Below are 57671 nucleotides of genomic sequence, written 5' to 3'. Positions count from 1 at the left end.
CAGGGCCGGCTCTGCCCGCTCGGCGCGCTCATGGACCAGGTATCGAGCACGCCGGGAGCCGCCGACGTGGTGAGCGAGCTGCTGGGGCAGTGGCAGCAGCGGGTCCGGTCCGGTGTCCTCACCATGCAGGGCGACGGACTGGTCAGTGCCGACGTTGACGCCGACCGGGTGGCCGGGGCCTTCGTGGCCGGGATCCAGGGCGGTGTGCAGGTGCTGCGCGCGACTGGCAGCACCGATCAGCTCACGTCGATGCTCGACCTGCTGATCGACTACCTGCGCCGGGCATGACGGTGCACGCGGCCGTTCACCCGACGTCCGCCCGCGTGCCGAGCAGAGGCTCCAGTGCCATGTCCAGCGCCGTCTCGAGGTAGGCCACGCGTCGCGTCGCGCGGAGCATGACGACACCGCCCTGGATCGCGGTGAGGATGCTGCGCGCCGTGTCGCGCACCGGCCGGGCAGCGAGGGTGGCATCGCTGGTGACCAGCGCCTGAACACCCGCAATCAGAGCGCCTTCCCACCGGTCGTACAGATCCATGACGATGAGGCGCGCCTCGGGTGACGAGCTGCCGAGCTCGGAGGTCAGGGAGCTCATGGGGGCACGCTCAGCACGATGAGGTCGAAGTCGTGGTCCGGCGCCAACTCCTCGCGGTAGCGCACCGGCCACTTCTCGACCACGGATTCTCCCCGTACCCGCCGCCGCGTGTCGAGCAGATCAAGGTCGATCGTTTCGCCGTACTCCGCCGCGCGGCCCGGCCGCACGTAGAACTCGACGTCATGCCCGGCACGTTCCAGAGTCCAGCCGTTCACGGTGGCGTTCACGCCTCGTCCGAACATCAGGATCTTCATGCTGTACCTCGATGGGCTAGGCTAAAACTGGAGATCATCTCCACTTCAAAATATGGAGATGATCTCCATCTGTCAGTGGGAGGTATCGCATGAACGCCACCAAGCCGCTGCGTGCCGACGCCCAGCGCAACCGTGAGGCCCTGCTCGCCACGGCCCGGGAGGTCCTCGACGCCGGAGACTTCTTCGACCTGCGCTTCGACGACTTCGCCCGCCTGGCCGGTGTGGGTACCGGCACGCTGTACCGCCATTTCCCCACCCGGGAGGCGCTGGCCGAGGCGGTCTACCACGAGGAGGTCGCCACGCTGAGCGCCCGTGCGTACGAGCTGCGGGCCACGCTGCCCGCGGAGGAGGCTCTGGCGGTCTTCCTGCGAGGCGTGGTCGACCACATGGACGCCAACCAGGGCCTCGCCCGGACGCTGGCCACGCTCATGGCCACCCGCTCGGGTGCGCTCGCCGAGGGTGGCCGGGCACTGGAGCAGGCTGTCGGCGACCTGGTGGCCGGCGCCGTGCGAGACGGCGTTGTCCGCGACGACGTGGAAGGCGGCGCCATCATGATGGCGCTGCATGGCATTGGTGCGGCCCATGACCACCGCCCGGGTTGGCGGGCGGAGGCAGACGGTGTCATCACGCTCTTGCTGGACGGGCTGCGCTTGCCACCTATGAGCGGGCCACGAGGAGACTCTGACAATTCGCGCTTGCGATAGGCGGCCGGCGCACCTGCTGCGACCCCGGCTCGCGGTCGACGGAAAACCCGCACTGCTCAAGGCAGTGGATGCGTGCTCTCGGGATACGGGTAGCTGCTGCGGCGACGATTGCCAGGTCTTCGCTCGCGGACAGTCTCGCCACATCGTGGTGGCTACGACCGTGCGTCACATCTGCCTGGGGTGTCCGGTCGAAGATGCGTCAGAGGTGGTCGAGTCGCAGGTAAGGACGAGTCTCACCGGGTTTCACCGGGGCGGCGTGGGCCGCTATGCCGGAAGCAGAGAGCGACTGGACCCGCTCGTCACCGACCTCTGACACGCTGGCCTCTTCCGCTGGTCAGTCGGCGAGGTTCTGGCACGTGCGCGACGCCGTGTTGGAACCTCGCCGGTGCGGACCCTGCCGCCGTGTCCTCGGCTGTGTCTGTGGTCTGGTGCCCCGCTATCCCACGGGCACGGCTACGCACCAGCGCGGCCGAGCATCCAACGCGCTCCTCGCGAGCGACTACCGCGTCCTGTTGCGCAACTGAAGGTGTTGCTCCGCACGTGTGGCTGCTCGCTGGTGAAGGCTGCTGGCCTGGTGAGAGGCCAGGCCAGCAGCCTTTGTCGTACTCAGTCGTACTCAGTCGAGCGCGTCGAGCTCGATGATGACGGCGCGCGCAGGGTGGAGCAGCGGAAGCCGCAGCCCGACCGCATCGAGCGCCGAACCGGTCACCTCAGCGGGACTGTCCGCATCTGTGAACAGCGGGGGAACGGCGCGCGGGAGAGCCGCGGGAAATGGCGCAGTCACGCGGTAGTGGCGTTCCGCCGTCAGCCCGGGGATGCGGAGCAGCGTCGGCAGCGCGCGGACGCCGCTCGCCGACCGGGCCAGGCTCACCACCCCCACGCCCTCGTCGGGCGCGACGACGACCGTCGCGCTCGTACCCGCGTCGCCGGTGGGCGGATGGTGCACGGTGCCCGAGTGCAGCAGCGGCCGTAGCCGCTTGTACGCCGCGATGCCGCCGCGCAGCTGTTCGAGCTCGTCCGGCGTGCACGCGGTGATGTCCCACTCAATGCCGAAGTGGCCGAACATCGCCACGGCGATCCGGAAGTCGAGCCCTGTCGCCCGCTTGGTGGTGTGCGCAACGGGTGGGCCGACGTGAGCGCCGATGAGCTCCGGTGGCAGGAGCAGCTCGGTCCAGCGCTGGATGGCGAGCCGCTCGACCGGGTCGTTCGTGTCGGAGGCCCACACACGGTCCGTGTGCTCGAGGATGCCGAGGTCCACGCGGGCCCCGCCCGACGCGCACGACTCGATCTCCAGCCCTGGATGCCGCGCCTTGAGCGCTGCGAGCAGCCGGTAGACCGCCTCGGTGTGGCGATGCACGTTCGCCCGCCCGGCGCTGACGGCCTCGATGAGGTCACGGTTCTGGTCCCACTTGATGTAGTCGAGGCGGTACTCGGCCACGAGCGCCGAGATCGCCCCCAGCAGGTGGTCGAACACCTCCGGCCGCGACACGTCCAGCACGAACTGGTTGCGCCAGGTGCGGACCTGGTTCTCGACCGGCTGCAGCAGCCAGTCGGGATGCTCGCGCGCGAGCCGCGAGTCGAGGTTGACCATCTCGGGCTCGAGCCACAGCCCGAACTCCATGCCCAGTCCGCGCACGAGCTCGACGAGCGGATGCAACCCGTCCGGCCACGGCTCGGGGTCCACCTGCCAGTCCCCGAGGCTGGTCGTGTCGTCACGGCGGCCGAGGAACCAGCCGTCGTCGAGCACGAACCGCTCCACACCGATGTCCGCCGCGAGGCGGGCGAGCTGCTGGAGCTTGCCCAGGTCATGGTCGAAGTAGACGGCCTCCCAGGTGTTGAGCGTGACCGGCCGCGGGCGGCGCGGGTGCTGCGGCCGGCTGCGCACGAACTGGTGGAAGCGCCGCCCGATGCCGTCGAGACCCTGGTCGCTCCACACGAACATCGCGGCGGGCGTGCGGAACGAGCCTCCCGGCTCGACGGTGATCTCTCCCGGGCGCAGGAGCGGACCCGCGCCCAGCACCGTGCGGCTCTCGGGCAACGCGTCGACGCGATGGACGGAGTCGCCGCTCCACGCGAGGTGGACCGCCCACAGCTCGCCGTGGGTGTCGCCGAACCCTTCGGTCCCGAGCGCGAGCACCAGGGGAGAGTCGTGCCCTGTGCGGCCGCGGCGCGACTCGCGCGCGTGGCTGCCCTGGACGAGCGGACGGCGCTGGGGTGCGCGCTCACGCGTCCAGCGGCCGGAGAAGTCGAGCACCTCCGCGGCGAGGTCGCCGACCGGCATCGTCGCCTCGAGGATCGCGAGGTCGACCGGCTCGGCGGACGTGTTGTGCAGCTCGTGCTCGACCTTCAGCACCCCTGACGGGTCGAGGGTGAGCTCGATGACGACGCTCAGCCCGTCCGCCTCGCCAGTGATCCGCAGGTGCCGCTCGTCGCCGTTGGCGCTGTCGGTGGTGGCAGTGGTGGTGCGACGCCAGCGCGGCAGCAGCGCGCGCCGTCCGACATGGCCGGCGAGGCCCGGGCGACCCTCCCACCCGTCATGCTCGCCCGGCAGCAGCGTGAGCGGCCAGGGCGTGTCGAGCGCGCTGGGCGACGGCGGACGCGCCACCGCACGCAGCAGGTGCCGCGCGGTGGCGTCGTCCAGCGGGCCGATGTCGCGGCCCCAGTGCACCACCTCCGGCAGGCCGTCCTCCGGCACCGCGACCACGACGGCGACGCCGGCCGCACGCAGCACACGGACCGAGGCCTCGGCGGACGCCGGCGTTGTGGTGGTCGGATCGGTGGCTTCGAGGGTCACTCGGCCGCGCCTTCGCGGAGGACGACGACGCCGCCGGCGGGCACGACCGCCTTGCCGTCGAACGATGCGTCGTCGAGCAGTGACTGCCCCGAGACGGCTACCGTCTCGTCGGCATCAGAGTGGTTGACGAGGAACAGCACGTCGCCGTCCGGCGTCCGCCGTCGGACCGCCTCGATGCCGCTGCTCGCCTCGACCGCGCGAGGCAGACCGAGCTCGTCGATGAGACGGTCGGCGATGCGCTCGGCGGAGCCGAGCGGCAGCTGGGCCGCCACGTACCAGGCGGCCCCCTCACCGACCGCGTGACGGGCGACCGCGGCGCGGCCGGCGGAGTTCCCGTCGGCGTAGGCGACGACAGCCTCGGCGCCGTGCAGGTTCGTGTCCTCGGTCCAGTCGGTGACCTCGCCGCCGTCGGAGAGGCGCACCGTCTCGCCCTCCTGCAGCGGGCGGAACTCCTCGGTGGTGATCCCGAGCAGGTCGCGGAACGCGCCCGGGTAGCCGCCGCCGCGCACGCGGCCGGTCCCGTCCACGACACCGGAGAGGTAGGTGACCAGCGCCGTGCCGCCGTCGCGCACGAACGCCTCGATGCGTGCCGCCTGGGCGTCGGAGACGACGAACAGCGTGGGCAGGACGACGAGGTCGTAGCCGTCGAGGTCCGCGTCGACCGGAAGCACGTCGACGAGCACCTGCCGCTGCCAGAACACCCGGTGCCACAGCCGCGTCTCACGGGTGTACCGCAGCGCGCGGTGCGGCTTGAGGCCCTGCTGCAGCGCCCAGGCCGACTCCTCGTCGACGAGCAGCGCGACCTTCGCGGGCTCCACCGGGGAGCCGGCGACACCCCGCAGCCGCCGCAGCGCGTCACCGAGCTGCACGATCTCGCGCCATACCCGGCTCTCGGTGCCGGCATGGGGCAGCATCGCGGAGTGGAACTGCTCGGCTCCGGCGGTGGAGGCCCGCCACTGGAAGAACATCGCGCCGTCAGAGCCGCGGGCCACGTGCGCGAGCGCGTTGCGGAGGATCTCGCCAGGCGCCTTCGCGCGGTTGCGCTGCTGCCAGCTCGGCGCTCCGGTCGAGTGCTCCATGAGCAGCCACGGCGTGCGGTCGGCGGTCAGGCCGCGCATCCGGTCGGCGGCGAAGGCGAGGTCCTGCTCGCGGACCGGGTCGTTCACGATCGTGTAGTGGTCGTTCGCCACGACGTCGACGTGCCGCGCCCAGTCGGAGTAGTCGACGACGTGGCGGCCGGAGCCGACCATGAAGTTGGTGGTCACGGGCGCTTCGCTGTGCGCACGGAGCACCGCAGCCTCGGCGAGGTAGTGCCCCAGCAGCTCGTCGGAGGAGAAGCGCTCGAAGTCGAGGAACAGCCCCGGGTTCACCTTGTGCTGCTCGCGCCGGGGCGGCTCGATGTGGTCGAGGTCGGTGAACGTGTGACCCCAGAACGCGGTGCCCCACGCGGCGTTGACCGCCTCGACGGTGCCGTACTCCGCGCGCAGCCACTCGCGGAACCGAGCCGCCGTCACCTCGCAGTAGCAGCGCGCGTTGCCGCCCCCGAGCTCGTTGCTCACGTGCCAGAGCCGGACGGCCGGGTGGTCGCCGTAGCGCTCGGCCAGGGCGGTGGTGATCCGCAGCGCGTGCTCGCGGAACACCGGCGAGCTCGCACACCAGCCGAGCCGGCCCCCGGGCTGCTCGCGCACGCCGTCGGCGTCGACGGGCAGGATCTCCGGGTGCTCGTGCAGCAGCCAGCTCGGCGGAGCCGCGGTCGGGGTGGCGAGGTCGATCGCGATGCCGGAGTCGTGCAGCAGGCCGATGACCTCGTCGAACCAGCCCCAGTCATATTCGCCCTGGCGTGGTTCGAGCAGCCCCCACGAGAACACGCCGAGCGTGACGATGTTGACGCCGGCCTCGCGCATGAGCCGGACGTCCTCGCGCCACACCTCGGGCGCCCACTGCTCGGGGTTGTAGTCGCCCCCGTAGCTCAGGCCAGTGGTCGGCCACGCGCTCGGAGCGCGGCGGGTGGTCGGACGTTCGGATGAGCGACGGGCCACGGGGCATCCCCTTCGATGTCGGTGCGGGGACGGTCGTGCCCCGGCGCTCAGACTGCTCGGGGAGACGGTCGTTTGTCAATCGATGGAACAAAGGCGGTGTGCTGGGCTCAGAAACGGAGCATCGTGCGGATGCCCAGCACGGCGCCGCCGCGGGCCCACTCGTCGAACTCGAACGGCTGCACGTCGACGGCGGGTGCGGGGACGCCGGGGGCGAGCGCCCGCTCGATCATCGCGTGCACCTCGCGGCCGGCCAGCTCCATGACGACGAGCCCGTCACCGGCGAGCACTATCTTCTCCGGGTCGAGGGCGTTCGCCACGGTGCCGATGAGCACGCCGAGCGCCTGTCCCGCGTCGATGAAAGCGCGCCGGGCGCCGGCGTGGCCGTCGCGGGCGAGCTCCACGACGCCGGCGAAGTCGAGGCCGGGGATCCGGAGCGCGTCGACGATCGCCTGGTTCGGCAGCAGCGCGCTCACGCAGCCGCGATGTCCCGAGCCGCAGACGGGGCCTGCGGTGTCGACGGGCAGGTGGTCGAGCCGGCCCGCGCGCCCGTGGTGGCCGGTGACCAACCGGTTGTCGACGACGAAGCCGAAGCCCACGCCGGCGCCGACGGTGATGAGAGCGAGCGAGCTGCAGCCTGCTCCGGCGCCGAACCAGTGCTCGGTCGCGGTGAGCGCGCGCACGTCGTTCTCCGCACCGGTGGGGATGCCCAGCCGGTCCGTCAGGCGTTCGGCCAGGTACACGTCTTTCCAGCCCAGGAACGCCGAGCTGGCGACGATCTGGCGGCCGTCCATGACGGCGAGGTCGCCCGCGAGGGCGACACCGCAGGCGACGATCGTGCCGTAGGCCTCGGCGAACCGGACGTGGATCGCGGCGATCTGGTCGATCACCGCGTCCGGTTCCCGCGACCCGATGGGTTCCTCGTGGGTCGCCACGATGCGCGCGCCGAGGTCGGTGACTACGGCGTACACGGTGTCGCCGGTGAGCTTCACCCCGAGGAAGTGCCGCGCGTCGTGGCGCACCACGAGCAGCTCGCTGGGCCGTCCGGTCGCGCCGCGCAGCTCGACGTCGCCCTCGGCGACGAGCCCGTGGTCCATGAGGGCTCGGGTGACCCGGGTCAGGCTCGCGCGGGAGACGCCGAGCCGGCGTGCGATCTCGGCGCGGGGGAGCGGCCCGTGGATGAGCAGCTCGCGCAGCACTCCGCGCTCGGCGTCGGCCAGCGCCGGCCACTCCATCGCGCTCGATGGCACCTCGGACTGCGTTCGCGACATCCCGCACCTCGTCTCCTATAGCCCCGGATCCTAACCGGCTACCGGGATGGAACGGGTCGCGTCGCCTCCCGCAGCGAGTAAACCCTCTTTGTTTCGCTTGTTGACAAAGCATGCCCCCGCCGCCATGCTTTGGTCCAGTTGGCGCGTGATCGCCGACTCGCACCAGTCAAAGGAGACACCCCATGCGAATCCGACCCCTTGTGGCGTCCGCGGCCGCCGTCATCAGCGTCGCCGTCCTGAGCGGCTGTGGTGCCGCCGCCGGCGATACCGGAGGCCCCGTCACCCTGGAGCTCTGGGCGTGGACGGCCGAAGGCAAGAGCGTCGTCGACCAGTGGAACAGCGAGAACCCGGACATCCAGGTGAAGCTGACCGACGCGGGCGGTGGCGACGAGTCGTCCGCCAAGCTGCTCACGGCGTCGCGTGCCGGGAACGCCCCCGACCTCGCGCTCGTCGAGTACACGACCCTGCCCTCGCTGATCGTCGCCGACGTCCCGCAGGAGATCACGGACTACGTGGACGACGTGCAGGACGTCTTCACCGAGGGCACCTGGGCGCAGACCACCTTCGACGGCGCCGTGTTCGGCGTGCCGCAGGACGTCGGCCCGATGGCGTTCGTCTACCGGCAGGACCGTTTCGAGGAGCTCGGCGTCCCCGTGCCCACCACGTGGGAGGAGTTCCGCACAGCGGCCGCCACGGTGCAGGAGGCCGACCCGGACGCCGTCATCACGAGCCTGCCGCCCACGGAGTTCGGCTTCTTCGCCGGTGTCGCAACGCAGGCCGGCGGTCAGTGGTGGTCGGTGGACGGCGACGAGTGGACGGTCGGGATCGCCGACGAGGCGTCGCTCGAGGTGGCCGACTACTTCGAGGAGCTCGCCACCGACGGGCTCATCCAGACCGAGCCGCTGCTGACCCCGGAGTACAACGCGATGCTCAACGACGGCACCATGCTGTCCTGGCCCTCGGCCGTGTGGGCACCGAGCGTCATCGAGTCCGTCGCCCCCGAGACCGCCGGCCACTGGGCGATGGCGCCGCTGCCGCAGTGGACGCCCGGCGACAAGGCGGTCGCCTACCAGGGCGGTTCGGCCCTCGTCGTGACGAAGGACAGCGAGCACCCTGAGGAGGCGGCCGAGTTCGCCAAGTGGCTCAACGCCAGCGAGGAGGGCAGCACCCTGCTCCTGGACACGCAGAGCCTCTACCCGGCCTCGGACCTGGGCCAGGAGATGGCGGAGAGCAACGACCCACCGAGCCTCATGCCGCAGCAGGACGACTTCTACTCCGTCGCCGCGGACATCTCCTCCGACACCGTCCCGGTGACGTGGGGCCCGAACGTGAACCTCGCCAAGTCGGTCTTCGAGGACGAGCTGGGCAAGGCCATCAAGAACGGCACACCCTGGCGGGACGCGTTCGTCGCCACGCAGGACGCCGTGGTGGCCGACATGAAGGAGACCGGGTTCACTGTGAGCAACGGCTGAGGACGGCGAAGATGTCGACCACCGCACAGGCCCCGCGCCGCCGTCCCCGGCGGGCGCAGGTCGCGCCCTACCTGTTCACTGCCCCCGCGGTGATCCTCTATATCGCCTTCATGCTCATCCCGGTCGGTTACGCCGTCTGGCTGAGCCTGCGCGCCTACCGCATCGAGGGCGCGCTCCTGGGGCGCAAGACGGACGTGTTCGTCGGCCTCGACAACTACGTCACGGTCCTGACCAACCCGGAGTTCGCCGCCGGCTTCGGCCGGCTCGCGATCTACGGCGTCATCGCGGTGCCGCTCACGCTCGGCCTCGCGATGCTGTTCGCGCTCGTGCTCGACACCCCGGCCGCGCGGCTCAAGCGGTTCGGCCGCACGGCGATCTTCATCCCCTATGCGGTGCCCGGCGTCGTCGCGGCGCTGCTGTGGGGCTTCATGTACCTGCCGAGCACGAGCCCGTTCTCGTACATCACGCGGGCGCTCGGGCTGGGCACCATCCCGTTCCTCGAGGAGCAGGGCCTGTTCGGCTCGCTGGCGAACATCGCGGTCTGGGGCGGTGTCGGGTTCAACATGATCATCATCTACACGTCGCTGCGGAGCATCCCCAGCGAGATCTACGAGTCCGCCCGCCTCGACGGCGCCAGCGAGACCCAGATCGCACTGCGCATCAAGGTGCCCCTCGTGGTGCCGGCCCTCGTGCTCACCGGCGTGTTCTCCCTGATCGGCACCCTGCAGCTGTACAGCGAGCCCGCGACCCTGCAGCCGATGACGAGCGCCATCTCGAACACCTGGGTCCCGCTGATGACCATCTACCGCGACGCCTTCGGGACCGACGACCTGCCCCAGGCGGCCGCCGCGTCCACCGTGCTCGCCGTCGGGACCGTGCTCGTCTCGGTGATCATCCTGCGGATCGTCAACCGCAAGCGCATAGGAGTCGAACGATGACCACCACCACCGCCCGGCCGGCGCCGGCGCTGACCGCCCGGCGGCGTCCGTCCGACCGCGCCCGCAACCGCGCCCGCCAGGGCGGCTGGGGCGTGCTGCCCACGATCGTGCTGCTGGTCGGCGCCATCTACTGCCTCATCCCCGTGATCTGGGTGTACGTGGCCGCGAGCAAGACCCGCGGCGAGCTGTTCACCACCTTCACCTTCGCGCCCGGCACCGGGCTGTGGGAGAACCTGGTCGCGCTGTTCGCCTACGAGGGCGGGCAGTACCTCCTGTGGTGCCTCAACTCGCTGGTCTACTCCGGCGTCGGGTCGCTGCTCTCGGTGCTCGTCTCGACCATGGCCGGATACGCGCTCGCGAAGTACACGTTCCCCGGTCGCTCGTTCCTGTTCCTGTCGATCCTCGCGGGCGTGCTCATCCCGGGCATCGTGCTCGCGGTGCCGCAGTACCTGCTGCTGTCGCAGCTCGGGCTCGTCGGCACCCACTGGTCGGTGCTGCTGCCCAGCATCATCAGCCCCTTCGGCATCTACCTGTCGCGGGTGTACGCGATGTCGGCGGTGCCGCAGGAGACCCTGGAGGCCGCGCGCATCGACGGCGCGGGGGAGTGGCGCATCTTCCAGACCATCGTGCTGCCGCTCATGGTGCCGGGCATGGTCACGGTGTTCCTGCTGCAGTTCATCGGCACGTGGAACAACTTCCTGCTGCCGTACATCATGCTGTCGGACCAGGACCTGTACCCGCTCACCGTCGGCCTGTTCACCCTGCTCGCGAAGGGATCGGGCTCGCCGGCGCTCTACTCCGTGGCGATCGCCGGCGCGGCGGTGTCGATCATCCCGCTGCTCACGCTCGTGCTGTTCCTGCAGCGCTACTGGCGGCTCGACCTCGTGTCGGGCGGGCTCAAGGGATAGCGCCGGTCGCGACCGGCGTACCTCGCCTCCAACCCGCTCTGAATCGCCCTGCTCTGTTTCGACCCGCTCTACCCGACCCGAAAAATGAGGACCATGCAGATCCATGACCTGGGCGGCGACGCCTGGACCGTTCGCGCCCTGTCCGGACCGGTGCCCGAGCAGCTGCGCGAACCGCTCACGGCCGGCATCCCGGCAACCGTCCCGGGTGTGGTGCATCTCGACCTGCTCGCCGCTGGGCTCATCCCCGACCCGTACGACGGGGAGAACGAGGCGGCAGTGCAGTGGATCGGGCTGACCGACTGGGAGTACTCACGCACCTTCGACTGGGCGGGAACCGGCGAGGCGCGCACGCAGCTCGCGGCCGACGGTCTCGACACCGTCGCGACGGTCACCCTCAACGGCGTCGAGGTCGGCCGCACGGCGAACCAGCACCGCGGCTACCGCTTCGACATCGCCTCGCTGCTGCGAGACGGCGACAACGAGCTGCGGGTCACGTTCCGCTCGCCCGTCGAGTACGCCCGGGAGCAGGAAGCGGTGCTCGGCGAACGGCCGCACACGAACCACCACCCCTACAACGCCATCCGCAAGACAGCGGCGAACTTCGGCTGGGACTGGGGCCCCGACCTCGCGACCTCCGGTATCTGGAAGGCGCTACGGATCGAGAGCTGGTCGGGTGCGCGGATCGCGAGCGTACGCCCGCTCGTCGCCCTGGACGGATCAGCCGGGCGGCTGACCGCGCATGTCGCCCTCGAGTGGGCGGGCTCCGACCTCGTCGATGTGTCGCTCGATCTCGAAGGTCAGGTTCTGTCGGCGTCCGCGCAGCCCGGGGTGGCCGAGATCGTGCTCCAGCTCGAGGTGCCCGACGTCGAGTTGTGGTGGCCGCGCGGCCACGGCAAGCAGCGGCTCTACCCGCTCACCGTCACCGTCCCCGGGCAGCGGTGGGAGTCGCGCGTCGGCTTCCGCGACATCACGCTCGACACGGCGCCGGACGATGCGGGCACGCCGTTCACGATCGTCGTCAACGACCGCCCGGTGTACGCCAAGGGGGTCAACTGGATCCCCGACGACACGTTCCTTCCCCGCATCACGCGGAACTCCCTCGAACGCTCCCTCACCGACGCCGTCGAGGCCAACGTGAACCTCGTCCGCGTCTGGGGCGGCGGGATCTACGAGAGCGAGGAGTTCTACGACCTCTGCGACGAGCTCGGGCTACTGGTCTGGCAGGACTTCCTCCTGGCGTGCGCCGCGTACTCCGAGGACGAGCCACTGTGGAGCGAGTTCGAGGCCGAGGCGCGCGAGGCGGTCACACGGCTCACCGCGCACCCGAGCCTCGCGCTCTGGAACGGCGGCAACGAGAACCTCGTGGGCTGGGTCGACTGGGGGTGGCGCCCGCGGCTGGCCGGCGCGTCCTGGGGCGACCGCTACTACACGGAGCTCTTCCCGGGGATCGTCGCCGAGCTTGCCCCCGGCACCCCCTACTCCGACGGCAGCCCGTTCGGCTTCTCGAAGTACGTGCACCCCAACGACCCGGCCCACGGCACCGTGCACATCTGGGACGTCTGGAACCAGGTCGACTACACGCACTACCGCAGCTACCGGCCTCGCTTCGTCTCTGAGTTCGGATTCCAGGGCCCGCCCAACTGGTCGACGCTCACTGCGGTCGTGCACGACGAGCCCCTTGACCCCTTCGGCCCCCAGATGCTCGTGCATCAGAAGGCGAATGACGGTAACGGCAAGCTCGACCGCGGTCTCGGCGCGCACCTGCCACAACCCCGCGACATCGACACTTGGCACGCGACCACGCAGCTCAACCAGGCCCGGGCTGTCGGCTACGGGATCGACTGGTTCCGGTCCCTCTTCCCGCTGAACACCGGTGCGATCGTCTGGCAGCTCAACGACTGCTGGCCCGTTGTCTCGTGGGCTGCCGTCGACGGTCTCGGTGGCCGCAAGCCACTCTGGTACGCGCTGCGCAAGGCCTACGCCGACCGGCTGGCGACGATCCAGCCCTCATCCGCCGGCGTCGCCCTGGCGCTACACAACGACTCCACCGAACCGTGGAGCGCACACGTCGTGCTGCGCCGGATCACTCTCGACGGCACCGAGCTCGCCCGACACGAGACGGATGTGCTGATCGAAGCACGCTCGCTGGAGAGGCTCGAACTCGTCACCGAGCTGCTAGTGCCCGCCGACCCCACCGAAGAGCTCGTCGTCGCCGAGCTGTCGACAGGCGAGCGTGCACTGCACTACTTCGTCGAGGACACGAAGCTTGCCCTGCGCGACGACGCCCTGATCATCGAGACTGCGCGTGACGGAGGCGAGGTAGTGCTGCGGTTGAGCTGTGCATCCGTGGTCAAGGACATCGTCGTGCATGCCGACCGAGTCGACCCCGAAGCGGTCACCGACGACTCCCTCATCACGGTGCTGCCCGGTGAGACACGTGAGCTGCGCATCCGTACTTCCGCCGAGCCCGAGGCATTCACCTCAGCCCCGGTTCTGCGTTCGGTCAACGACCTCACCCGACAACACCCCGCCGGGTGCCGGGCTCGACGATCGCGCGAGACCACCACGAACACGACGCTACCCGTCACCGACCCCGCGTCCGGTGTCGCCGCGACAGCCAGTCGCGACGACACCTGACGCACAGGGTCACGCAGAACGTTGAGCACGGTGCACGTCAGTGATCGACACAATGCCACCACGCGCACTGCTGCCGATGGACCGGTTCGCCGAGCCGACTGATCGATGAAATCCCACTGATGCCCCCGTCACAGGCTCTCGGCCAGCCCGATGTCCTCGCGCGTCCAGTCGGGCAGCAGGTCGTCGTAGAAGGCGGTGACGTCCTTGGCGGGCGTGTCCTGCGGGGGTTGCCCGGTCGATCCCTCCGCGCAGTCCGGGGTGGGCATCTTCCAGACGCCGCCAGCCACCAGTTGCGCGCCGACCTGGGGGAACCGGTCGACCTCGCAGCGCTCCCCGTAGTCGCCGCACTGGACGCGGCCGCCGTCGGGCAGCTCGCCGTAGGAGGCGACCTGCTGCACCACGCCGCCCCGGCGGGCCTGGGCGAACCCCTCCTGGCAGTCGATCGTGGCCCAGCCGTCCGCGGAGTCGTCGGTGGACGAGCCGATCTGGAGCCCTGTCATCGTGACCCGCGTCAGGGCCAAGGTCGAGCCCTCGTCCGAGTCGCTCTCCACCTGGACCCCGTCGAGGCTCGTGTCCACGAACGACACCTCACCTGTGGGCGACCGGAACACGGACCCGAACAGGACCGCCCCGTCGAACGTGGAGCCGTCGAGGTTGCCGCCGATCGACGCGGCCGGTGCGAAGAGGTTGACGGCCGAGACCCGCTCCAGCGAGCCGTCGACCAGCAGTGCGCCCGTGAGGTTCGCGCCGTCCAGCCGCGCGCCGGTCAGGTCGGCACCTGTGAAGTCGGCGCAGGTCTCCGCGTGGTCCCTCGCCCAGCCGCCGTCCGGTACGTAGTGCACGGGGCAGCCGAGATCCAGTCCCGACAGGTCGGCGTCGCGCAGGTTCATCCCGCGGAACGGCTTGGGGCCCTCGGGGGCGTCGCGGATGGTCTCGCGGATGAACGTCACGTTGGCCAGCACCTGGTCGCGCTCGGCGCGGCCGGCCTCGACGGTCTGGGTCTGCTGCTCCCGCTTGTCGTCGATCGTCGCCTGGTAGCCGGCCAGCAGCAGGCCGACGGCGAGGCTCGACACGACGCCGATCGTGACGTCCACGATCCATCGACGGTCCGGTCGTGGCGGGGCGGATGGGCTGGTCGGCGGTGTGCCGTCCGGCCCGGACGAGGGCTCCGACCGTGGGGGAGCCTCCTTGAGAACTGTGTCCATTGCGTGCGAAGTCCTTCGGTCAACTGGGGCAAAGCCGACATAGCATGACCAAAGGTGCTACTGAACACAAGGCAAGACCCGCTGGTCGGACGCTGTGAGACGAGCCCGTCGGCGATGCGAGTTCGCGCAGTGGGCGTTCTGTCTGCGGTGCGGGGTTCGACGCGCTGATGCGCACCCAGTTCCCGGAGCTCAGCGCGCTTCACCCGGTCTACGTCGCATGACGTAGACGAAGTGTCGCCATCTGCGGGACGTGTTCCAGCGCTGGACGCACGAGTGTGGGGTCACACCATCGCTCAGGAGGTCCTGATGAAGAACCCCAGCTCCGCGTCCGGTCTCGCCTGCGGCGTGATCGCACTCGCCCTCACGTTGACAGCTGCGCCCGCGCAGGCTTTACCGGCGACTTCCGCCTCACCGGTCACACGGTGGGCGGAGAACCACGCCGTCCATGTCCCGGACGACCCGCGCCGACCCGGTCCCGACCTCACGACGATCACACGCGCCACCGCCGGTGCGCAGATCATCGGTCTCGGCGAACCGGGCCACACGATCAGCGAGGTCACCACGCTGCAGGCTCGCTACCTGCGGCACCTTGTCACCCACGCAGGAGTGCGTGCGATCGCCTTCGAGATGGACTGGACGCTCTCGCTCGGCGTGAACGACTACGTGCTCGGCGCCCGTGACGACCTCGACACCGTCCTGGCCACGCAGGAGAGCATCTGGCGGACGACCGAGATGCGGAGCGTTCTCCAGTGGGTCCGGCACTACAACGACACGCACGCTGACGACGTCGAGGTCGCCGGCGCCGAGTACTTCGCGACCGGGCCGGCCGCCTACGACGCGGTCGAGGCCTACGTCGCTGCGAACGCGCCCGACAAGCTCACCGAGCTACGAGCCCACTACGAGCTGCTGGAACCGACCAGCGACACCATCCGAGAGCACCTATGGGCCTACATGGCGATCGCGGACAAGGCTCCCTGCGTCGACGCCGCGGCCGCCCTGGAGCGCTTGGTCGCCACCGTCCCGCACGGTGAGGGCCGTGAGGTCGCCATGCACAACGCCCGCCAGATCCACTCCTGGTACGAGGGCTTCAGCCTGCCGTGGGGCGACATCCCCGACTATCGGGACGCGAGATCGGCACAGAACATTCGTTGGTGGCAGCGGCACACCGGTGCTCGCACCGTCTACTGGGGGGCATCTGCGCACGTCGCCGACGTGTCGCAGCTGACGATCACGGAGCCGGGCGAGCCGGACACCACGTTCGCCAGTGCGGGGTCCCACCTCGAGGACTGGTACGGGCACGGCTACGTGACCGTCGGCTTCACGTTCGATCACGGCACCTACCTCACCGGTGAGGGCCACACGGTCGATCTGCCGCCGGCGAGCACCGGCTGGTTCGAGGAGCCGCTCGGTGACGTCAGGTCGGCGCAGTTCGTCCTCGACCTGGGCCGCCCGGCTCCGCCGGCGGTGCGCGGGTGGCTCGATGCCCCGCTCACGACGCGCGGACTACCGGAGTACGGGAGCGCGTCGCTCGCATACGGCGGCAGCCTGCGGGACTGGTTCGACGTCCTCGTGCACACCCAGCAGGTCTCTCCCGCGCACCCGTTGTGAGGCGTCCTCGTATGCGAGCCCGCTGGAGCGCTCCTCGACCAGTTCGTCCAGGCCCGAGGACCAGCGGGGCCAGCTCCGCCCGTCGATCAGGGAGCGCCATACGACCTCGGGAGGGGCCGCGGTTGCTTGCGCCGGGCGAGGGGTGCGAGGGTGCGCTGGATGATGAGGTATTCGGCGACCATGACGTTGACGACGATGGCGGCCCATCCGCTGGCGTCGTAGACCGCCTCGAACTCCAGCGCGGGGAACGACGGCATCAGCGCCGTGCCGGTGAGGAGGAAGACGCGCAGGCTCACGGCCGTGAACGTCAGGGCGTAGTTGCGGATCATCCAGATCCGGTGCAGCTGCACCTCACCGCGGCGGATGGTCCGGTAGGCCTGCGCGGCGGTGAACAGCCAGGCGGTCGCGAGCAGGTAGAACGCGACCTGGATCGAGAAGCCGCTGAGCGAGACCGTGGCCGCGTACAGGGACGCGACCGCCGCGACGACGACGGCGACCAGGTAGATCCGGCCCATGGCGCGGTGCGCGACGGGGTAGCGGACCCGCAGCGCCGTCACGAACTGGAACGGGCCCAGGAGCAGGGCGAGGCCACCGGGCACACCGTGCACCACGAGGGACAGGAAGTGTGCCGCGACGTCCGGGTCGATCGGGATGAGGCTCGCGTCCTCGCCGCCGATGACCAGGGCTCCGGGGGAGGTGAGGCCGAACCCGGCCGCGGAGACGGCCAGGAACGCCCACAGTGCCCACCACCAGCGGCGGCGGTTGCGGACCGGGACAGGGGTGTTCGTCATCGTGTGTCTTCCCAGGGGTGCGGCGGGCGGTCGGGTGCGGGGCGCGGGTCCAGCACGACGAACGTAGGAGTCGGCGCACCCCGCCGTCCTCGGAGCCGGGTGCCGTACCGGGTGGTCCTGGGGGCCGAACGGGGTGCGTCGTCTCCTCCCGTGGGAGGAGGCGCACCGGCCCTGCGGCCGGAGCCGGGGGGCGAGCCTGGCTATATTCCAGGGATGCGCTCACTGTTCCGGGATCGCGGCGGCTTCGTCGTCGCGGCGGCCGTGCTCGGCACCGGCCTGGGAGCGCTCAACCTCGCCTACACGTCGGACTGGGGCTGGGTCCTGGCACTCGTCACGGTCCCGGCGCTGATCGTGCGCACGTTCTGGACGTCGATGCCGGGCTGGTTCCTGCTCCTGTGGGTCCTGGTCCCGACGTTCGTCGGCGACGTCGCGGTCGTCACCCAGAGCGGCTTCATGGTGGTGATCATCGCGCTGGCGGTGGCCGCCGCCGGTCCCGTGCGCCGGGCGGATCTCGTGGTGATGGTGCTCTGCCTGGCGTCGCCGTTCCTGGTCTGGGCGCTGGACACCGGCAGCTGGTCGCGGGGGATCGGTGCCTGGATCTGGTGCGGCGGGCTGCTGATCGGCTGGGGGTTCGGGCACGTCGTCGGGCAGCAGTGGGCGCTGATCGAGGAGCTGGACCGCACCCGCACCAAGCTCGCCGAGACCGCCGTCGCCGAGGACCGCCAGCGCATGGCGCGCGACCTGCACGACCTCGTGGGGCACAGCTTCAGCGTCGTCCTGCTGCACCTGTCGGGTGCGCGGCTGAACCTCGCGTCCTCACCCGCCGAGGCGGAGGAGGCCCTGCGGCAGGCCGAGGCGGTGGGCCGCAAGGGGATGGACGAGCTGCGCCAAGCCCTGATGCTCATGCACGCGGGCACCCGCGCGCCCGCGCCCGTCGAGCCGGGGGAGGTGGAGCGGCTCGTGGCCAGGTATCGCGACGCGGGCATGCGGATCGATCTCGACGTCGTCCGCGAGCTGGACGACGTCTCGACCGCACCTCGCCTGGTGCTGCACGACGTGCTGCGCGAGACCCTCACGAACGTCGCCAAGCACGCACCCGCGCCCGAGGCGACCATCCGGATCGACGGCGACCTCGAGGCGATCACCGTCCGCGTCGAGAACGCACTCGGCCCAGCCGGCCCCGACACGGACGCAGGCCTCGGCCTGGCAGGGCTGGAGCACCGGGTCGCCGCCATCGACGGCACCTTCCGCGCCGGCCCCGACCGCGACCGCTGGGTGGTCGAGGCACGCCTGCCCCGCCGGCTCGTCGGGACCGCCGCATGATCCGGGTGCTCCTGGTCGACGACCAGCCGATGGTGCGCGCGGGGCTCGGGCTGATCCTGCGCAGCCAGCCGGACATCCGCGTCGTGGCCGAGCGTGGGGACGGCGCCGACGTCGCCCTGGCCGTCGCCCGGCACACGCCCGACGTCGTGTGCATGGACGTGCGCATGCCAGGCGTCGACGGCATCGAGGCGACGCGCCGGCTCCGGGCAGCCGACGGCCCACCGGTCTGCATCCTCACGACGTTCGACGACGACGAGGTGCTGTGGTCCGCGGTCGATGCCGGCGCCGCGGGGTTCGAGCTGAAGTCCGCCACCGCCGAGAACCTGATCGAGGCGGTACGGACGGTCGCCTCCGGCGGGACCTGGATCGACGGCTCCCTCCTCGGGCCCATCCTCGACTCCTACCGCAGGTCGAACCGCCCGGCGGCCCACTACGACAGCCGGCTCGACGCGCTCACCGGCCGCGAGCTCGACGTCCTGCGGCTGATGGCACGCGGCGCCTCCAACCGCGAGATCGCCGACGAGCTCTACCTCGCCGAGACCACGATCAAGACCCACGTCGGCGCGCTCTTCACCAAGCTCGGCGCCCGCGACCGTGCCGCCGCCATCATCTTCGCCTACGACGCCGGCCTCGTCCGGCCCCGACGATGACGTGGCGGTCGCTCGCCGCACTCCCTGTCCCTGCTGCAATATCAGGCCCGGAGATCCTCGGAACCCCGGGCCTGAGTCCTCTCCGGTCCGTCAGGAGCCGTAGAGCTCGACCTCGTTCAGGAACGCGGCCAACGGGTCGGTGATCGTGTTGGGATCGCTGATCCGCAGGTACTGCGCCGAGACGGGCGCGCTGAACGGGCGCAGGTAGCCGTCCCGCTCGGCCCGGGGCGGGGTCGACCACGTCGTCCCGTCGTTCGAGACCTCGATCCGCAGATCGGCGCTGCCCTGCAGGAACGCGTACGCCCCCACGCCGGTCAGCCGATAGGTCCGGGGCAGTCGCAGCGTGAGACGGCGGTCGGGCGTGACGGTACTGGTGTCGGGTCGAACATCGCCGTCGAAGGCGAAGGCGGCGTACGACTGCCTGCACCCGGCCGGGCCCTGGGGGCAGGATCCGTAGCGACTGAAGGTCGGGTCGAGCACGGTCAGCTCGTCCCGCTGGAACATGCCGGGCAGGTCGAGCCGGCCCGTCCGGCCGTTGTCGACGGTGGCCGTAGTCCTCCACAACCCGTTCTGCGTCCCCTTGGGGTAGCCGCCGGCGCGCTGCGGGCACTCCCAGCCCCGCGGGTTCTGCGCCGTCGCCGGGCAGGGGCAGCCCCATCCGGACGCACAGTTGTCCCCGACCACCAGCACCTGGTTGCCGCTGATCGCCTCGACCCCCATCGTGGTGCTGGAACCGAGGTGTCGCATCGGCCGGCGGACCCGATCCCCGGCAGCGTTGTAGGGGTCGAAGCTGTACCAGCCGTCAGCGTCGCCGCCGGTGGTCGGGGTGTTGCGATAGAGCACGAACGGGCTCGACCAGCTGGTGCCGCGCCCGTCGTAGGAGACCCGGAGCAGGTTGTCCGGTCGGCCCGAACCGATCACCAGCGCGCCGTTGCCCAGCAGCTCGATCGACGGCGAGTTGCCGCCCTCCGCGGCCAGCCGGGCGCTCGCGTCGAGCGGGGTCCACGGGCCGGCGGCGCTCTGGGTGGCGGAGCGCCGCACGTAGAGCGCGACGTTCGCCGGGATGTTCGGGTTCGGGGATCCACGCAGGTTCTCGTCCTTGCGGATCACCGCGACCAGACCGCCGTCGCTGGACGGGGCCAGGCTGGCCTCGTTGAACTGTTCGGTGGTGGAGACTGCCAGCTCGCTGCGGACCGTCCAGGTGACGCCGTCGTCGGTGCTGTCGGCCACCGCCGAGAAGTACGCCCAGCTCTCGTCGCGGTCGTAGCGGCCGTACACGGTGGTGAGCAGGGTCTGGCCGTCGGCGGCCAGGATCGGCCCCTGGTAGAGCCGCGCCCACGCCACGTTGTTGCCCCGGGCCGGGAACTGGATCGTCGCCTCGCCGGCCCGTCGCCAGGTGTCGCCGGCCAGCAGCCAGCGGTCGAACTGACGCCGGCACGCGTCGCCGGTGCACCGCTGGTCGGGCTCCAGCGTCTTGGTGGTCAAGCTGCGGTCCTCGGCCGTGAACCCGTAGACGGCGCCACTGGCGACCGCGAGCCGCACGAAGTTGGACGGCGGGACGTAGCCGTCAGCGCTGTCCATGACCAGGAAGTTCCCGCCGTCACGCGACTGCCGCAGCACGGTCCCACCCAGCCCGGCGGTGTCGCGGTTGGTGGAGTGCCCGAGCAGGTAGCGGGAGCCCCGGACGCCCTCGCCGTTGGTCGAGGACCCGTTGTACAGGGACGGGAAACCCATGAAGTGGCTGTCGCCGACCGGGTATCCGCTGAACATCACGGGCGGCGGGTACGTGACTCCGCCGGCCAGTGCCTGCGTGGTCGGCGGCGTCGCGGTGGCGGTGACCAGGCCCGGCCCCACCAGGCTCGCCGCGACCAGGATGATCATGACTGTCAGGGACCACCGGCGGCTCCGGCCCGCTGCGAACCTTGATCGTCCATTGCGCACGAGAACCTCCGGTGATCGGCACTGACCGAGATCTCGATGCTGGTCCCAGGCGTCGTTCCGGTCAACGAAAGTCGCCTGACTGACGCTGACGCCGTCCTCCCGGTCTCGTCGGCCGTGGCGCCGCCCCCACGAGTACGGTCGACGCGACGACGAACGGCTGCTGGAGCTGGGACGGTCCTGTCGTAGGCGGTCCCGGGATGTAGGCCGCCGCGCACCGGACCGGATCCGTCATCGAGCTGCTCCAGAAGGCCCTGGCCGGAACCGCTGGCGACGATCGACGAGGTGCCCCTGGAACCCGATGGGTTCCAGGGGCACCGGGCCTCGGTCAGCTGTTCCAGCCGCCGAGCACCGTGATCTCGGCCGTCGTCCAGTCGCGGGTGCCCTCGCTGTCCGTGGCGATCAGCCGGGCGGTATACCTGCCCGGCTCTTCGTAGACGTGTGTGACGGCGGGCCCTTCTGCCGTCGTCCCGTCGCCGAGGTCCCACTGGTAGGAGACGATGTCGCGCCCTTCGGGTGCGACCGCGGAGCCCGACAGCTCGACCGGGCGCCCTGCTGGCCCGACCGGGTGGCTGACCTCGGCCGTCACGACCGGGGCGGTGTCGTCGGAGACACCGCGGCCGTGAAAGACGAGCCAGTCGAGGCCGAGGTCGGCACCGCCGGCCGGCTCGTGCTTGCTCGTCACGACGAGGTACAGGGTGGTGGCACCCTGGTCGTCCTCGACGTCGATGGTGGGCGAGACGACTTGTCCGGCACCGGTTGCCGCGCGGATCCGGACCTGGCCGAGGCTCGGTCCGGTCGGGCTGCCGGTGCGTACCGTGACGGTGGCGTCCGCCGCGCCGCGGACGGCGCCGATCGTCAGCCCGTCGATGCCCTGGAGGTCGAGCGGTCCGAACGCGATCCAGTCACCGTGGTCGACATCGCTGACGAGGCGGCCGCCCCGAGCCCCGGCGTCGTCGGTCACGGTGACACCTGAGCTCTCGGCGTAGAACTCGGCCTCCTTGTCGCGCACCTGCAGGTGGATGACCTCCTGGCCGGCCAGAGCGGGGACGCCGTCGGCGCCGAGATCCTCGTAGCCCGCACCGAGCACGGGGTAGACGTTCTGCCCCACTCCGTGGTCCGCCGGATCGAGGAACACGGACCCCGAGCAGCCGGTGTAGTTGTCCAGCGGGTGCGCATGGGTGTCGTGACCCAGCTGGGTGTTCACCGTGACCTGCTCGCAGTCGATCGTGCCCGCCTCGGTGGAACCGTCCTCGGCGTCGGCCACGTCGACGGAGTACGGGACGGTGTCTCCGAGCTCGGCGAAGCCGCCATGGAACGGCGCCCCGAAGGAGACGTCCGGCCGGGTGTTGCCGACGGTGATCTTCTGCACGGAGACGCCGGTGAACCCGTCGCTGTCGGTGACCGTCAGGCGCGCGCTGAACTGGCCGCGATCGGTGTAGGTGTGCACCGGGTTCGCCTCGGTGGAGTCGACGACGCCGTCGTTCTCGAAGTCCCACGCGTACGTGATGTCGAGCCCGTCGGGGCTCTCGCTGCTGCCGCCGTCGAAGGCCACGGTCAGCGGCTCGTGACCGGAGTCGACGTCGGCGGTGAACCGCGAGATCGGCCGCCGGCCGTCGGCCGCGTAGTCGATGCGGTAGATGCCGGCGTCGGTGTTGGTGCTGCCACGCCCGGCGCCCCGGCCGAGGCCGAAGTCGATGATGTAGAGCGATCCGTCGGGGCCGAACTCGGCCTCGAAGGGGGCGACGAACGTCTCGCCCTCGAGGAACGGGTCGATCGAGAGCAGGTCGCCGGTGGCCTCGTCCAGGGAGAGCACCTTGTAGAAGTTGCGGGCGTACTCGGAGACGAACCAGTGCCCGTCGAAGCTCTCGGGGAACTTCGTCTTGACGTCGAGCTCCGGGTCGTAGCGGTAGACCGGTCCGCCCATGGGCGCCGCTCCGCCGGAGCCGAGCTCGGGGAACTCCTCGGACGGTCCGTAGCCGTACCAGACGAGCGGCTCCTGCGACGGCGGAAGCTCGCGCAGGCCCGTGTTGTTCGGGGACTCGTTGACCGGGCTGGCGCAGTCGAACGCCCCACCGGAGACCCCCGTGGCGAAGTCGTAGTCGATGTACGCCTGGTTGTCCGCGTGGCAGTAGGGCCAGCCGTGGTTGCCCGGCTCAGTCATCCGGATGAACTCGACCTGGCCGTCAGGGCCGCGTAGCGGGTCGGCCACACGGGCATCGGGCCCGTAGTCCCCGATCAGCACGGCACCGGTTCCGGGGTCGACGGTGATCCGGAACGGGTTGCGGAAGCCCATCCCGTAGATCTCGGGACGGGTGCCCTCCGTGCCCGGCGCGAACAGGTTGCCGTCCGGGATCGAGTACGTGCCGTCGTCCTCGGGGGTGATCCGCAGCACCTTCCCGCGCAGGTCGTTCGTGTTGGCGGACGTGCCCTGCGCATCCCACCCACGGCGGCCGGGGCGCTCGTCGATCGGGGTGTAGCCCTGCTGGTCGAAGGGGTCGGAGTTGTCACCGGTGGCCACGTACAGGTCCCCGTCGGGACCCATCGCCAGCGAGCCAGCCATGTGAGAGTTGGCGCGGCCCTCGCCACGCCAGATCGTGAAGTCGAGCAGGCGCTTCTCCGACGCCGGGTCGATCGTGTCGTCCGGCCCCATCGTGAACCGCGAGAGGTTCATCTTCGCGACGTCGGGATCGCTCCAGAGCAGGTACAGCCACCCGTTCTCGGTGAAGTCGTCGTCCAGGGTCAGGCCCAGGAGGCCGTCGGACTGCGTGAGCAGGTCGAGGGAGTAGTCGAGGTCCAGGGCCGTGGTCTGGCGGAGCGTGTCCTGCTCCAGCACGACCACCTGGCCGGTGCGCTGGATGTAGACGACGCGGCCGTCCTCGGCCACATCGAGCTCGAACGGGTCGGCGAGCCCCTCGGTGACCAGCGGGACCTTGTCGAACTCGGTGGTCTCGGCATGGTCGGAATCGGCCGGGGCGTCGTGTGCGGTGGCGGCGGTCGTGGCGGGTACGAGGGCACCGAGCGCGACGACCAGACCGGTCGTCGCAGCCAGTGCCCGGCGGTGTGCCCGGCGGTGTGGTGCAGACATCAACACTCCCTCGTGCTGGGTCGGATGGTGCGAGCAGGCGTACGGCACTCCCGGGCAAGGGCCGGCGCCCTCGCCCGGCAGCAGGCCGGACGGATCAGTAGCGCAGTGCGGCGAGGTAGCCGAGGCTGACGCACGCGGAGGTCACGCCGTCGGGAGACGGCTGGTCGTGCTCGGTGAAGCCGTACCGGACCCCGGCGAGCGGCGCGGTGGCGAAGATCTTGGCGAAGTCGATGGTCCCCGCGCCGACGTCCGCGAAGGAGCCGTCCTCGGCGATGTCCTTGAGGTGCAGCAGCTCGAACCTGCCCGGGTAGCGCGCGAACAGGTCCGTGGCGGACGTGTCCGTGCTGGCCGCCCAGTACACGTCGAGCTCCATCGTGACGAACGCTGGGTTCGTCTCGCGGACGAGGACGTCGTAGCCCGTGACGCCGTCCTCCTCGGTCTCGAACTCGTACCCGTGGTTGTGGTACGCGACCCGGATACCCTCGGCGCCCAGCGCCTCACCCGCCTCGTTGAGGATCGCGGCCGTCCGGGAGTAGTCCGCCAGCGTCCACGAGCCGGAGCCCGAGACGCGCACATACCTGGCCCCGATCGCCTGCGCCTCGGCGACGACCAGGTCCACGTCGTTCTGCAGGTTCGACAGGCTCACACCGAGCGACGGCACCTCGAGCCCCGCCCCGTCCGTCAGCGGCGCCAGCTCCGCGGCCGTGTAGCCGTAGAAGTTGCCCGCGCTGCCCGAGGGCTCGATGTTCCGGAAGCCGCACTCGGCCAGCGCCCCGAGCGTCCCTTCGGCGTCGGTCGGCATGGTCGCGCGGACCGTGTAGCCCACCAGGCCGATCGCGGACAGGTCGACCGACCGCTCGCCGGTGACCGGGTGGGACCTGCCCACCTCCGAGGCGGCCGCGGCACGGAGGATGTCCCGGCGCTCGCGGGCGGTGAGGACCCGTTCGCGCACGAGGCCCTTGGTCACGGAGCTGACCGTCCGGACGAACCTGCCGTGGGTCGCGAACGGCGCGTCGGCCATGATCTCGTCCATGACGGTGCAGCCTGAGCGGGTCCCGTGGTTCGCCACGCCCGAGTCGGCGTCGGCGCCGAAATAGACCGTGGCCTCGCTGGTGTAGCCGTACGTGCACGCGCTGGTCCCGGCCGCCTCGCTGTCGCTGGTCCTGGCCGCTCCCGCGGGAGCGGCCAGGACCGGCAGGGACAGCGTGGCGACCAACGCGACGGCGAGCCACGGCCTGGCGGTGCGCATCCGGGCGCGGGTCGGGGTGCTGGCAGTTCGTTCCATCGGATGAACCTCTCCTTCGAGGGACCAGATCAGAGGGACCAGATCAGCGGACGGTCAGGTCGACCGTCGTCGTGCTGCGCCCGTACAGCAGGTCGCCGAGGTACTGCACCGTCACCGGGTGCACGCCCTTCGCGAGCCCCGATGTCGGGATGTCGACCCGTGCCTGGCCGCGGCCGAGCGTGGCCTGGACCGACTCGTCGCCGACGGAGACCCGGACCGTCCCCGTCGGGGTCGGCCGACCCTTGGCGCCGGGCACCCGGACCACGGCCTGCGCGTCCCTGCCCGCCGTGATCCTCGGCGGGGCGAGCCGCGCCGAGACCTTGGACGCGAGCGCTGAGGAGGTCTCCTGCCCGGTCAGGCGTTCGATCCAGATGTTGCGGAACCGTGGGTTCAGGCCCGCATCCCCGTGGTCCTGGAGCTTGATGTGGCCCGGCGTCGGCCCCTCGTTGTTGCCGTTGCCCGTCTTGCCGTCGATCGCGACGTCGTCGTGCACGAGCTGTCCGTTCCACCAGAGCGAGAGCCGCGCGTCCTCGGTCTTGGTCCCGTCCGGGGCGAAGCGTGCGGCGCGGAACTGGATGTCGTACGTCTGCCAGGTGCCCATCTCGGTCGCGGCGTTCACGTCCGGGGCCTTCTTCAGGTAGACCGAACCGGCGTCGTTGTTCTTCGGCGGTTCGATGCCGATGGACTCCAGCACCTGGACCTCGTAGCGTTCCTGGATGTAGACGCCACTGTTGCCGCGGGCCTGACCGGTCACGTCGTCGGCGTGCTCCGGCTGGTACCACTCGGCGTGCATCCGGAAGTCGCCGAACTTCTCCTTGGTGCGGATGTCACCGCCGAAGGACTCCATGGTGCCGTCCGCGACGGGCCATGTCGCGGGCCCGCCGCTCGCCTTCTCCCAGGCGTCGAGGTCGCCGCCGTCGAACAGGGCGGTGCGCTCGCTGGGCGTGACGGTGAGGTTGTCGAGGTTCACGTGCCCCAGGTCGTCATCGTCGTGCACGTAGGCGATCGTGTTGGCGCCCTCTCTCAGCTCTACCGTCTCGGTCTGCGTCGACCAGGTGGACCAGCGCACGGTGCTGTCGAGCCAGACCTGCTTCTGCTTCTCGCCGTTGACGTAGAGGCTCATCGATCGTGGCGTCGGGCTCGGGTCGGAGTTCTGTCCGTTGGCGTAGCGCAGCGCCAGGTCGTGCGGTCCGGCCTCGCCGGCTTCGACGGCGAACGTGGTGCGGGCGCCCGGCTCCCAGTTGCGGTCCACGAAGCCGGCGCCCGAGTACCCGGCGTGGTTGGTGTTCCAGCCGGCGCCGCCGGAGATGTCGGCAGCCTCGGCCTCGTAGACGGGCGGCGGCGTCGAGCCGTCGGGCAGGCGGTTCATCGTGTACCAGGCCTCGGTGCTCCACAGCTCCTCGCCGCCCTCGGCCGCGAACGGCCGCGGGGAGTGCACGTTGACGACCCGGCCGGGCTTGAGCCCCTCGATCATCAGGGTCACCGTCCTGCGGTCCTCGGACAGCGTGGCCGAGGTGACCGACAGGTCCTCCTCGTCGACCTTGGGCCCGCCGTACTGCGGCGTCGAGACGTAGCGCCACTGTGCCGCCTCGTACTTCTCGGCCAGGTTCTCGGCGGTCCCGACCGACAGGGGCTGCGTGTACTCGATCTCGAAACCGCCCTCGACCGCGCGCATCTCGAGCATGTCGAACGCCCGGCTCTCGTCGAAGGTGAGCTTCTGCAGGCCGTAGCCGAGCTTGCCGGCCTGGCCCCAGTTGCCCGACCAGCCGATACCGCCGACGTAGATCGAGCCGTCCGGCCCGACGCTCGTCCTGCTGACGCCGGACTCCAGCCCTTGCGTCATGCGGAACACGGCGCCCTGCTCCTGGCCGGCGACCTCCTCCAGGTAGACGCGCTGCAGACCGCCGTACGTCACGTCGCCGATCGCCATCTGCCCGGTGAACACGCCCTCGGTGAGGATGACCGGGTTGCTCGGCGAGTTCGAGATCTCGCCGTGCGGCATCCACACCACCGGCTCGGTCACCGGCTGGTCGTCGTACGGGCCGTCCGGGTTCGTGTAGTGGTTGTAGAACGCGCCCTCCTCGACGCGTACCAGCTTCGACGTCGGCACGTGCATGCCCTGGTTGTCGGTGACGTACATGCCGCCGTCGGTCCCGAAGCCGAGGCCGTTCGGGGTGCGCAGGCCGCCCGCCAGGTACTCGATCTCGCCGGTGTCCTCGTCGATCTTCAGCACCGATCCGCGGTTCTCGACGAGCTGCGGGTCGGCGGTGGCGCCGCCGGGCACCATGGCGATGCCCGTGGAGACGTAGAAGTACCCGTCCTCGTGCAGCAGGCCGAACGCGAACTCGTGGTAGTTGCCGCCGAACGGCCAGGTCGCGACCTCGCGGTACTCGTCGGTGACCTCGTCGCCGTCGGTGTCCACGAGCTCGGTCAGCCCGTGCTTCTCGGACACGTAGATGCTGCCGTCGACGACCTTGAGGCCCATCGGCTCCTCGAGCTCCTCGGCGATCTTCGTGTACGTCACCTCCTCGGCGCCGCTGTCGCCCGTCACGTTCTCGACCAGGTACACCTCGCCGAGCACCGTCTCGCGGTCACCGCCCCACGTGGCGATGGCCATGCGGCCGTCGGGCAGCCAGTCCATGCCCGTGACCTGCGGCTCGAAGCCGTCCGGACGCAGGTCGGTCAGGGTGTAGTCGGGGTGCACCCCGGTCAGCGGCAGCCCGTCGCCCGGGGCCTCGCTCACTCCCTCGCAGGACTTGCGTCCCGGCGAGGTGACACGCGTGACGTCGGCGTCGGTGCTCAGCACGGAGCTCGGCACCAGGGCGAAGCCGGAGGCGCCCGGCGGGCGCCACTCCAGCGTGAGCTGCTGGCCGAAGTCGCCGTCGAAGTGGTCGATGCGCAGTGCGTGGTACCCGGCCTCCAGCGCGACCGACCCCTCCTTCGGGGTGGCCCCGTGCTTGCCCGGGTGGTCGACCACGAGGGTGTCGTCGACCAGCAGCCGTGCCCCGTCGTCGCTGGTGATCCGGAAGTCGTAGGTGCCGGCGGAGGGCACGTTCAGGTAGCCCGTGACCTCGGTGACGAACCGGTCGGCGAGGCCGAAGTCCGCAGCCGTGCGCCAGTCGATCGTCGGCATCAGCTTGTCGATGTTCGGGGTCTGGCCCGGCTTGAGCGTGCAGTAGTCGTCCAGCGGGACCTGGACGTCGAATACCCGGAGCGTGACACCTGGTTCCTGCGGTCGCGTGGGGTCGGCGGCCGCCTGCGCCGGGACCCGGGTGCCGGCCTGCGCCGGCAGCACCGTGAACGGCAGCACGAGCACGCCGAGTATCGCGGCGAGCGTGCGGTGGGTCGATCGGCGTTCCATGGGCCTGCCTCTCCGTTGAGGACCTTGCCTGTGCGGGACCGCGCACGGACGCCGGAGGCGTGGGCGCGCTCCGTCACTATGCGGTCCGGGATGACGCCGGACAACGAGTTGCCGCTTGTTGCCCCTGCGCGACGACGGACGGCGTGCGTGCGCTCCGTCGTCCGCGGGCGTCAGGCCCGTCGAGCCGTCGAGCCTCTCTCGACGAGCTTCGCGGGGAGCAGGGCGGGCACCGACAGGGCGGGCGACGGGTTGCGCAGCTGGTTGAGGAGGCGCTGGACGGCGAACGTCCCGAAGTGGCGCAGGGGAGCGGCGACCGTCGTCAGCGGCGGGGTGCAGAAGTCGGAGCCGAAGATGTTGTCGAAGCCGACGACGCTCAGCTCGCGGGGTATCTCGACCCCGAGCCGTGTGAGCCCGCGCATCGCGCCGATCGCGAGGAGATCGTTGTAGGCGACCGTCGCGGTAGCGGTATGCGCGGTGAGCGCCTGGGCGGCAGAGAGCCCTCCGGCGAGCGTCGGTGCGAACGGGCCGAGGCGACGTGCCTTCAGGCCGAGCTCCTGGGACGCCTCGCGGAAGGCGCGCCAGCGCATGCCGTCGGCCCAGGATGCCTCGGGGCCGGCCAGGTACGTCATCCGGGTGTGCCCGAGGCCCGCGAGGTGCTCGACGGCGCGCCGCATCCCGCGGGCGTTGTCGGTGATGACGCTCGCCACGTCCGTGACGACGCGGTTCATCACGACCGTCGGGCGCTGTTTGGCGACGGCCCGGATCGCCGAGTCCGAGAGCCGGGAGGTGGCGAGGACGACCCCCTCCACCAGGGGCAGGGTCCGCTCAAGGGCCAGGCGTTCCGCCTCGCCCGACTCGTGCGCGTCCACCACGAGGAGCGTGTACCCGGAGTCGATGGCGGTCTTCTCGGCGCTCCGGATGATCTCGAAGAAGAACGGGTTGGTCAGGTCGGCCACGATGATCGCCAGCAGCGCGGTCCTGCCGTCCGGCAGGCCGCGGGCGATGGGGTTCATCCGGTAGCCGAGCTCGTGGGCGACACGACGGATGCGGTCTGCCGTCTCGGCATTGACCCGTCCGGGCCTGGAGAACGCCCGCGAGACCGTCGAGGGCGCCACGCCCGCGGCCTTGGCGACGTCGTAGATGGTCGGTCTGGTGCGAGAGTTCCCGGTATCGCCAGTTTCGCCCATGCGCGGGGAGCGTACGGCGAGCTGACGGTCGGCGGCAACCATTTGCCCCCGTCGGCCCGGGTGTGACACGTCCTTGCCCGCCCGGCAAGAGGTGGCAACACCTTGACTGTCCTGGTGCGGCACCCTCGAATGACAGCATGACCATGCGCGCCGCGGGCACAGGGACGAGCTCGCCACCCGGGGACGACCACGAGCTCGGCGGGCAGCCGGTCGCCCCCCTCGACGTGCTGGACGACACCGTGGCGGACGAGGCGGTCCAGGTCGAGGCAGCGGAGAGCGAGCTCAGGCGGCTGGGGCTCGAGGGCATCCGCGTGCGGCACCACGGTGATCTGGCCCGGCTCGAGGCGCCGCACGGCGACCTCGCGAGCCTGGCGGCGGAGCCACTGCGCGGGGAGGTCCTTCGTGCCGTGCGTTCGGCGGGCTTCCGTTCGGTCGCGGTCGACCTCGACGCAGTCGCGGCACCGCACGACAGCTGATCCGAGCCCGATGGCAACCGCATGCCGCGGGGTGCACGCGGCGGCGGGGCAACAAGTGGCAACTCGTTGTCCGGCCCTGACCCGCCTCATAGTGTCCCTGGTGACGCGCAGCTCCGACAGCCGGGGCTGCTGACCTGCTCTACCGACCGGCGCTACCCGGACGACGACGTCCGGTGTGCCCTGACCCGCTGTCGCGCGGACTGTCGACGTCGACCCGTGCGACGAAACGGAAAGAGCGAACTATGGAGGATCACGCCATGGTGACCACCCAGGAAGCCCGCGCCACCTCGCCGACGTCGCGCCGGACCCGGCCGGTACCGCCGGACCGGGTCGGCGAGACGTCGATCGGGAGTCGCGCACTGACGCTGCTGGCGGAGTCCTGGAGGCCGGTGACGGTGCTGCTCGGGCTCTTCGCCGTGTGGTGGTTCGTGGCCTGGCGCGAGCTGGTTCCCGCCTACCTGGTGCCCGCACCGGGCGCGGTCGCGGAGACGATGGTCGCCGACTGGTCGATGCTCCTGGAGCACACATGGGTGACCACGCTGGAGACGATCGTCGGGTTCGTGCTCGCGGCGGTGATCGGCGTGGCGACGGCGGTGCTGCTGGTCTACTCCAGGACGGCGGAGAAGTCCCTCTATCCGCTCATCCTCTTCGCCCAGGTCATCCCCAAGATCGCGATCGCGCCGATCCTCGTGGTCTGGTTCGGGTTCGGGATGACGCCGAAGATCGTCCTGGCCGTGCTCATCGCCTTCTTCCCGGTAGTGGTCTCCGCCGTCGCGGGGCTGCGCTCCGTCGACCCCGAGCTGCTGGAGATGTCCGCGACCATGGGCGCCTCCCGGTGGAAGACGTTCCGCAAGATCCGCTTCCCCGGGGCCCTCCCGCAGCTCATGTCCGGCCTGAAGGTAGCGGTCACGCTGGCTGTCGTGGGTGCCGTCGTCGGCGAGTTCGTGGGCGCCGACCGCGGTCTCGGGTACGTGCTGCTGCTCGCCAGCGGCAACCTCGACGCGCCGCTGCTGTTCGCCGACCTGATCCTCATGTCGCTCATCGGAGTGGTCCTCTTCGTCCTGGTCGAGGTGCTCGAACGCCTCCTCATCCCGTGGCACGCGTCCCGGCGCGGCAACCTCGCGCTCGCGACGGTATGACCCTCCGGACCGTCAGGCACGACTCCCAGGTCCGCCCCGTCCGAGACGGCGGAACGAGCAGAAAGGCTCTACCCATGCGTGGTGGCACGTTCGGAAAGTCGCTGGCAGTGGCAGGCGTCGCGGTGGCAGCGGTCTCGGCCTGCGGGCAGACCGCAGGGGACTCCCCGGGTCAGAACGCCGAGGGGCTGAGCGAGGTCACGGTGACCCTGAACTGGGTCCCGTACGGCGAGCACGCGCCGTTCTACTACGGCGTCGAGCAGGGGATCTTCGAGGACGCGGGCATCGACCTGACGATCCAGCCGGGCAACGGCTCCGGCAACACCGTCCAGCAGGTGGCGCAGCGCAACACCGACTTCGGGTGGGCGGACACCCCGCCCCTGGCGAACGGGATCAGCTCGGGCATGCCGGTGCGCAGCGTCGGCGTCTTCCTGCAGACCGGCCCCAGCTCGGTCGAGTTCTTCGACGACCAGGGCATCACCGAGCCCGCCGACCTCGTGGGCAAGACGGTCGGCGGCACCCCGGGCGACGCCATGTACGGCACGTTCCCCGCGTGGCTGGAGCTCAACGGCGTGGACCCCGCCGACGTGACGGTGGTCAACGTCGACGCCGCGGGCAAGATCGCCGCGCTGATCGAGGGCAAGGTCGACGCGATCCAGGGCTTCCACCACGACCAGGCACCGACGATCGAGAACCAGACGGACAAGGAGGTGTCCGCGCTCCCGTTCTCGGACTTCGGCATGAACCTGCTCGGTACGGGCCTCGTGGCGAACGAGGCGACGATCGAGAGCGATCCTGAGCTCGTCCAGGCGATGGTGCGGGCGACGTCGGAGGCGTTCCTCGCGGCGTCGGAGGATCCCGAGGCCGCCGTCACCGCGATGGCGGCGGGTGCGGAGCAGGCGCCGGACGAGAGCGTGCTGGCGGCACAGCTCGAGGCGACGATCGGCCTCCTCGACCTCGAGAGCGCCCCCGCTCCCGGCGTCAACTCCGAGGAGCAGTGGACCGACACGCTGACCTTCCTGTCCGAGAACACGGACTTCGAGGGCCCGACGACGCCGGACACCTACTGGGACGCGACCTTCGGGGAGGACCTGTGACCGCCACGACCGACGTCGGAGCATCCGCCCGGATCGTCGATACCGAGCCGATCATCGAGGTCTCGCACCTCACGAAGCGGTTCGTGTCGAAACGCTCGGAGACCGTCGCGCTCGACGACGTGTCCCTCGCCGTGCTGCCCGGCGAGTTCGTCACCATCGCGGGTCCGTCGGGCTGCGGCAAGTCGACGCTGCTGAAGATGATCGCGGGCCTGACCCGCGCCACCGAGGGTGAGGTGCGCCTGTACGGGCAGCGGGTCACCGCGCCGCAGCGCGACATCGGGTTCGCCTTCCAGCGCTCGGCCCTGCTCGAGTGGCGGGGCGTGCGCAGGAACATCCTGCTCCAGGCCGAGATGCGCGGGATGGACCGGCGCCGCGCGCAGGAGCGTGCGGACCATCTCATCGAGCTGACAGGCCTCACGGGGTTCGAGAAGGCCCTTCCGCACGAGCTGTCCGGCGGCATGCAGCAGCGGGTCGCGCTGTGCCGCGCGCTGCTGCACGAGCCCCGGGTGCTCCTCATGGACGAGCCGTTCGGCGCACTTGACGCGCTCACGCGCGAGCAGATGAACATCGAGATGAACCGGATCTGGCGGGAGACCGGGACCACGGTCGTGCTGGTGACCCACTCCGTGCCGGAGGCGGTGTACCTGGGCAGCCGGATCGTCGTCATGAGCCCGCGTCCCGGCCGGATCCTGGAGACGCTCGAACCGGGCCTGCCGGACCGCCGAGCCTACGGCGCGACGCTCGCCGACCCCCGGTTCACCGCGGCGGCCGAGCGTCTGCGCGAGCTCCTCGGCGCGAGCCATGCGCCCGAGTGACGTGCGCCCGAGTGACATGCGCCCGCGTGACGAGGCCCGCCCGTGACGGCACGCCCGCTCGGCGTGGGCATCGTCGGCATGGGCGGCATCGGGAGGATGCACGCCCGGGCGCTGCGTGAGCTGGCGGGCCGGGCACGTCTCGTCGCGTTCAGCGGCGGGGCGGCGGACGACGAGCGGGATCTCGTGGGCGGGCCCGCGGAGCGCGTCGAGCCCGGCGAGGTCATCGCCCGTCCCGACGTCGACGTCGTGGCGATCTGCACCCCGAGCGGGACGCACGCGGCGCTCGCACTGGCCGCGCTCGAGGCCGGCCACCACGTGGTCGTCGAGAAGCCGCTCGCGCTGGACGTCGACGACGCGCTGCGTGTCGCGCGTGCCGCGCACGAGCGGGGGCTGACGGTCTCGATGATCTCCCAGCGGCGCCTGGAGACCCAGCACGTGGTGCTCAAGCAGGCCCTTGCCGAGGGGTCGCTGGGCGAGCTCCGGCTGGCGACGACCCACGTGCACTGGCACCGCGACGACGACTACTACCGCGCCGCGGGGTGGCGCTCCACGGCGGAGCAGGGCGGCGGATCCCTGATGAACCAGGGCGTGCACAACGTGGACCTGCTGCGCTGGCTGTGCGGTCCGGTCGAGTCGGTGACGGCGCAGTCCGGCACGCTCGCGCACACGATCAGGGCCGAGGACACGACGGTCGCCACCCTTAGGTTCGTCTCTGGTGCGCTCGGTGTGGTGACCACGACGACGGCGACGCCGCCCGGGTTCCCGGCGACGATCTCCGTGTTCGGCTCCCGGGGGTCGGTCGAGCTCGGCCAGGGTGAGGTACGCCGCTGGGACGTGCCGGGGGTGGCTGAGCCGGGGGCGGGCGGCATCCCGAGCGGTGCGGCCGAACCGCTCACGATCGGGCACGCGGGACACCTGGCCCAGTGGACCCGGATCATCGACGCACTCGAGACGTCCTCGCCGGTACCAGTCGGCGTTGACGACGCCCTGGAGACGGTCCGGCTGCTGTGCGCGATCGAGATGGCCGCCGCGACCGGGGTGGTGGTGCGGCCGGCGGAGCTGGGCGCGGGGAGGCTGCCACCCGAGACCCCGCGTCGAGCAGGCGGAATTTCGTTGCACGGATGATGACCGGGATCCACCATGGTCACGGTCCGGCACGGGTCCACAGCGGGGCGCGCCCAGCGCCCGGCCTCGGGTGAAGGAGCACCATGGCAGCGGCGAGCGGAAGTACGGCGCACGGTATCCGGCGAGCGACGGCGCTGGTGTGCGCTGCGGTGGTCGCGTTGTCGACGACGGCGACCGGCGTCGCCGCCGCGGCGGGGCCGGAGCCCGAGCGCGATGGCTCCACGGGGGTCGCGGCTCAGCCCGGCTGGCGGACGTTCGGCACGTACGAGGAAGCCGTTGACGCCGGCCCGAGCCGCACCCTGGAGGAGGCTGCGTCCGTCCAGCGGAACTCGACCAACGTGGCCGAGCCGACGGCCCTGCCGTCCGAGCTGCTGGACACTGCGGTCCAGCCCCACGCCGCCGCCGACGACGAGCAGTGGTGGTGGGACGACGAGGACTCCTACGACATCGCGCCCGGCGAGATCCCCGCGCCCGGTGAGTACACGCTGGACTCGTGCGCCCGGGACTTTCCCGAGGGCCGGACGACCCCCCAGTACATGAACCGGTACGCGATGTGCCTGGACGGGATCATCGGCTACACGCACGACTTCGGCGGCATCGAGGTGGAGACCGACTTCAAGCTCACCCTGATCGGGTGGGGCAGCCGCGACGGCCTGCGGATGAGGTTCCAGTACCGGATCGCGCCCGACGATCTCCCGATCGACCCGACCGCCCCGATGACGATCGACATGGTGTGCGAGGGGATGGGCCGCGCATCGTGCCACGACACCGGCGCCAAGGGGCCCGTGACCAAGACGCTCGGCCAGTGGGCGAGCTCCGAGTGGGTCTTCACCGAGGACTACAGCATGGAGGACTCGCTCCCCAGCGGATCCGCCTGGCCGTTCCACGAGGACGACCTCGTCAGCTTCCTCTCGACCCGGTTGATCGCCGCAGGCCCGGACATGACGAGCGACCTCGAGCTCACGTACCGCTGTGACAGCGCGTCCTACCTCCCCGGGGACGAGTACAGCGGCGGCTGCATCTTCGACGACGTCCATCCGGTGCACCTCGTCGACATGACCGACGGGCGGTTCACGCAGGAGGCGTTCCACATCTTCGAGGCGTTCACCAAGCCGCACCTGATCAAGCCGGACCCGGCGGGCCGGGTCATCCCAGGGAACTCCGCGTCCATGCCGGGCGACAACCTCACCCGGATGCGGCCCGAGTACCAGCCCGAGAGATACCGGAAGAACCACGACGTCGCGGTGGCGACGTGCCTGCAGACCGACGCGGACTACGCCTCCAAACGGATGGACTGCGACGAGTACCCCTACCGCAGCACGTTCCAGGGCGCAGCCCTGAGCCAGTACACCGACGACGACCGGCTCACCTACTCGGCGCGACCGCTCGACAGCGGCCACAACCGGTCGGCGGGCGCTCTGCTCGGCATCTGGTACTCGTTCGACCGGATCCTGCACGGTGACCGGTTCTGGGTCCAGGTCGGCTGCGGGCCGCGGGCCCTGCCCTGCGGCGGCAACATCCCGGACATGCCGGGTAGCGGCAACACACCGCCCACCGTCGACGCCGGACCCGACGTCACCGGCGCCGAGGGCTCGCCCGTCGCGCTGACGGGAACCGTCACCGACCCCGACGACGTCCCGACCATCGCATGGTCCGTCCAGCCCGGTCCAGGCGTGGACCCGGGCGCCACCTGCACCTTCGCCGACACTGCGGCACCGAGCACCACGATCACCTGCACCGACGACGGCCCGTTCACCGTCACGCTCACGGCCGACGACGGGCACGGTGAACCGTCGCCCGTGAGCGACAGCGCCACGGTGACGGTGACCAATGTGGCGCCGACCGCGCAGCTCACCGCTCCGGCGTCGGGCGAGATGATCAACGCGCGCAAACCCGCTCCCGTGAGCGTGACGTTCACCGATCCGGGCATCAACGACACGCACACCTGCCAGGTCGACTACGGCGACGACGATGAACCGGTCGAAGGAGCCGTCACGCAGCAGGCCGGCAGCGGGACCTGCACGGCGGAGCACGTCTACGGCTTCGACGGGCTGGGACCGCGCACCATCACGGCAACGATCACCGATGACGACGACGGAGCCGACAGCAAGTCCGTCGACGTCGTGGTCTACGTGCCGGGCGCCGGCTTCGCGATCGAGGCGACCGGCCTGCTGGAGGTGGGCCGTACCCCTGACGTGCGCTGCCCACCGGACGACTCGCAGTCGACGGCGACCCTGAACACCCTCGTGGGCCGGGTCGGCGCGCTGAACGTGAGCTGCACGGTCAGCACGACCACCGGCCGCACCGAGGTCGAGACCAGCGTCGCCGACGTGACGCTCCTGAACGGTCTCGTGCGGATCACCGACATCGAGAGCACCTGCACCGCCGACGCCGAGGGCATCGAGCGCAGTTCGCTGGTCGGCAGGATCAACGGCATCCCGATCGGCGCCGGGTCCGGCTCCCTGTCGGTGCTGGGGCTGGCCGAGGTGGCGTACAACGAGAGCACCACCGACGCGGAAGGACGCCTGGTGCAGAACGCGATCCGGGTGCGCGCGGCGGGCCAGGAGGTGGTGGTCGGCAGCTGCCGGCTCGGGTAGCCACCGGGGGAGCACACGCCACGGGGTCAGCGCTGTCCTCACGCTCGTCTCAGATTCGCTCGGTATGAATCGGGACATGATCTCTGTGCTCGTCGCGGACGCCCAACCGCTGCAGCGCTTCGCCTTGCGCGCCCTGCTGGAGAGCAGCCCCGACACCAAGTTCGTCGGGGAGGCCGAGAACGGCGCCGAGGCCGTCCGGTGGACCGCCGAGCTGCATCCCGACGTGGTGCTGATGGACATCCGGATGCCGGGCGTCGACGGGATCGAGGCCACCCGGCGCATCGTCGCCGCAGGTGGGCGTTCGCGGATCCTGGTGCTGACGACGTTCGACGTGGACCGGTACGCGCTCGCCGCGCTGCGGGCCGGGGCGAACGGCTTCCTGCTGAGGGACACCCGCCCGGAGGAGCTGCTCGCCGGCATCCGGGCCGTCGCCGCCGGGGACGCGGTGATCGCGCCGGCACTGACCCGGCGGCTGCTCGACGAGTTCGCCGACCAGCTCGGCGACGACCTCTGCGCTCCCGCGCGGGAGGATCCTCGGCTGGACTCCCTGACCGGCCGCGAGCGCGAGATCCTCGTCGCCATCGGCCAGGGCCTGACCAACGGCGAGATCGCGCGACGGTTCACGCTGTCGGAGTCGACGGTGAAGACCCACGTCGGCCGGGTCCTGGCCAAGATCGGCGCACGGGACCGGATCCAGGCCGTCATCCAGGCCTACGACCTGAGACTCACCCGGCCGGTCTAGTGCTTCGTCTCGCACGTCCGTCCGGGGCGGCGGTGGTTCCCGGCCGCACCGCTCCGGGCGGATCGGCGCGGCCGGGCTCGAGTCAGGTCAGGCGGTGGTGACCTGTCCGTCGACGACCTGCACCGGCACCTTGACCAGGGGTTTCGTCGCCGGCCCTGCGGTGACCTGGCCGTTGCCGTCGAACGCGGAGCCGTGGCACGGGCAGCGGAAGCCGGAGTCCGCGGGCGTGACGGGGCAGCCCTGGTGCGTGCAGGCGGCAAGGTACGCCAGGAAGGTGTCGGCCGAGGGGCGCAGCAGGTACGCGGCGGAACCGTCCGGTGTGGTGAAGCGTGTCGACGAACCGACGGCGACGGCGGCGACCTCAGCGATCACCGTCCGGGAGCTCGTTCCCGAGGCTGCTGGCCGGCTGGGTCCCGGGTGGGTGGTGGTGCGCCGGGTGAGAGCGACGACGGCGGCACCGAGGGTAGCGGTCGCCGCGGTGATCAGGCCGCCCCAGAGCAAGGTGCGTCGTTCGGCATGGTTCCCTTCCTGTGCGGTGGGGGTCGGCCGGCGGCGACGTATCGCGTCGCGCAGGAGGGTCGTCGTGGAGAACAGGCCCGCGTCGCCGGCGATCAGCAGCGGCGTCCAGGCGGCCGCGAAGACGATGTCGGCGCCGACGTAGTACGGGTGGGTCGTCCAGCTGACGGTGAGGAAGAAGCTCAGCGCGAGGAGGTACCCGCCGAGTGCGGCGATACGGGTGAACAGCCCGAGCAGGGTTCCCAGCCCGACAGCGACCTCGCCGAGGGCGATGGCCAGGCCGGTGACGGTCGGGTACTCGGCCGCGAACGACACCAGCGGGCCGATCGGCGAGGTCGCGGCGGCGTGCAGCATCTGATCCTGTACGCCGAGGGGTGAGGTGTGGTCGAGGTAGTGGGTGTCGAGGAGCTTGGAGAGGCCCGCGTAGAGGAAGGTGCCGCCGAGGAAGACGCGGAGCGGCAGGAGCGCCCAGACCGGTATCCGTGGTGGCGCATGGGCCGGGATCCTGGTCATGACGTGCGGGGCGAGACCGCCATGATGCCGATGCACATCTCGTCGCTGGTGCCGTCGCCCCACACCACGTAGCGCGGCGGTAGCTTGCTCAGCTGCGGCAGCACCTTGCGTAGCCCCGCGTCGTGCGTACACGTCACCCGCAGCGTGTCACCCGGATCGATCTCCACCGGCGTCGGCAGCTTCATCAGCCGCTGGTTGTCGAAGTCGAACTGGGGCACGTCCAGCAGGACCTCGGCCTTCGGTGTGCCCGGGTTGAGCTCGACCTTGATGGCCCGCCCGAGCATGTGCATGTGACCGAAACCGGCGAACACCGTCGCGGGCTCCTCCACCTCGTGGTCGCAGGTCTGGGTGTTACCGGGCTTCGGGACGCCGCCCTCGTTGCACTCCTCGACCTGCTCGTCCGCGAACTCGCCGACCTCCGACCCGAACCGCTTCGTCACGTCCGCGATCGAGGCCGCCCGGTCACAGAGCGGACCCGACTCGTCGTCGGCGCAGGGCAGGTCGGTCGGCGCGTCGAGCGACCACGTCTCGAGCTCCCGGGTCTGCGGAGTGCCGTCCGTCAGCCGCAGCCGCACCGCCGGGCGGTCCGACCCGGCCGGCTTGCCGTCGGTCGCGAGCAGGTTGTAGTGCATCTGGAAGATGATCAGACCGCCAGGCTCCAGCTTGAAGCCGGCGTCATGGTCGAGCAGGGTCTCCGTGGCGCCCGGCGCCCAGGTGTCCACCCACGCCGCGTTCCCCTCTTCCACGTCGGCGCCGGGCACGCCGGTCCCGCCGAAACACTGCCAGCCGGGGCCGGGGTTCGTCGCGTCGTGCTCGCGGACCGCGGCTGCGCCGCCCGGCGGCACCGCGTACACGATGGCGTGGTGCGCGATGGCGACGTTCTCCGGCGCGAACTGGGTCCCGGTCAGGAACGCGGTCTTGGTCAGGCCCGGATCGATCGCCTGGCACCGGTACTCGTCCGTGCTGCCCTCCGGCGGTGCGGGCGTGTAGGCCTCGGGCATCTTGAGCTCGAGGAACCGCTCGCCGGCGCGCAGCGGCTGCGGCGGAGCCGACGACGCGCCCGCGTGCGCGCCGTGCGATTCGGCCGCGGGGGGCGCCGCACCGTCGTCGGCGGCGTTGTCGGTGGCCGGCCCGCAGGCGGCGACGGCGAGCACCGTCGCCAGCGCGATGGTGGCCGCTCCGAACCTCCGCAGTGGGCTCTCAGGTTTTGTCATGGCCCGAACGCTATGCAGGATCTTGTCCTGTTTCGTCGTACCGCGGTGGTCACTTTCGGGAGGGAGGTGGTACCACGGTACGTCCCGCCGGAGCGCCGTCCGGGGCGGGCGGGACCGCAGCCGGAAGGTCCACCCGGAGCAGCGCGCCACCGCGTGCGGACCGGGCGACGGTGACCCGGCCGCCGTGGGCGTGGACGACCCGCTGCACGATCGACAGCCCCAGACCGGACCCCGGCAACGCCCGTGCGCTGTCGGCACGGTAGAACCGGTCGAAGACCCGCGGCACGTCGGCGGCGTCGATGCCCGGCCCGGCGTCGTCGACCTCGAGCACCGCCGACGCGCCCTGGGCACGGAGCCGGACCTGGACCGGATGGCCCGCGGGAGACCACTTGCCGGCATTGTCGATGAGGTTGAGCACCGCCCGTCGGAGGCCGGCGGGACGCCCGCTCACCCACACGGAGGTCACGTCGAGCGCGACCTCGATGTCGGGCACACGGGAACGCGCCCGGGTGGCGGCGGCCACCACCACGTCGGCGAGGTCGAGCACCTCGGTGCTCTCGTCGCTGATGTCACCGCGCCCCAGGTCGGTCAGCTCGGCTGCAAGGGTGCTCAGCTCGGCCACCTGGGCGCCGAGATCGTCGAGCAGCCGGGTCCGGCTCTCGGCCGGCAGTGCGCTGTCCAGGGTGCCGCGCCGATCGAGCCGGATCAGCAGCTCGACGTTGAGGCGCAGGCTGGTGAGCGGCGTCTTGAGCTCGTGGTCGGCATCCTCGACGAGCAGCCGCTGGGCCCGACGGGAGTCCCGGAGCGCGGCGAGCATGTCGTTGATCGCCTGGATCAGCCGCCGGATCTCCCCACCGCCCTCGTCCGGGATGTCGGCGTCGAGGTCCCGGGTGTGCGCGACACGGACCGCCGCGGCGGTCAGCCGGTCGATGGGCGCGAGCGCGGTCCGCGCCACGGCCCACCCGACAAGGGCGCCGCCGACCACGCAGAACAGCCCGATCAGCAGCATGCCCCACCCGAACTGGTTGATCGGGCTGTCGTCGACGGCGCGGGCCACCTGGACCGCGCCGTCGCCCGCCCGCAGCGTGTGGACGAGGTAGCCGCCGTCGTCGATGTCGCCCGACTCCATCAGCTCGGCGGACGCGCCCTGCGCCACCCGCCCGGCGCGCTCGCTCACCGGGGGCAGCGCGGGTTGGCCGGCCGGCGTCCGGACCGAACCGTCAGGCAGGATGACCCGCACCAGCCGACCGGTTCCGGGGTACGGCGGTAGCTGGACCTGCGCCAGACCGGTGCGCTCCGCCTCCGTCGCCAGGACGCGGGAGTCGGCGCGCAGCTGATCCTCCGCGGCGTCCTGCAGCTCAGACTCCAGGAGCTGGCTGGCCACCTGGAAGGCGAGGAACACGCAGACCGCGATGGCCGTCGCCGCGATCACCGTCAGCCTGGTCCGCAGGGACCGCCGGCGCCACCAACGGGTCAGCCGGCGCGGGCCTCGGCCGGCGGCCCTGCTCACGGAGGAGTCTCCCGCAACGTGTACCCCAGGCCGCGCAGCGTGTAGATCAGTCGCGGCTCACCCTCGGCCTCCAGCTTGCGGCGCAGGTAGCTCACGTACACCTGGAGGTTGTTGGAGGTGGCGCTCATGTCGAAGCCCCAGATCGCCTCGAACAGCGCGTCGCGGGTCAACACCCTTGTCGCGTTGCGCACGAGGACCTGCAGCAGGGAGAACTCGGTCCGGGTCAGACGGAGCGGCCGCCCGCCCCGCCACGCCTCGAACCGGTCGGGATCGACCCGGACGTCGGCGAACGACAGGATCTGCGACTCGTCGTCGCCCGGCGCGCGGCGGCGCAGCAGGGCTCGCACCCGGGCCAGCAGCTCCTCGGTGGCGAACGGCTTGGGCAGATAGTCGTCGGCGCCCGCGTCCAGCCCCGCGACCCGGTCGTGGACCTGGTCCCGGGCGGTCAGCATCAGCACCGGCAGATCCCGACCCGCCGCCCGCAACCGCCGGCACGTCTCCAACCCGCCGAGGCGGGGCATCATCACGTCGAGGATCAGCAGGTCCGGCGCGTCGCCGTCGACCCGGTCGAGGACGGCGAGACCGTTGGCGACGGTGCTGGTGTCGTAACCCTCGACCTGGAGCACCCGCTCCAGCGAGTCGCGGATGGCCGCCTCGTCATCCGCGATCATGATCCGCACGCCGGCCCCGCCCCCTCCGATCGATGCTCTTGCCGTTCATTGTTCCCGAACAACCTGAGACCAGGATGAGGACGCCGCCGCACCGTGAAAGCCGTCGGGCCGCCCGAACCAGGATGCTCCGGGCGACCGCACGTGTCAGGCCTTCCGGCGGCGCATCCTGACACCGGTCGCGATGAGGCCGACTCCGGCGAGGATCGCCGCGATCGCCACGGTGAGCAGCGGGGTGTTGACTGACGGCCCGGTCGTGGCGAGCATGCCCTGGCTGCCTCCGCCGGGTCCACTGCCGTTGCCGGGCCCACTGCCGTTGCCGCTGCCCGGGCCGCCGGGAGCTCCGTTGCCACCAGGGCCGCCGTCGCCGGGCGGAGTCGCGCTCGGCGGCCCTGACGGGGCGTCGCTCGGAGGCGCCGTGGGGCCGTCGGTCGGTGGCCCTGTCGGGTTGTCGGTCGGTGACGGGCTGCCCGTGGGTGGCCCTGTCGGGTTGTCGGTCGGTGAGGGGCTGCCCGTCGGTGGCGGCGAGGACGGCGGAGCGGTCTCGCAGGCGCTCTGGGTGAAGACGTTGGAGTCCAGGGTGACTGACCCGTTGCGGGCCAGCGCACGCCCGTCGACTGTGGTGTCGGTGGTGACGCTGATCGAGGTCAGGGCCATGATCGTGCCCACGAACGTGGTATCCGTGCCCAGCGTGGCCGAGCTGCCGATCTGCCAGAACACGTTGCAGGCCTGCGCGTCGTTCAGAAGTGCGACGGTGCTCGAGCTCGCGGTGGTGAGTGCGGATCCGACCTGGAAGATGAAGACGGCGTCCGGGTCGCCCCGAGCGTCGAGCGTGAGCGTGCCGGTGAGCCCGATGGAGCTGGATGCGTTGTAGACACCTGGCTCAAGGGTGAGCCCGCCCAGGTCTCCGGAGATATTTGTGTCGGGCGCCTGCCCCGCGGCGTCGTTGTACGCGATGGTGAGGTCGCTCTGTGCCTGGAGCGCGTGGGCGTTCGCCGAGTGCGTGTCGCCCAGGGCGACGCCAGGCGGGAACCCCGTGATCGCCGTACCCGGGCTCACGCCGACGTTGTCGGAGAGAACGGAGGGTCCGGTGTTGGTGACGGTCTGCCCGCCGAGCACCGAGTAGGTGCCGGCCGTGCCGAGGTCGACGGGGGTGCCTGCCGCCCAGGCCTGCTGTGTCGCGAGCACGAGGGTGAGCGCGCCTCCCAGTGTGAGGGCCGAACCCATGGCGGCACGTCGGATCGAACGCGGCCGGGCGGTCGCCTCCGCGTGCCGGACTTTATGCTTTCTCATGAAAATCCCTTCCGACCCTCCGAATTTCGGAGTATCGATCGCGCTTTTTGGATGCATTGGACACTACGCATAGGACGGCGGTTGTGCGCCCGGAATCGGATTTCATGGGAGAGTAACTTGCACTCTCGGGCGGTTCTCGCCGATCCTGCGTTACGCAGCATTTCGGGCCGGGAAGAGTGGCACCACGCCCGGACGCACTGCCCGGTTTGTCGCGCTGGCAATCTCCACCAGCTCTCTGACCTGCGCGCATATGTTCATGCTGGAGTTCGCCATTCGAAATCCAGCCCCTGGGAAATTGCTTGACTTGCTGCGGAAGCATGCGACATTGCCGCCCAATTAGCCCACCATTTCGATTCGGGGTGAAATTGCGGGTGATATGTTGCGAACGCGGCCCTCGTTCTGGGGGCGGGGGCCGCAGCGCACGGTCGCGTCAAGACCTCATTCCAACGGGCTGCCGGATTCGAAGGAGCCCGTCATGGAAAAGACCTGAACCGTGGAAGGAAATGACGCCGGGGATTCAACGCCCTGACCGCCCGCGCGTCGGCGACGCAGCAGACGGCGCTGGCGATCGGCGTCCTGACGGTCATCCTCTCGACCGTCGCGATGGGTCTCTTGACCGCTGCCGGGAGCGTGCTGCGTCCCGCGTCGTCGGACGACGCGATCGCCACCGCGGAGCGCGAGGGGCGTCTGCACCTGGCCAGGGTCGTGGACATCTCGTCGACCGGGACCCGGATCAACGACAACCCGGTGGCCGAACTGCGGCTCGTCGTGGCGTCGTCGTCCCGTTCGCCGTACTCGACGCGGACGCGGGCGCTGATCGACCAGGTGCGCCTGCCGCAGTTCCAGCCGGGCAACGTGGCCGTGGTGCTGCAGGAGAAGGCCGACCAGCCCGCGGTCACGCTCGTCCAGTCGCCCCCGCAGAGCTGGCGCGACAAGGTCGCGGACGACACCCACGTGAGCCGGATGGACCACGCACCCGAGTGGGCGCAGGAGCCGAGCACGACCCGCGACGCGCGCGGGATCCTGCGGATCCCGGCCGCGGTGCTCGTGCTGCTGCTCGTCGTCGGCTTCGCCGCCCGCCTCTACCCGGTGCGCTCGGAGCTCGCCGAGATCCTCGCGGGCGCCTCGCCGTCCGAGGTCGCCGACGCCCGCACGCTAGGCCTCGAGCGGGCGGAGAGCACCCTGGAACCGGCGCGCGCTCAGGAGGTGATCGACGCCCTCGTCGCCGAGGCGGGACACAGTCGATTCACGGAGATCCAGCTCGGCTCGACGACCGCGTCGGGCACCGTTCCGAGCTCGCCCGACGCCGACACCACGGACGACATCGACTGGCGGGACGGCGAGGTCACGGGCCGGGAACCGTCGCTCATCCAGCCGAGCGGCGACGAGCTGCCGCTGCAGACCTTCGACGTCGCCGACGTCGACTGGGTCGGACTCCAGGGCCTCGCCGACCGCCTGCCCGAGCGGGCGGCTTCGAGCTCGAGGACGCGCCGTCGGTCACCGTGAGCGTGCCGTCGCGCACGTTCAACGAGGACGACCTCCCGTACCAGATCAGCATCTGGGGGTCGGGGGCGTACCACGATGCGTCGGTCACCTACGACCCGGACGGGAGCGTCATCAGCATGAACGGGGGCGCGGCCGGGTCCGAGATCGCGGCCTGGGTGGCGGTGGAGCAGGGCTGACCGGCGGGGTCCTGCAAGGGCGGACCTGCACCGGACACATTCCGGAAGAGCGCCGCTGAGGATGCGGCTCTGACCGGAGGAGCCGACATGATGCGACGGAGCGGGCTGATGCAGGGCGGGGCGGTCGCCCTGGTGATGCTGGCCGGTGGTTGTGCCCAGGCGGACGCCGCCGGCGGGTCACCCGTCGGTGACGAGGCCGGGGAATCGGTGGAGTACCTCTGCCAGGGCACGCCGGTCCCGGCGTCGGTGCTGACGGACGGCGCCACCGCCGACCAGCTCGGCGAGGAAGCTGCCGCCGCGCTGGACGGGGCAAGCGTCCCCGACATCGACCCGCAGCAGTGGCGCGTGCTGACCGAGACCGACACGAAGGTCTACCTCGTCCGGGAGCTGCCCGAGCCGCGGGACAGCGACGGCGAGCAGCGCACGCACGAGGTCATGGGCATCGAGTGGCTCGATGAGACCGAGGACGGCGGCGAGGGCTGGCAGCTCTGGCGGCACGGCGACTGCGCACTGCGGTACGACCTGGGTGACCTCGGTAGCGCGGTAGTGGCGCTCGACCCCGACAACCCTCCGGACCCCGGTTCCTCGCAGGTGCACCTGCTCGTCAGCGAGTTCGCGTGCGCGAGCGGCGAGCCGGCCGACGGCCGGGTCACCCTGGAGCGCCTGGTCGAGCGCGAGGACCGGGTGGAGCTCGTGGTCGGCGTCGAGGCCCCGCCGGGCGTTCAGACCTGCCAGTCCCACCCGCCGACGCCGTTCGTCGTCGAGCTGGACGAGCCGCTCGGTGCCCGGACCCTGGTGGACGTCGCGGTGTATCCGGAGCGGGAGCTGGCAGCCCCCTAGCGGCATCCGCCGCCGTCGTCCGCCCGACCGAGACCGACAAGACTCCGTCCGGGCGATGTCGATCTGGACCCGGCTTCCTTCGTCGGTTGGGTAACCAACCGGGCCGAGGGAGGAAGACAGATGAACCCGCTACAGACCCATCCTGAGGAGCTGATCGCCCGCGAGGCGGCACTGGCCAGACCGGTCGAACGCGGACTGGTGCTGGTGCTCGCCTGCGCGGCGCAGGCCATCGTCAGCCTCGACATGGCGATCGTGAACGTGGCGCTGCCGTCGATCCAACGCGATCTCAGCTTCGACCGCGACAGCCTGCAGTGGGTGATCGTCGCTCAGAGATGCCCGCGTTACCGTGGCCCATCTGGTGCTACGCGTGCGCCTCATCTCATCGGGGCTGGAGGTCCCGCAACGTGGTGGCGACGCCCTGAAGCCACCTCGGTGACGCCAGCGCCCACATTTCGCTACGGCTCGCGCGCACCACACTGATCGTGACGACGGTGAGGCCCACCCCGGTGAGTGCGAGAGCGACCTCGGTCTCAACGGTCCCGGAGGCGAGGAGCCACCACGGGGCGCTGAGAACCGCAACGGCCACGATGATCGGGATCGGGAGGACTGCCCAGAAGAGCCGGCGGTATGCGCGAAGGACACGTTCGTGCGTGCGTGTCGTCGCGGCGTACTGGCTGCGGAGGACTTCGTCTGCGGTCTTGTACGCCAGCTCGGCCTCGTCAGGGAGTTCCTCCAGGGGCTCATGGTCTTCCTCGACCGTCCGCCCGCTCCACATGGGGGCGTTGCCCAGATACATGAGGCGTGCAGCAGATTCCAGGAAGAGGCTCTCCAAACTGCCCCATCTCAGTTGGGCGTCCTGGGGTTCGGTCTCGACGAAGCGCTCTTGATTGAGGGCCACCGTGTACCGGTAGATCGCCCGCTCGCCGGGTATCAAGTCTGATGGCGAGAGACCGACAGGACGGCTGCCGAGGGCGTCCTGGTCGAGCCACGCTGCGAGCTTGCCTGGCACGGAGTACGGGGGTGTCTCAGGCACCGGGAACTCTTCAAGGAGCTCGTCGCAACCGGTCACGTGCAGGCACCAGCGAGCGTCCCAGATCACATCGGACTCAGTCTCCCTCGCGACATGCGTGAGGATCCAACGTCGGAGCGTTTCTACCTTGGACAGGTCGTGCCCTGCGAGTCGGGCGGCGGCGTACAGATTGACGGTGGGGATCAGCAAGTTGTCGACGGCACCGCGCCCATTGACGCGATGCGCGATGGACTTCTCCACCAGGTCGCGGGCAGCCTCCAAGGTCAGGCTGCCAGGGATCTGAATCTGGCTCTCAATATTCCTGGAGATCTGCTTCGTCAACAGGACGAACGCCAAGATGACGAAGGTCGGATTATCCAGGAGATCGACCTCGGCGATCCTGCGACTGAGCTGTCGGATCAGACGAAGGTCTCGGGGCTCGCCCGCCATGTGTGTGTAGATCGAATAGTCCTCGCCGTGGAACGAGGGAAAAGCAATGCTCCCGCTGACCTCGAGGATTCGATAGAGGAACGCACGGGAGGTCAGGCCTGAGGCGTCGAGTGCGGCATCCTTGCTGTATTTGACGTGGTTCGCCCAGAGGCGGACGTCGGCGAGCAGGTGGTCGGCGGGATCATGGATGTGGACAAGGGCGTTCGACTCCCGCTCTGGTAGGAAGTCGTGCGGAATGTCGTTGCAGGGACCAACGACGACGTGGGTCCGTGCGGCTACGAGCCACTGCAGGACGTTAGTCAGGATCTGGTCGTCGTTGAGGTCGTCCAGACCCATGTTCGACACGGCGACGCGGTATCGACCGTTCGAGAGCCGCACCAACGGCGCCGTGCCGCCGCTGGGCAGCGTGGCACTGCCCTGCACGGAGGTCGTCCAGGCGTCGGGGTACTCGGCAGTGATTGCGACATCCGTGCGAAGCGTGTCCGTCGCTAGTCGCAGAGAGAAGTTCCCGAGCGGATCGCTGACAGTCAACGACGTCGGGCCCGCCGTTTGACCGGTGAGCCGGAAGAAGACCGCGCCGAGATCCTGGTGCGGTTGGAAGGTGAAGCCGCGGCCCGCGAGAAATCGTGCCATCACGAGCAGGCCACCGCTGCGGGACACGAATTTCTGGATGGAGTCAGCATGGTCGACGAGGGCCTTGCGCACCGCGCCGTGCTGAAGTGCGCCGGCCGTGAAGACGATCGCTGCGAGCCGGGACAACTGATCACTGGCGATCAGGGTCGCGACGTCAGCCTCGTCGACGTACACGCAGCTGGCCCACGCCGGGGCGCAGCGGTCGAAGAGCGCTCGGTGCCGATCCGGATAGTGCGCCGCCGCGGAGGAGGAAACGACAATGGCGATTCGGGACTTCTCCAGGACCTCGATCGCTGGATCACTCACCGGCCTCTCCCGTGAAGACGGCGTGGTCCCACTGCTGCCCGTCCGGCGTTGATGTCGCGGCCCGCAGCCGGAATCCTGTCGGGTGACGAAGTTCCTCCCGGACATACTCGGCCAGGTCCCCGTGGAACAGCCAGGACCGCATCAGCCGGTCGCGTCGTTGCTTGCCGAAACCGAGGTAGGACAGTTCGTCTGACTCGATGAGCCGGACAGGGTCGTCAATGGCACGCATGGTGCCGATCCGGAGGACGCTGACCGGCAATCCGGACCAGTCATTGGCGAACCGCACGGTCGCCTCCGCAAAGGCCTTGGCCGCGCCATACATGCCGTCAGGCCGAATCGGACTCTCGGCACGAACCGGCTGTACCTGCCTTCCGTCAAGCCAGTCACGCTCGTACCAACCGATCGAGTGTGTGCTCGACGCCAGGATGAGCCGCCGCGTCCCGGCTTCCACGGCGGCACCGACCACCGCACGGGTCCCATCGATCTCCACGGTCTGCAGCCCGTCCCAGCCCGACAGCACCCCGGTCGCAAGGTGGATGACAACGTCGACCGAGTCGACCAGCGAGCTAACAAGGTCAACGTCGGCGACGCTGCCCACCGTGTGGCTGACGTACGCGGGATGCGGGGTCCCACCGATGTCGATGCCGTGGAGCTCCAGTTCCCCGCCGAGATGTTCCGCGATGACCCTGCCGATCACCCCGCAAGCACCGGTCACCAAGACACGGTTCCCGGTCCGACGGGGAACATCCGGCGCAACGCCGGCGGTGATGGGCAGTTGCACGTTGTCCTCCGGCTCCTACGAACCGCTCCGGTCCGTCTGACCAGGAATTATGGCGAACAACATCCGCCCATCGGAGGCGCGCCGACGGCGTGTCGGAGAGTTCACCTGGTGCGGGTTCGTCATCCACTACAGCCCGAGGGACGGCGAGAAGTACCACGTCCGCGCCGGAGACTGCCCCGGGCAACCTCGAAGCGACCGTGTCATGCCCAGGTTCTCTTGCGAGCGACCGGGCGCTCCCGACCTCCCACCGACGGCAATCATTGACCCTGTACGGCCCACCGCATCCCGTGGGTGCGTGCGACATTTCCGGTTCCGAGAACGGCGATCCTTCGAGTCGAGGACGGAGTGCGATCCGTGTGGGCCATGAATCGACGGTCGGAACCGTGGCGTACACCGAACGGTGCGCAGCACCTGGCCGCGGAGATTCCGGATGCTCTTCAGGCGTCGAGCTGGTCGGCGAACGTCCGGAACTCGCCCCGGTCGGTGTGGATCGTCCACAGGGTGCCGGCCAGCACACCCGGGTCGTGGGTGGGGTGCCCGGGCTGGATCGCGCCGGGGATGATGAGCTGACCGACGTGGACGTTCTCCGGGGCCAGGGCGTCGTGGAGCATGCGTGCATAGGCGCTCTCGCCCGCGAACGCGACGGAGGTCCCTGCGACGGCGGGATTGGGGCGGGCGCCGCTGCCGCCGTTGACGAACAGGACGGTTCCCCGCCCGAGGGACCGCATGCCCGGGAGGACCTGCTGCACGGCGGTGACCGGGCCGAGGACGGAGAACTCCACCGCTGCGGTCAGGTCGTCGACAGTGGTCTCCAGGACAGGCCGCAGAAACTCCCGCTGCGGGATTGGGCTGTACTCGAGCACCTCGATGGTTCCGAGCTCCTCGGACGCCCCGCCGAGGGCCGCGACCAGCGACTCCGGGTCGCGGACGTCGGCCGCGTAGCCGCGTGCGGTGACGCCGTCGGCCTGGAGGTCGGCGGCGAGCTGGTCGAGGCGCTTCTGGTTGCGGGAGATGAGGGCGACGGCGAAGCCCTCGGCGCCGAACCTGCGGGCGACGGCGGCGCCCAGGCCCGGGCCCGCACCCACGATGGCGATGGTGGTCATGATGCTCCTTCGTTGCGTCGTGCTTGCTGCGTCATCTCTTGTTGCGTCATCGGTCGACTACCTCGACGGTCACCTCGTCGCTCGCGAGCTGGTCGAGCTGGTCGCGGCTGGCTTCGTAGGTCCCGAGGTGCAGGGTCTGGTCCGAGTACTCGATGCCGTCGGCGTTGTAGTAGAAGCCGATGTTGCCCCACGGGGTGAAGTAGATGAGATCGCCGTTCTCGGGATCCGAGCCCGGCGTGCCGTCCGCCTTGAGCTCCCGGGGCGGGTAGCCGATCTTCTCGCGGCCGTTGAGCTCCTCCAGCTCCATCGTGAGGGGGAGGAGCGAGAGGAAGTCGCGCGTCGTCGGGGTGTCGGCGCCGATCGTGACGTCCACGGACGCGCCCCCGCCGGTGAACCGCACGACGGTGCCCTCGACGCGTGCTGGGTCGGTGGGGGAGGTGGACGGGGATGGTGACGTGGGCGGCGATGTCGTTGGCGATCCAGGCGCCGCCGTGTCTCCGCACGCGGCCAGCAGCGTGACCGCTATCACGGAGGCGAACAGCGGGAGTGGGCGTCGCACAGGAGGCTCCTCAGGTGCTGGTGCGAAGGCAGAGCCGGCGGAGGTTCCACGGGCGTAGCAGCGATCAGTTGTTCTCTCGCTACCCATCAGAACGCCAGGCTGCCCTGGTGTGGGAGGCCTGGACAGTACCCCTCAGGCGTCGGCCGGCGGCATCGCGCCGGCGCTGGCCGAAACGACCAGGAGCGGGTGAAATTGCTAGACCGTGAAGTATCTTCATCGCGATATTCTTTCCGTCGCAGGTGAGGTGCCCTCCCCAGGGGGCAGGAGCCGCGTCAGTCAGCACCAGAGGAGGACCCGTGAACACCGCCCCCAGGCCCAGTCAGACGACGTCAGCGAGCGACATCGAGGAAGTGCTCGTCAGCGGCATCCGGCCTCCCGTCGGTCGGTACCGGCTCGACCTGGCGACGGAGGAGTGGGCCTGGTCGGACGAGGTGTACGTGATGCACGGATTCCAGCCGGGCGAGGTGGTACCGACGACGCCGCTGATGCTGTCGCACAAGCATCCGGACGACCGCGGCCGGGTGGACGGCTTGCTCCAGCGTGCGGCGGAGACGGGGCAGCCTTTCAGCTCGGTGCACCGCATCGTGGATGCGGCAGGAAAGACCCGCACGCTGGCAGTCACCGGTCAAGGCCGGCGTGACCCGGCCACCGGTCAGATGACGGAGCTGTTCGGGTACTTCATCGACGTGACCAAGGCGCAGCGTGAGGCGGCGGCTCGCGAGGCGTCGGCCTCGATCCAGGCGTCCTCGGAGCGCCGTGCGGTGATCGAGCAGGCCAAAGGCGTGCTCATGGTCGTCCACGGCATCGAGGAGGACGAGGCGATGGGCCAGCTGCGCGAGGCGTCCAACCAGTCGAACCTTCCCCTGAGGGACATCGCCTACTCGCTGGTGCAGCTTTTCTCCGGGCCAGATGTCACGGAGTTCCCGACGAGCGAGGTCATCGACAAGTTCCTGGCCGACCCGGTCCTGTCGGACGACCTCTGACGCCCTGTGGGCGACCGGCTCATCCGGGAAAGGTCCGAAGCCAGGACTCTCGGGGTGCTTCGATCCAGGATCGCACGTGATCTTCCATCGTTTCACTTACCGTCCCGATACCCTCAGGGGCATCAATTCGCCTGAAATTATCGAATGTATCGAGACAGGCGCGTGCGACTGCAGGGTACAAATCAGCTGCTTCAACTGAGTCCGGGCGGGGGCTGAGCCGGCCAGGGCGGACCGGACGGCCTGGGCCAGGGCTTCAGGGCTGGTGACCTCGTGCTTTTCGCCGTCCAGGAAGAACGTGGGCGTACCGCCGACGCCGAGCGCTCGGCCCTCGTCGAAGTCGGACTGCACTCGTTCGGTCGTCGCAGGGTCGGCGGCGGCGTCGTACGCGTTCATGTCCAGCCCGAGCTCCTGTGCGAAGCCGCGAAAGATATCCGCCCTGGAGTCCTGCGCCTCGCCCCACTCGGCCTGCGTCTCGTACATCCGCTGGTACATCGGCTCGAGCCGGCCCTGAGCTGCCGCGGCCTCGACCGCGACGGCAGCGTTGGTGGAGTTGACGTGCGCGGGGATCGGGAAGGAGCGCAGCACGACGGTGAGCTCGTCACCGTGTTCCGCACGCAGCTGCTCGACGGTGGGGTAGTAGGCGCGGCACACCTCGCACTCGAAGTCGAGGAACTCCACGAGCACTGCCTTCTCGTCGGGCGCCTGGTTCAGGACGTGGCTGTCGTCGCGCACGACGTCGGCGGCGGCCCTGTCGCGTTCTGGGGTGGCCAGGATGGAGGCGACCAGGAGGCCGAGCAGTCCGAGCACCCCGATCCGGAGCACGAGCTGGAGCAGGCGGCGTGAGGTCAGACGCTGGGTGGTCGGGCGGGCACGAGCCCGCCCGGAGTATGAGATGCCGACGCGGGGTATTGACGAGAGGGCGCTCCGCATGAGTGCGTAGCCCTCCGTCCACCCTACGGAGCTCTCATGACAGCCATCGACGCCTCTCCGGTCGCCACCCGACCGACCGAGACCGCCTCCGCACCCGCCATCCGGTCCGTCCAGGAACCGGCCCGGACCACCCGCACCGCACGGGCGCTGAAGCCCGACCCCGGGCCTCGGGATCACCCCGGCCGGCTCTCCGCCGCCCGCACCCAGGTCGCCGCACGCTACGGAGTGAACGCCCGGCACGCCGACACCGCAGCGCCGCAGGTCTCCGGGACCCTCGCCGCCGCAGCCGACCTGCCCCGTTCGGTGCTCGAGGTCCAGCTCGGCCACCGCTCCGTCCGGCGGTTCCTGCCCGGGCCGCTGGCACCCTCCGTGCTGCCCACCCTGGTCGCGGCCGCGCAGTCCGCACCGACGTCGTCCAACCTGCAGCTCTGGAGCGTCGTCGCGATCACCGACCCGGCACGCCTCGCACGCATCGCCACGCTGTCCGGCGAGCAGGACCACGTCCGAGACGCACCTCTCCTGCTCGTCTGGATCGCGGACGTCGCCCGCGTCCGCGCGCTCGCCGCCAGCCGAGGCACGGCGGTACACGCCACCGGCTACCTCGAGACCACCATGACCGCGTTCCTCGACGCCGCGCTCGCCGCCCAGAACGCGGTCGTCGCCGCCGAGTCCCTCGGCCTGGGCACCGTCTACCTCGGCGGCGTACGGGACGACCCGGAGGCGCTCGCGGCCGAGCTGAAGCTGCCCCGGGGGACCGCCCCGGTCGTGGGGCTGGTCGTGGGCCGCCCGGACCCGGCATGCCCCGGACGGGTCAAGCCCCGCCTACCGCAGACCGTCGTCCTGCACCACGAGACCTACGACATGGCGCGGCAGCTCCGGTCGCTGGGCGCGTACGAACGGCGCATGACCGCCTTCTACCGCGACGAGGGCTTCACGGGAGGATGGATCGGGCGCGTCCTGACCCGCATGCGCGGCAACGGGTCGCTGCGCGGACGGGAACGGCTGCGCTCGGCACTGGCCGCGCTGGGTATGCCGTCGTGGTGACGTCCCGGGCGACCGAGGTGCGGCTCGCGTCGCGCCCGCACGGTGTCCCCACGCTGGACGACTTCGACGTCGTGGTCGTCGAGATCCCGACTACGCCGCCGGGGCAGATGCTCGTGCGCAACCTGGTGATGAGCGTCGATCCGGCGATGCGTGGCCGGATGCGCGGTGTGAAGTCCTACTCGGCGCCGTTCGAGGTCGGCGAGGTCATGTACGGCGCCGCCGTGGGCGAGGTGATCGAATCGACGGCGGACGGCTACCGGCCGGGTGATCACGTCCTGCACCAGCTCGGCTGGCGCACGCACGCGGTCGTCGATCCGGCACACGCGGTGAAGGTGGACGGGTCGGCGGCGCCGCTCTCGGCCTACCTCGGTGTGCTGGGCATGCCGGGGCTGACGGCCTACGCCGGCCTGCTGGTGTCCGCGGAGTTCAAGGCTGGCGACACGGTGTTCGTGTCCGCTGCCGCGGGCGCCGTGGGCTCACTGGTCGGGCAGCTCGCGAAGCTGAAGGGGGCCGAGCGGGTCATCGGCTCGGCCGGCTCCGCGGAGAAGGTCAGCTACCTGCTCGACGAGCTCGGGTTCGACGCCGCGTTCAGCTACCGGGACGGTCCGGTCCACGACCAGCTGCGTGACGTTGCGCCCGACGGCATCGACGTCTACTTCGACAACATCGGCGGCGACCATCTCGAGGCGGCGATCGACGTGATCAACGTGCACGGCCGGATCGCGGTGTGCGGAATGATCTCGCAGTACAACGCCACCGAGCCGACTCCGGCTCCGCGCAACCTCGCACAGATCATCGCCAAGCGGCTCACCATGCGGGGCCTGCTCGTCCTGGACCACGCGGGACTGCGGGATCAGTTCGTCGCCGAGGTCGCCCCGCTGGTCGCCTCGGGAGAGCTCAAGTATTCCGAGACCTTCGTCGACGGGATCCGCAGCGCACCGGAGGCGTTCCTCGGCCTGCTGTCTGGCGCCAACACCGGGAAGATGCTGGTCCGTCTCTCCGGCTGAGGCCAACGAAACATTTAAGTAACTGCTACTCGTTGACACCGGGCAAACGCTTACCTTACCGTCGACGACGCCGATTAGATCGATTCAAGTAGATCGATTCAAGTTCGGTGGTGGACGACACCGTGGCGATGGAGCCCCGCCGTCGTCACCGCACCTCGCCAGCCCTCAGCCCGTGCCCGAAACGGCCGAGCCACCTCAAAGACGAGCCACTGCACAGAGGAGCGAACAATGTCTGAACCAAGATCCGGGCGAAGAAGGACCAGAGTGGCGCTCGTGGCCGGGCTCTCCGGTCTCGCCGTCGTCGCGTCGAGCGTCGTCGCGCTGAATGCGGCCCACGCCGCCACCGTCCGCCACGAGGCAGAGACCGCCCCGACCGTCTGCGGTGGCCTGGTCGAGGCCAACCACGCCGGGCACTCGGGCAGCGGGTTCTGCAACTCCGACAATGCTGTCGGCGCCGCGGTCGAGTTCCGGGTCAACGCCGCCGCGGCGGGCCCGGCGACCCTGACGTTCGGCTACGCCAACGGCGGGACGGAGAGCCGGCCGGGCGAGGTGCTCGTGAACGGCGCAGTGGTGGGGACCTCGCAGTTCGGCGCCAGCGGCGCCTGGACGAGCTGGGCGAGCCAGACCGTCACCGCTCAGCTCGCCGCCGGCACGAACACCGTCCGCCTGCGGGCCACCGGCGCGGGCGGCCTGGCCAACATCGACTACCTGGACGCCACGACCGGCGGCTCCGAGGAGCCGGGCGGCGGCAACGGCGTCTACGAGGTAGAGGCCCTCACCCGTGGCATGACCGTCGTGCCATCGGGCAGCGGCAACCTCGTCAGCTGGCGCCTGCTGGGCACCGACGCCCAGAACGTGGCCTTCAACGTCTACCGCGACGGCACGAAGCTCAACTCGACGCCGATCACCGGCGCCACGAACTACCTCGACACCGGCAACGGGACCTACACCGTCGCGGCCGTCAACGGCGGCACCGAGGGGACGCGCGTGGGAGCCGAGGTCAGGTTCGGCTCGGGCGGCTACTTCGACATCCCGATCAGCCGGCCCTCGAGCATCCACGAGGCCAACGACGCCAGCGTCGCCGACCTGGACGGGGACGGCGACTACGAGTACGTCGTCAAGTGGTCGCCCACCAACGCCAAGGACAACTCGCAGTCCGGCGTCACCGACAACACCATCGTCGACGCCTACACCCTCCAGGGAACCCGCCTGTGGCGGATCGACCTGGGGCGCAACATCCGGTCCGGTGCCCACTACACCCAGTTCCAGGTGTACGACTACGACGGCGACGGCGACGCCGAGATCGCGATGAAGACCGCCGACGGCACGCGCGACGGACGCGGCGTCGTCATCGGCAACGCCAGCGCCGACCACCGCAACAGCGGCGGCTACATCCTGACCGGACCGGAGTATCTGACGATCTTCGACGGCCGGACCGGCGGCGCAATCGACACCGTCAGCTACCAGCCCCCGCGCGGCAACGTGGCGGACTGGGGCGACAACTACGGCAACCGGGTCGACCGCTTCCTGGCCGGCACCGCGTACCTCGACGGGTCCACGCCGTCGATGATCTTCGCGCGCGGCTACTACACACGCTCCGTGATCTGGGCGGTCGACTTCGACGGCCGGGACCTCACGACCCGCTGGATCTTCGACTCCAACTCCAAGGGCGCGCAGTACGAGGGCCAGGGCGCGCACAGCCTGTCGATCGCCGACCTGAACGGCGACGGCCGGCAGGACGTGGTCTACGGGGCGATGGTGGTCGGCTCGGACGGCAACGCGTTGTGGAACTCCCGCATGGGCCACGGTGACGCGCAGCACGTCTCGGACTTCGTGCCCAGCCGTGCGGGCCAAGAGGTGTTCATGGTGCACGAGAGCGGCACCGCTCCGTCGTCCAGCCTCCACGGCTCGAACGGCACGGTCCTGTTCCAGACCAGCCCCAGCGGTGACAACGGCCGCGGCGTGGCCGCCAACGTCACCACCGGCAACGCCGGGGGCGAGTACTGGTCCTCGAATGTGACGGACCTCCGGAACTCCGCGGGAAGCTCCGTCGGCACCAAGCCGAGCTCCATCAACTTCCTGGCCTGGTGGGACGGCGACGGCGAGCGCGAGCTGCTGGACGGCACCGCCATCGACGACTACCAGAACGGCCGTCTGCTGACCGGCTCGAACGTGGCGTCGAACAACAGCACGAAGGCGACCCCGTCGCTCTCGGCGGACCTGTTCGGCGACTGGCGCGAAGAGGTCGTCTGGCGGACCGCCGACAACACGGCGCTGCGCATCTACGCCACACCGCACAGGACGACGCTGCGGATCGCGACGCTGATGCACGACCCCCAGTACCGCGTGGCGATCGCCTGGCAGAACACCGCCTACAACCAGCCGCCGCACCCGAGCTTCCACATCGGCAGCGAGGTCACCAGCTACCCCTGGCCCAACATCCACACCCCGTAACCGGGCGACACCTCCACGATCAGGCTCCGGATCAGCGGCGGGCGGGGCGCGCGGCCCCCCCCCCCCCCCCCCCCCCCCCCCCCCACGCCGCGACGGGCACGGTGAAGGCGCCGCCGCGCAGCGACCCGAAGTGCTCGCGGTCGACG

General features: G+C 70.4%; 45 protein-coding genes (1 of these 45 running past the window's edge). 23 read left to right on the top strand and 22 right to left on the bottom strand.

Annotated features, from left to right (window positions below; all coding sequences use genetic code 11):
• On the top strand, nt 1-288 hold the end of the coding sequence (locus AB0I32_RS16115) for a TetR/AcrR family transcriptional regulator (RefSeq protein ID WP_357507678.1). 297 nt of this gene lie to the left of the window's left edge; the window shows 288 of its 585 coding nt (coding positions 298-585); its start codon lies off the left edge, out of view; its stop codon occupies nt 286-288.
• Between the two features lie 16 nt (nt 289-304).
• Here AB0I32_RS16115 and AB0I32_RS16110 read toward each other — a convergent pair whose 3' ends face one another.
• Both AB0I32_RS16110 and AB0I32_RS16105 read right to left on the bottom strand, forming a co-directional pair.
• Nucleotides 305-592, bottom strand: coding sequence for a hypothetical protein (locus tag AB0I32_RS16110; protein ID WP_357507676.1), 288 nt, complete (start codon nt 590-592; stop codon nt 305-307).
• On the bottom strand, nt 589-846 hold the full coding sequence (locus AB0I32_RS16105) for a hypothetical protein (RefSeq protein WP_357507674.1): 258 nt from the start codon (nt 844-846) through the stop codon (nt 589-591). The genes AB0I32_RS16110 and AB0I32_RS16105 overlap by 4 nt, the downstream gene beginning before the upstream one ends.
• 89 nt (nt 847-935) lie before the next feature.
• Between AB0I32_RS16105 and AB0I32_RS16100 the strand changes: the two genes are divergently transcribed.
• Nucleotides 936-1550 (top strand): TetR/AcrR family transcriptional regulator, encoded by a 615-nt coding sequence (locus tag AB0I32_RS16100; protein ID WP_357507672.1) that lies wholly within the window; start codon nt 936-938, stop codon nt 1548-1550.
• Between the two features lie 616 nt (nt 1551-2166).
• Here AB0I32_RS16100 and AB0I32_RS16095 read toward each other — a convergent pair.
• From AB0I32_RS16095 to AB0I32_RS16085, 3 genes are all read right to left on the bottom strand, one after another.
• On the bottom strand, nt 2167-4344 hold the full coding sequence (locus AB0I32_RS16095; protein WP_357507670.1) for an alpha-galactosidase: 2178 nt from the start codon (nt 4342-4344) through the stop codon (nt 2167-2169).
• Nucleotides 4341-6383, bottom strand: a complete 2043-nt coding sequence (locus AB0I32_RS16090) for a beta-galactosidase (RefSeq protein WP_357507669.1) — start codon at nt 6381-6383, stop codon at nt 4341-4343. The genes AB0I32_RS16095 and AB0I32_RS16090 overlap by 4 nt, the downstream gene beginning before the upstream one ends.
• Nucleotides 6384-6490: 107 nt before the next feature.
• Entirely contained in the window at nt 6491-7651 is a 1161-nt protein-coding gene (locus AB0I32_RS16085; protein WP_357507667.1) for an ROK family transcriptional regulator, read from the bottom strand.
• Nucleotides 7652-7833: 182 nt separating this feature from the next.
• Between AB0I32_RS16085 and AB0I32_RS16080 the strand changes: the two genes are divergently transcribed.
• From AB0I32_RS16080 to AB0I32_RS16065, 4 genes are all read left to right on the top strand, one after another.
• A complete protein-coding gene (locus tag AB0I32_RS16080) occupies nt 7834-9123 on the top strand; it encodes a sugar ABC transporter substrate-binding protein (protein WP_357507665.1) in 1290 nt (429 codons plus the stop codon).
• 11 nt (nt 9124-9134) lie between these two features.
• Nucleotides 9135-10061, top strand: coding sequence for a sugar ABC transporter permease (locus AB0I32_RS16075; RefSeq protein WP_357507663.1), 927 nt, complete (start codon nt 9135-9137; stop codon nt 10059-10061).
• The gene (locus tag AB0I32_RS16070) at nt 10058-10969 is read left to right on the top strand and encodes a carbohydrate ABC transporter permease (RefSeq protein WP_357507661.1); all 912 of its coding nucleotides are present in this window, start codon (nt 10058-10060) and stop codon (nt 10967-10969) included. Before AB0I32_RS16075 ends, AB0I32_RS16070 begins: the two co-directional genes overlap by 4 nt.
• Nucleotides 10970-11062: 93 nt before the next feature.
• Nucleotides 11063-13606, top strand: coding sequence for a glycoside hydrolase family 2 protein (locus AB0I32_RS16065; RefSeq protein ID WP_357507659.1), 2544 nt, complete (start codon nt 11063-11065; stop codon nt 13604-13606).
• A gap of 128 nt (nt 13607-13734) precedes the next feature.
• On the opposite strand, the gene AB0I32_RS16060 is transcribed toward AB0I32_RS16065, so the two are convergent.
• On the bottom strand, nt 13735-14700 hold the full coding sequence (locus AB0I32_RS16060) for a pentapeptide repeat-containing protein (RefSeq protein ID WP_357507657.1): 966 nt from the start codon (nt 14698-14700) through the stop codon (nt 13735-13737).
• Between the two features lie 417 nt (nt 14701-15117).
• Here AB0I32_RS16060 and AB0I32_RS16055 point away from each other — a divergent pair, with 417 nt between their 5' ends.
• A complete protein-coding gene (locus tag AB0I32_RS16055; protein ID WP_357507655.1) occupies nt 15118-16419 on the top strand; it encodes an erythromycin esterase family protein in 1302 nt (433 codons plus the stop codon).
• 86 nt (nt 16420-16505) lie between these two features.
• On the opposite strand, the gene AB0I32_RS16050 is transcribed toward AB0I32_RS16055, so the two are convergent.
• Nucleotides 16506-17210: a DUF2306 domain-containing protein gene (locus tag AB0I32_RS16050; protein ID WP_357507654.1), complete on the bottom strand. Its 705-nt coding sequence runs from the start codon at nt 17208-17210 to the stop codon at nt 16506-16508.
• 213 nt (nt 17211-17423) lie between these two features.
• Between AB0I32_RS16050 and AB0I32_RS16045 the strand changes: the two genes are divergently transcribed.
• Both AB0I32_RS16045 and AB0I32_RS16040 read left to right on the top strand, forming a co-directional pair.
• Nucleotides 17424-18533: a histidine kinase gene (locus AB0I32_RS16045; protein ID WP_357507652.1), complete on the top strand. Its 1110-nt coding sequence runs from the start codon at nt 17424-17426 to the stop codon at nt 18531-18533.
• A complete protein-coding gene (locus AB0I32_RS16040) occupies nt 18530-19183 on the top strand; it encodes a response regulator transcription factor (protein ID WP_357507650.1) in 654 nt (217 codons plus the stop codon). The genes AB0I32_RS16045 and AB0I32_RS16040 overlap by 4 nt, the downstream gene beginning before the upstream one ends.
• 90 nt (nt 19184-19273) lie before the next feature.
• Here the strand turns inward: AB0I32_RS16040 and AB0I32_RS16035 are convergent, their stop codons facing one another.
• The 5 genes from AB0I32_RS16035 to AB0I32_RS16015 form a co-directional block, all read right to left on the bottom strand.
• Nucleotides 19274-21064, bottom strand: coding sequence for a hypothetical protein (locus AB0I32_RS16035; RefSeq protein ID WP_357507648.1), 1791 nt, complete (start codon nt 21062-21064; stop codon nt 19274-19276).
• Between the two features lie 385 nt (nt 21065-21449).
• Nucleotides 21450-24209 carry a PKD domain-containing protein gene (locus AB0I32_RS16030; protein ID WP_357507646.1) on the bottom strand — a complete coding sequence of 920 codons (2760 nt, stop codon included), beginning with the start codon at nt 24207-24209 and terminating at the stop codon, nt 21450-21452.
• A gap of 94 nt (nt 24210-24303) precedes the next feature.
• Nucleotides 24304-25494 carry a sugar phosphate isomerase/epimerase gene (locus tag AB0I32_RS16025; protein WP_357507644.1) on the bottom strand — a complete coding sequence of 397 codons (1191 nt, stop codon included), beginning with the start codon at nt 25492-25494 and terminating at the stop codon, nt 24304-24306.
• Nucleotides 25495-25537: 43 nt separating this feature from the next.
• Nucleotides 25538-28855: a family 16 glycoside hydrolase gene (locus tag AB0I32_RS16020; RefSeq protein WP_357507642.1), complete on the bottom strand. Its 3318-nt coding sequence runs from the start codon at nt 28853-28855 to the stop codon at nt 25538-25540.
• 170 nt (nt 28856-29025) lie between these two features.
• A complete protein-coding gene (locus tag AB0I32_RS16015; protein ID WP_357507640.1) occupies nt 29026-30042 on the bottom strand; it encodes a LacI family DNA-binding transcriptional regulator in 1017 nt (338 codons plus the stop codon).
• A 137-nt stretch (nt 30043-30179) separates the two neighbouring features.
• On the opposite strand from AB0I32_RS16015, the gene AB0I32_RS16010 reads away from it, so the two are divergent.
• From AB0I32_RS16010 to AB0I32_RS15980, 7 genes are all read left to right on the top strand, one after another.
• A complete protein-coding gene (locus AB0I32_RS16010; protein ID WP_357507638.1) occupies nt 30180-30518 on the top strand; it encodes a hypothetical protein in 339 nt (112 codons plus the stop codon).
• 257 nt (nt 30519-30775) lie between these two features.
• Nucleotides 30776-31657 carry an ABC transporter permease gene (locus tag AB0I32_RS16005; protein WP_357507636.1) on the top strand — a complete coding sequence of 294 codons (882 nt, stop codon included), beginning with the start codon at nt 30776-30778 and terminating at the stop codon, nt 31655-31657.
• Between the two features lie 74 nt (nt 31658-31731).
• Nucleotides 31732-32751, top strand: a complete 1020-nt coding sequence (locus AB0I32_RS16000; RefSeq protein WP_357507634.1) for an ABC transporter substrate-binding protein — start codon at nt 31732-31734, stop codon at nt 32749-32751.
• A complete protein-coding gene (locus AB0I32_RS15995; RefSeq protein WP_357507633.1) occupies nt 32748-33566 on the top strand; it encodes an ABC transporter ATP-binding protein in 819 nt (272 codons plus the stop codon). The genes AB0I32_RS16000 and AB0I32_RS15995 overlap by 4 nt, the downstream gene beginning before the upstream one ends.
• A gap of 42 nt (nt 33567-33608) precedes the next feature.
• Nucleotides 33609-34691, top strand: coding sequence for a Gfo/Idh/MocA family oxidoreductase (locus AB0I32_RS15990; RefSeq protein ID WP_357507631.1), 1083 nt, complete (start codon nt 33609-33611; stop codon nt 34689-34691).
• An 83-nt stretch (nt 34692-34774) separates the two neighbouring features.
• A complete protein-coding gene (locus tag AB0I32_RS15985; RefSeq protein ID WP_357507629.1) occupies nt 34775-37288 on the top strand; it encodes a choice-of-anchor P family protein in 2514 nt (837 codons plus the stop codon).
• A gap of 76 nt (nt 37289-37364) precedes the next feature.
• On the top strand, nt 37365-38030 hold the full coding sequence (locus AB0I32_RS15980; RefSeq protein ID WP_357507627.1) for a response regulator transcription factor: 666 nt from the start codon (nt 37365-37367) through the stop codon (nt 38028-38030).
• A gap of 87 nt (nt 38031-38117) precedes the next feature.
• Here AB0I32_RS15980 and AB0I32_RS15975 read toward each other — a convergent pair whose 3' ends face one another.
• From AB0I32_RS15975 to AB0I32_RS15955, 5 genes are all read right to left on the bottom strand, one after another.
• Nucleotides 38118-39059 (bottom strand): Rieske 2Fe-2S domain-containing protein, encoded by a 942-nt coding sequence (locus AB0I32_RS15975; RefSeq protein ID WP_357507625.1) that lies wholly within the window; start codon nt 39057-39059, stop codon nt 38118-38120.
• A complete protein-coding gene (locus AB0I32_RS15970) occupies nt 39056-40273 on the bottom strand; it encodes a hypothetical protein (protein ID WP_357507623.1) in 1218 nt (405 codons plus the stop codon). Before AB0I32_RS15970 ends, AB0I32_RS15975 begins: the two co-directional genes overlap by 4 nt.
• Nucleotides 40274-40322: 49 nt before the next feature.
• Nucleotides 40323-41783, bottom strand: a complete 1461-nt coding sequence (locus AB0I32_RS15965) for a HAMP domain-containing sensor histidine kinase (protein ID WP_357507621.1) — start codon at nt 41781-41783, stop codon at nt 40323-40325.
• Nucleotides 41780-42454, bottom strand: coding sequence for a response regulator transcription factor (locus AB0I32_RS15960; protein ID WP_357507619.1), 675 nt, complete (start codon nt 42452-42454; stop codon nt 41780-41782). Before AB0I32_RS15960 ends, AB0I32_RS15965 begins: the two co-directional genes overlap by 4 nt.
• A 144-nt stretch (nt 42455-42598) precedes the next feature.
• Nucleotides 42599-43744 carry an ice-binding family protein gene (locus AB0I32_RS15955; protein ID WP_357507617.1) on the bottom strand — a complete coding sequence of 382 codons (1146 nt, stop codon included), beginning with the start codon at nt 43742-43744 and terminating at the stop codon, nt 42599-42601.
• Nucleotides 43745-44347: 603 nt separating this feature from the next.
• Between AB0I32_RS15955 and AB0I32_RS15950 the strand changes: the two genes are divergently transcribed.
• From AB0I32_RS15950 to AB0I32_RS15940, 3 genes are all read left to right on the top strand, one after another.
• Nucleotides 44348-45250 carry a hypothetical protein gene (locus tag AB0I32_RS15950; RefSeq protein WP_357507615.1) on the top strand — a complete coding sequence of 301 codons (903 nt, stop codon included), beginning with the start codon at nt 44348-44350 and terminating at the stop codon, nt 45248-45250.
• On the top strand, nt 45247-45426 hold the full coding sequence (locus tag AB0I32_RS15945) for a hypothetical protein (RefSeq protein ID WP_357507614.1): 180 nt from the start codon (nt 45247-45249) through the stop codon (nt 45424-45426). The genes AB0I32_RS15950 and AB0I32_RS15945 overlap by 4 nt, the downstream gene beginning before the upstream one ends.
• 87 nt (nt 45427-45513) lie before the next feature.
• Entirely contained in the window at nt 45514-46266 is a 753-nt protein-coding gene (locus tag AB0I32_RS15940) for a hypothetical protein (protein WP_357507612.1), read from the top strand.
• 379 nt (nt 46267-46645) lie between these two features.
• Here AB0I32_RS15940 and AB0I32_RS15935 read toward each other — a convergent pair whose 3' ends face one another.
• The 4 genes from AB0I32_RS15935 to AB0I32_RS15920 form a co-directional block, all read right to left on the bottom strand.
• Nucleotides 46646-48664, bottom strand: a complete 2019-nt coding sequence (locus tag AB0I32_RS15935) for a hypothetical protein (RefSeq protein WP_357507610.1) — start codon at nt 48662-48664, stop codon at nt 46646-46648.
• Nucleotides 48657-49445: an NAD(P)-dependent oxidoreductase gene (locus tag AB0I32_RS15930; protein WP_357507608.1), complete on the bottom strand. Its 789-nt coding sequence runs from the start codon at nt 49443-49445 to the stop codon at nt 48657-48659. Before AB0I32_RS15930 ends, AB0I32_RS15935 begins: the two co-directional genes overlap by 8 nt.
• A 437-nt stretch (nt 49446-49882) precedes the next feature.
• Nucleotides 49883-50548 carry an SDR family NAD(P)-dependent oxidoreductase gene (locus AB0I32_RS15925; RefSeq protein WP_357507606.1) on the bottom strand — a complete coding sequence of 222 codons (666 nt, stop codon included), beginning with the start codon at nt 50546-50548 and terminating at the stop codon, nt 49883-49885.
• A gap of 46 nt (nt 50549-50594) precedes the next feature.
• Nucleotides 50595-51107, bottom strand: coding sequence for a cyclophilin-like fold protein (locus AB0I32_RS15920; RefSeq protein ID WP_357507604.1), 513 nt, complete (start codon nt 51105-51107; stop codon nt 50595-50597).
• Between the two features lie 296 nt (nt 51108-51403).
• Here AB0I32_RS15920 and AB0I32_RS15915 point away from each other — a divergent pair, with 296 nt between their 5' ends.
• Complete coding sequence (locus tag AB0I32_RS15915) at nt 51404-52090, top strand: PAS and ANTAR domain-containing protein (RefSeq protein WP_357507602.1); 687 nt, start codon at nt 51404-51406, stop codon at nt 52088-52090.
• 96 nt (nt 52091-52186) lie between these two features.
• Here AB0I32_RS15915 and AB0I32_RS15910 read toward each other — a convergent pair whose 3' ends face one another.
• Nucleotides 52187-53020, bottom strand: coding sequence for a thioredoxin domain-containing protein (locus AB0I32_RS15910; RefSeq protein ID WP_357507600.1), 834 nt, complete (start codon nt 53018-53020; stop codon nt 52187-52189).
• A gap of 36 nt (nt 53021-53056) precedes the next feature.
• Here AB0I32_RS15910 and AB0I32_RS15905 point away from each other — a divergent pair, with 36 nt between their 5' ends.
• The 3 genes from AB0I32_RS15905 to AB0I32_RS15895 all read left to right on the top strand — a co-directional run bounded on the left by AB0I32_RS15905 (nt 53057) and on the right by AB0I32_RS15895 (nt 57525).
• Entirely contained in the window at nt 53057-54064 is a 1008-nt protein-coding gene (locus AB0I32_RS15905) for an NADPH-dependent oxidoreductase (protein WP_357507598.1), read from the top strand.
• On the top strand, nt 54061-55071 hold the full coding sequence (locus AB0I32_RS15900) for an NADP-dependent oxidoreductase (protein ID WP_357507597.1): 1011 nt from the start codon (nt 54061-54063) through the stop codon (nt 55069-55071). The genes AB0I32_RS15905 and AB0I32_RS15900 overlap by 4 nt, the downstream gene beginning before the upstream one ends.
• A 228-nt stretch (nt 55072-55299) precedes the next feature.
• Nucleotides 55300-57525: a carbohydrate-binding protein gene (locus AB0I32_RS15895; RefSeq protein WP_357507595.1), complete on the top strand. Its 2226-nt coding sequence runs from the start codon at nt 55300-55302 to the stop codon at nt 57523-57525.
• Nucleotides 57526-57671 lie beyond the last annotated feature (146 nt).

This window comes from Promicromonospora sp. NPDC050249, assembly GCF_040656015.1.
GTDB lineage: Bacteria > Actinomycetota > Actinomycetes > Actinomycetales > Cellulomonadaceae > Promicromonospora.
The sequence above is the reverse complement of the archived record's forward strand: the minus strand, read 5'-3'. Positions and strand labels throughout refer to the sequence as shown.

Coding starts and splice junctions, on each gene's coding strand:
- AB0I32_RS16035 (WP_357507648.1), bottom strand. CDS start 21,064: ATGATCATCCTGGTCGCGGCGAGCCTGGTGGGGCCGGGCCTGGTCACC.
- AB0I32_RS16040 (WP_357507650.1), top strand. CDS start 18,530: ATGATCCGGGTGCTCCTGGTCGACGACCAGCCGATGGTGCGCGCGGGG.
- AB0I32_RS16020 (WP_357507642.1), bottom strand. CDS start 28,855: ATGGAACGCCGATCGACCCACCGCACGCTCGCCGCGATACTCGGCGTG.
- AB0I32_RS16005 (WP_357507636.1), top strand. CDS start 30,776: ATGGTGACCACCCAGGAAGCCCGCGCCACCTCGCCGACGTCGCGCCGG.
- AB0I32_RS15905 (WP_357507598.1), top strand. CDS start 53,057: ATGACAGCCATCGACGCCTCTCCGGTCGCCACCCGACCGACCGAGACC.
- AB0I32_RS16010 (WP_357507638.1), top strand. CDS start 30,180: ATGACCATGCGCGCCGCGGGCACAGGGACGAGCTCGCCACCCGGGGAC.
- AB0I32_RS15985 (WP_357507629.1), top strand. CDS start 34,775: ATGGCAGCGGCGAGCGGAAGTACGGCGCACGGTATCCGGCGAGCGACG.
- AB0I32_RS16015 (WP_357507640.1), bottom strand. CDS start 30,042: ATGGGCGAAACTGGCGATACCGGGAACTCTCGCACCAGACCGACCATC.
- AB0I32_RS16075 (WP_357507663.1), top strand. CDS start 9,135: ATGTCGACCACCGCACAGGCCCCGCGCCGCCGTCCCCGGCGGGCGCAG.
- AB0I32_RS15895 (WP_357507595.1), top strand. CDS start 55,300: ATGTCTGAACCAAGATCCGGGCGAAGAAGGACCAGAGTGGCGCTCGTG.
- AB0I32_RS15975 (WP_357507625.1), bottom strand. CDS start 39,059: ATGACCAGGATCCCGGCCCATGCGCCACCACGGATACCGGTCTGGGCG.
- AB0I32_RS16070 (WP_357507661.1), top strand. CDS start 10,058: ATGACCACCACCACCGCCCGGCCGGCGCCGGCGCTGACCGCCCGGCGG.
- AB0I32_RS15910 (WP_357507600.1), bottom strand. CDS start 53,020: ATGCGGAGCGCCCTCTCGTCAATACCCCGCGTCGGCATCTCATACTCC.
- AB0I32_RS16025 (WP_357507644.1), bottom strand. CDS start 25,494: ATGGAACGAACTGCCAGCACCCCGACCCGCGCCCGGATGCGCACCGCC.
- AB0I32_RS16085 (WP_357507667.1), bottom strand. CDS start 7,651: ATGTCGCGAACGCAGTCCGAGGTGCCATCGAGCGCGATGGAGTGGCCG.
- AB0I32_RS16110 (WP_357507676.1), bottom strand. CDS start 592: ATGAGCTCCCTGACCTCCGAGCTCGGCAGCTCGTCACCCGAGGCGCGC.
- AB0I32_RS15960 (WP_357507619.1), bottom strand. CDS start 42,454: ATGATCGCGGATGACGAGGCGGCCATCCGCGACTCGCTGGAGCGGGTG.
- AB0I32_RS15955 (WP_357507617.1), bottom strand. CDS start 43,744: ATGAGAAAGCATAAAGTCCGGCACGCGGAGGCGACCGCCCGGCCGCGT.
- AB0I32_RS16000 (WP_357507634.1), top strand. CDS start 31,732: ATGCGTGGTGGCACGTTCGGAAAGTCGCTGGCAGTGGCAGGCGTCGCG.
- AB0I32_RS16030 (WP_357507646.1), bottom strand. CDS start 24,209: ATGTCTGCACCACACCGCCGGGCACACCGCCGGGCACTGGCTGCGACG.
- AB0I32_RS16055 (WP_357507655.1), top strand. CDS start 15,118: ATGAAGAACCCCAGCTCCGCGTCCGGTCTCGCCTGCGGCGTGATCGCA.
- AB0I32_RS15970 (WP_357507623.1), bottom strand. CDS start 40,273: ATGACAAAACCTGAGAGCCCACTGCGGAGGTTCGGAGCGGCCACCATC.
- AB0I32_RS16045 (WP_357507652.1), top strand. CDS start 17,424: ATGCGCTCACTGTTCCGGGATCGCGGCGGCTTCGTCGTCGCGGCGGCC.
- AB0I32_RS16105 (WP_357507674.1), bottom strand. CDS start 846: ATGAAGATCCTGATGTTCGGACGAGGCGTGAACGCCACCGTGAACGGC.
- AB0I32_RS15940 (WP_357507612.1), top strand. CDS start 45,514: ATGATGCGACGGAGCGGGCTGATGCAGGGCGGGGCGGTCGCCCTGGTG.
- AB0I32_RS16065 (WP_357507659.1), top strand. CDS start 11,063: ATGCAGATCCATGACCTGGGCGGCGACGCCTGGACCGTTCGCGCCCTG.
- AB0I32_RS15950 (WP_357507615.1), top strand. CDS start 44,348: ATGGGTCTCTTGACCGCTGCCGGGAGCGTGCTGCGTCCCGCGTCGTCG.
- AB0I32_RS15925 (WP_357507606.1), bottom strand. CDS start 50,548: ATGACCACCATCGCCATCGTGGGTGCGGGCCCGGGCCTGGGCGCCGCC.
- AB0I32_RS16050 (WP_357507654.1), bottom strand. CDS start 17,210: ATGACGAACACCCCTGTCCCGGTCCGCAACCGCCGCCGCTGGTGGTGG.
- AB0I32_RS16100 (WP_357507672.1), top strand. CDS start 936: ATGAACGCCACCAAGCCGCTGCGTGCCGACGCCCAGCGCAACCGTGAG.
- AB0I32_RS15980 (WP_357507627.1), top strand. CDS start 37,365: ATGATCTCTGTGCTCGTCGCGGACGCCCAACCGCTGCAGCGCTTCGCC.
- AB0I32_RS16080 (WP_357507665.1), top strand. CDS start 7,834: ATGCGAATCCGACCCCTTGTGGCGTCCGCGGCCGCCGTCATCAGCGTC.